Source organism: Thioalkalivibrio sp. AKL12 (assembly GCF_000377925.1).
GTDB classification, from domain to species: domain Bacteria; phylum Pseudomonadota; class Gammaproteobacteria; order Ectothiorhodospirales; family Ectothiorhodospiraceae; genus Thioalkalivibrio; species Thioalkalivibrio versutus.
Window position 1 is genome coordinate 1 of the sequence record NZ_KB898897.1, and the last position, 57,440, is coordinate 57,440.

Annotated in this window: 52 protein-coding genes and 2 tRNA genes (1 of these 54 running past the window's edge); 18 read left to right on the forward strand and 36 right to left on the reverse strand. The window is 65.5% G+C overall.

Translation table 11 applies throughout. From position 1 onward, the window contains the following. Nucleotides 1-4: 4 nt before the first annotated feature. Nucleotides 5-1,093, reverse strand: coding sequence for an IS630 family transposase (locus D579_RS0108455; protein ID WP_012981522.1), 1,089 nt, complete (start codon nt 1,091-1,093; stop codon nt 5-7). Nucleotides 1,094-1,508: 415 nt separating this feature from the next. Here D579_RS0108455 and D579_RS0108460 point away from each other — a divergent pair, with 415 nt between their 5' ends. Both D579_RS0108460 and D579_RS0108465 read left to right on the forward strand, forming a co-directional pair. Next, the gene (locus D579_RS0108460; protein WP_018951714.1) at nt 1,509-2,213 is read left to right on the forward strand and encodes an SDR family NAD(P)-dependent oxidoreductase; all 705 of its coding nucleotides are present in this window, start codon (nt 1,509-1,511) and stop codon (nt 2,211-2,213) included. A gap of 94 nt (nt 2,214-2,307) precedes the next feature. Continuing rightward, nucleotides 2,308-2,958: an OmpW family protein gene (locus D579_RS0108465; protein WP_018951715.1), complete on the forward strand. Its 651-nt coding sequence runs from the start codon at nt 2,308-2,310 to the stop codon at nt 2,956-2,958. Between the two features lie 27 nt (nt 2,959-2,985). On the opposite strand, the gene D579_RS0108470 is transcribed toward D579_RS0108465, so the two are convergent. The 3 genes from D579_RS0108470 to D579_RS0108480 are packed head-to-tail and all read right to left on the reverse strand — an operon-like array spanning nt 2,986 to nt 6,523. Beyond that, complete coding sequence (locus D579_RS0108470; RefSeq protein WP_018951716.1) at nt 2,986-3,408, reverse strand: HIT domain-containing protein; 423 nt, start codon at nt 3,406-3,408, stop codon at nt 2,986-2,988. Continuing rightward, a complete protein-coding gene (locus tag D579_RS0108475; protein WP_018951717.1) occupies nt 3,398-5,362 on the reverse strand; it encodes a M1 family metallopeptidase in 1,965 nt (654 codons plus the stop codon). Before D579_RS0108475 ends, D579_RS0108470 begins: the two co-directional genes overlap by 11 nt. A gap of 3 nt (nt 5,363-5,365) precedes the next feature. Then, complete coding sequence (locus D579_RS0108480) at nt 5,366-6,523, reverse strand: ChaN family lipoprotein (RefSeq protein WP_018951718.1); 1,158 nt, start codon at nt 6,521-6,523, stop codon at nt 5,366-5,368. A gap of 160 nt (nt 6,524-6,683) precedes the next feature. On the opposite strand from D579_RS0108480, the gene D579_RS0108485 reads away from it, so the two are divergent. After that, nucleotides 6,684-7,463 (forward strand): FkbM family methyltransferase, encoded by a 780-nt coding sequence (locus D579_RS0108485; RefSeq protein ID WP_018951719.1) that lies wholly within the window; start codon nt 6,684-6,686, stop codon nt 7,461-7,463. 45 nt (nt 7,464-7,508) lie between these two features. Further along, on the forward strand, nt 7,509-8,312 hold the full coding sequence (locus tag D579_RS0108490) for a creatininase family protein (RefSeq protein ID WP_018951720.1): 804 nt from the start codon (nt 7,509-7,511) through the stop codon (nt 8,310-8,312). A gap of 16 nt (nt 8,313-8,328) precedes the next feature. On the opposite strand, the gene ribA is transcribed toward D579_RS0108490, so the two are convergent. Further along, nucleotides 8,329-9,474, reverse strand: a complete 1,146-nt coding sequence (ribA, locus tag D579_RS0108495; protein ID WP_018951721.1) for a GTP cyclohydrolase II RibA — start codon at nt 9,472-9,474, stop codon at nt 8,329-8,331. A gap of 149 nt (nt 9,475-9,623) precedes the next feature. On the opposite strand from ribA, the gene D579_RS0108500 reads away from it, so the two are divergent. Beyond that, nucleotides 9,624-10,409 (forward strand): RibD family protein, encoded by a 786-nt coding sequence (locus tag D579_RS0108500; RefSeq protein ID WP_018145809.1) that lies wholly within the window; start codon nt 9,624-9,626, stop codon nt 10,407-10,409. Between the two features lie 52 nt (nt 10,410-10,461). Here D579_RS0108500 and thrC read toward each other — a convergent pair whose 3' ends face one another. The 3 genes from thrC to alaC form a co-directional block, all read right to left on the reverse strand. After that, complete coding sequence (gene thrC, locus D579_RS0108505; protein WP_026289478.1) at nt 10,462-11,604, reverse strand: threonine synthase; 1,143 nt, start codon at nt 11,602-11,604, stop codon at nt 10,462-10,464. 39 nt (nt 11,605-11,643) lie between these two features. Beyond that, on the reverse strand, nt 11,644-12,957 hold the full coding sequence (locus tag D579_RS0108510; protein WP_018145811.1) for a homoserine dehydrogenase: 1,314 nt from the start codon (nt 12,955-12,957) through the stop codon (nt 11,644-11,646). A gap of 73 nt (nt 12,958-13,030) precedes the next feature. After that, nucleotides 13,031-14,254 (reverse strand): alanine transaminase, encoded by a 1,224-nt coding sequence (gene alaC / locus D579_RS0108515; RefSeq protein ID WP_019563739.1) that lies wholly within the window; start codon nt 14,252-14,254, stop codon nt 13,031-13,033. 189 nt (nt 14,255-14,443) lie between these two features. On the opposite strand from alaC, the gene D579_RS0108520 reads away from it, so the two are divergent. After that, the gene (locus tag D579_RS0108520) at nt 14,444-14,818 is read left to right on the forward strand and encodes an Mth938-like domain-containing protein (protein WP_018145813.1); all 375 of its coding nucleotides are present in this window, start codon (nt 14,444-14,446) and stop codon (nt 14,816-14,818) included. A 22-nt stretch (nt 14,819-14,840) separates the two neighbouring features. Here the strand turns inward: D579_RS0108520 and rpoS are convergent, their stop codons facing one another. Genes rpoS through surE form a run of 5 tightly spaced genes read right to left on the reverse strand, consistent with a single transcriptional unit; the run spans nt 14,841 to nt 18,782 of the window. Beyond that, on the reverse strand, nt 14,841-15,917 hold the full coding sequence (gene rpoS, locus D579_RS0108525; RefSeq protein ID WP_018937713.1) for an RNA polymerase sigma factor RpoS: 1,077 nt from the start codon (nt 15,915-15,917) through the stop codon (nt 14,841-14,843). A 23-nt stretch (nt 15,918-15,940) separates the two neighbouring features. Further along, the gene (locus D579_RS0108530) at nt 15,941-16,711 is read right to left on the reverse strand and encodes a peptidoglycan DD-metalloendopeptidase family protein (RefSeq protein ID WP_018169644.1); all 771 of its coding nucleotides are present in this window, start codon (nt 16,709-16,711) and stop codon (nt 15,941-15,943) included. Between the two features lies 1 nt (nt 16,712). Then, nucleotides 16,713-17,297 (reverse strand): YqaA family protein, encoded by a 585-nt coding sequence (locus D579_RS0108535; RefSeq protein ID WP_018951722.1) that lies wholly within the window; start codon nt 17,295-17,297, stop codon nt 16,713-16,715. Nucleotides 17,298-17,356: 59 nt separating this feature from the next. Beyond that, complete coding sequence (locus D579_RS0108540; protein ID WP_018169643.1) at nt 17,357-18,022, reverse strand: protein-L-isoaspartate(D-aspartate) O-methyltransferase; 666 nt, start codon at nt 18,020-18,022, stop codon at nt 17,357-17,359. Further along, entirely contained in the window at nt 18,012-18,782 is a 771-nt protein-coding gene (gene surE, locus D579_RS0108545; protein WP_018145818.1) for a 5'/3'-nucleotidase SurE, read from the reverse strand. The genes D579_RS0108540 and surE overlap by 11 nt, the downstream gene beginning before the upstream one ends. A gap of 110 nt (nt 18,783-18,892) precedes the next feature. Between surE and D579_RS0108550 the strand changes: the two genes are divergently transcribed. The 3 genes from D579_RS0108550 (at nt 18,893) to D579_RS0108560 (ending at nt 20,965) form a co-directional block, all read left to right on the forward strand. Further along, nucleotides 18,893-19,450, forward strand: a complete 558-nt coding sequence (locus D579_RS0108550) for a Smr/MutS family protein (RefSeq protein ID WP_018650212.1) — start codon at nt 18,893-18,895, stop codon at nt 19,448-19,450. Between the two features lie 251 nt (nt 19,451-19,701). Next, nucleotides 19,702-20,310, forward strand: a complete 609-nt coding sequence (locus D579_RS0108555) for a DUF3365 domain-containing protein (protein WP_018937714.1) — start codon at nt 19,702-19,704, stop codon at nt 20,308-20,310. Nucleotides 20,311-20,533: 223 nt separating this feature from the next. Then, nucleotides 20,534-20,965: a PAS sensor domain-containing protein gene (locus D579_RS0108560; RefSeq protein WP_018951723.1), complete on the forward strand. Its 432-nt coding sequence runs from the start codon at nt 20,534-20,536 to the stop codon at nt 20,963-20,965. Between the two features lie 7 nt (nt 20,966-20,972). Here the strand turns inward: D579_RS0108560 and truD are convergent, their stop codons facing one another. The 5 genes from truD to mrcB are packed head-to-tail and all read right to left on the reverse strand — an operon-like array spanning nt 20,973 to nt 27,621. Further along, a complete protein-coding gene (gene truD, locus D579_RS0108565) occupies nt 20,973-22,028 on the reverse strand; it encodes a tRNA pseudouridine(13) synthase TruD (protein WP_018951724.1) in 1,056 nt (351 codons plus the stop codon). 14 nt (nt 22,029-22,042) lie between these two features. Next, the gene (gene tsaB, locus D579_RS0108570; RefSeq protein WP_018169639.1) at nt 22,043-22,726 is read right to left on the reverse strand and encodes a tRNA (adenosine(37)-N6)-threonylcarbamoyltransferase complex dimerization subunit type 1 TsaB; all 684 of its coding nucleotides are present in this window, start codon (nt 22,724-22,726) and stop codon (nt 22,043-22,045) included. Continuing rightward, nucleotides 22,717-24,678, reverse strand: a complete 1,962-nt coding sequence (locus D579_RS0108575; RefSeq protein WP_018951725.1) for an ATP-dependent DNA helicase — start codon at nt 24,676-24,678, stop codon at nt 22,717-22,719. The genes tsaB and D579_RS0108575 overlap by 10 nt, the downstream gene beginning before the upstream one ends. 19 nt (nt 24,679-24,697) lie before the next feature. Further along, on the reverse strand, nt 24,698-25,270 hold the full coding sequence (locus D579_RS0108580; RefSeq protein ID WP_026289480.1) for a tetratricopeptide repeat protein: 573 nt from the start codon (nt 25,268-25,270) through the stop codon (nt 24,698-24,700). Next, nucleotides 25,267-27,621, reverse strand: coding sequence for a penicillin-binding protein 1B (mrcB, locus tag D579_RS0108585; RefSeq protein WP_155985607.1), 2,355 nt, complete (start codon nt 27,619-27,621; stop codon nt 25,267-25,269). Before mrcB ends, D579_RS0108580 begins: the two co-directional genes overlap by 4 nt. Before the next feature lie 140 nt (nt 27,622-27,761). Here mrcB and D579_RS0108590 point away from each other — a divergent pair, with 140 nt between their 5' ends. From D579_RS0108590 to D579_RS0108605, 4 genes are all read left to right on the forward strand, one after another. Next, complete coding sequence (locus D579_RS0108590) at nt 27,762-29,324, forward strand: bifunctional aminoglycoside phosphotransferase/ATP-binding protein (protein ID WP_026289481.1); 1,563 nt, start codon at nt 27,762-27,764, stop codon at nt 29,322-29,324. Nucleotides 29,325-29,441: 117 nt separating this feature from the next. Further along, complete coding sequence (locus D579_RS0108595) at nt 29,442-30,242, forward strand: hypothetical protein (protein ID WP_018951729.1); 801 nt, start codon at nt 29,442-29,444, stop codon at nt 30,240-30,242. Then, entirely contained in the window at nt 30,220-30,771 is a 552-nt protein-coding gene (locus D579_RS0108600) for a C40 family peptidase (protein WP_231362644.1), read from the forward strand. Before D579_RS0108595 ends, D579_RS0108600 begins: the two co-directional genes overlap by 23 nt. A gap of 98 nt (nt 30,772-30,869) precedes the next feature. Then, nucleotides 30,870-31,388, forward strand: a complete 519-nt coding sequence (locus D579_RS0108605) for a DUF302 domain-containing protein (RefSeq protein ID WP_018169632.1) — start codon at nt 30,870-30,872, stop codon at nt 31,386-31,388. 115 nt (nt 31,389-31,503) lie between these two features. Here the strand turns inward: D579_RS0108605 and secF are convergent, their stop codons facing one another. The 5 genes from secF to queA all read right to left on the reverse strand — a co-directional run bounded on the left by secF (nt 31,504) and on the right by queA (nt 36,951). Continuing rightward, a complete protein-coding gene (gene secF, locus D579_RS0108610; RefSeq protein WP_018951730.1) occupies nt 31,504-32,451 on the reverse strand; it encodes a protein translocase subunit SecF in 948 nt (315 codons plus the stop codon). A gap of 14 nt (nt 32,452-32,465) precedes the next feature. Further along, a complete protein-coding gene (gene secD, locus D579_RS0108615; RefSeq protein WP_018937723.1) occupies nt 32,466-34,334 on the reverse strand; it encodes a protein translocase subunit SecD in 1,869 nt (622 codons plus the stop codon). Between the two features lie 21 nt (nt 34,335-34,355). Further along, complete coding sequence (gene yajC, locus D579_RS0108620; protein WP_018145833.1) at nt 34,356-34,685, reverse strand: preprotein translocase subunit YajC; 330 nt, start codon at nt 34,683-34,685, stop codon at nt 34,356-34,358. A gap of 84 nt (nt 34,686-34,769) precedes the next feature. After that, nucleotides 34,770-35,885, reverse strand: a complete 1,116-nt coding sequence (tgt, locus tag D579_RS0108625) for a tRNA guanosine(34) transglycosylase Tgt (RefSeq protein WP_018937724.1) — start codon at nt 35,883-35,885, stop codon at nt 34,770-34,772. Then, nucleotides 35,875-36,951, reverse strand: coding sequence for a tRNA preQ1(34) S-adenosylmethionine ribosyltransferase-isomerase QueA (queA, locus tag D579_RS0108630; protein ID WP_018650223.1), 1,077 nt, complete (start codon nt 36,949-36,951; stop codon nt 35,875-35,877). Before queA ends, tgt begins: the two co-directional genes overlap by 11 nt. Before the next feature lie 104 nt (nt 36,952-37,055). Here queA and D579_RS0108635 point away from each other — a divergent pair. Together D579_RS0108635 and D579_RS0108640 are read left to right on the forward strand one after the other, a co-directional pair. After that, nucleotides 37,056-37,142, forward strand: a tRNA-Leu gene (locus D579_RS0108635). 68 nt (nt 37,143-37,210) lie between these two features. Beyond that, nucleotides 37,211-37,286 (forward strand) — tRNA-Thr (locus tag D579_RS0108640). Nucleotides 37,287-37,516: 230 nt separating this feature from the next. Here the strand turns inward: D579_RS0108640 and D579_RS0108645 are convergent. Continuing rightward, nucleotides 37,517-38,896: a TolC family outer membrane protein gene (locus D579_RS0108645; protein WP_018951731.1), complete on the reverse strand. Its 1,380-nt coding sequence runs from the start codon at nt 38,894-38,896 to the stop codon at nt 37,517-37,519. Nucleotides 38,897-39,315: 419 nt separating this feature from the next. On the opposite strand from D579_RS0108645, the gene D579_RS0108650 reads away from it, so the two are divergent. Next, nucleotides 39,316-39,975 carry a transglutaminase-like cysteine peptidase gene (locus D579_RS0108650; protein WP_231362672.1) on the forward strand — a complete coding sequence of 220 codons (660 nt, stop codon included), beginning with the start codon at nt 39,316-39,318 and terminating at the stop codon, nt 39,973-39,975. Nucleotides 39,976-39,989: 14 nt separating this feature from the next. Beyond that, complete coding sequence (locus D579_RS0108655) at nt 39,990-41,897, forward strand: LapD/MoxY N-terminal periplasmic domain-containing protein (RefSeq protein WP_018951733.1); 1,908 nt, start codon at nt 39,990-39,992, stop codon at nt 41,895-41,897. A 203-nt stretch (nt 41,898-42,100) separates the two neighbouring features. Here D579_RS0108655 and D579_RS0108660 read toward each other — a convergent pair whose 3' ends face one another. The 12 genes from D579_RS0108660 to D579_RS0108715 all read right to left on the reverse strand — a co-directional run bounded on the left by D579_RS0108660 (nt 42,101) and on the right by D579_RS0108715 (nt 56,858). Next, the gene (locus tag D579_RS0108660; protein ID WP_026289483.1) at nt 42,101-43,966 is read right to left on the reverse strand and encodes a retention module-containing protein; all 1,866 of its coding nucleotides are present in this window, start codon (nt 43,964-43,966) and stop codon (nt 42,101-42,103) included. A 144-nt stretch (nt 43,967-44,110) separates the two neighbouring features. Beyond that, nucleotides 44,111-44,440: a hypothetical protein gene (locus tag D579_RS0108665; protein WP_018951735.1), complete on the reverse strand. Its 330-nt coding sequence runs from the start codon at nt 44,438-44,440 to the stop codon at nt 44,111-44,113. 102 nt (nt 44,441-44,542) lie between these two features. After that, nucleotides 44,543-47,470 carry a retention module-containing protein gene (locus D579_RS0108670; protein ID WP_018951736.1) on the reverse strand — a complete coding sequence of 976 codons (2,928 nt, stop codon included), beginning with the start codon at nt 47,468-47,470 and terminating at the stop codon, nt 44,543-44,545. A gap of 317 nt (nt 47,471-47,787) precedes the next feature. Continuing rightward, nucleotides 47,788-48,402 (reverse strand): response regulator transcription factor, encoded by a 615-nt coding sequence (locus D579_RS0108675; RefSeq protein WP_018951737.1) that lies wholly within the window; start codon nt 48,400-48,402, stop codon nt 47,788-47,790. 5 nt (nt 48,403-48,407) lie between these two features. After that, nucleotides 48,408-49,826: an HlyD family type I secretion periplasmic adaptor subunit gene (locus D579_RS0108680; RefSeq protein ID WP_018951738.1), complete on the reverse strand. Its 1,419-nt coding sequence runs from the start codon at nt 49,824-49,826 to the stop codon at nt 48,408-48,410. Continuing rightward, entirely contained in the window at nt 49,823-51,955 is a 2,133-nt protein-coding gene (locus D579_RS0108685; protein WP_018951739.1) for a type I secretion system permease/ATPase, read from the reverse strand. The genes D579_RS0108680 and D579_RS0108685 overlap by 4 nt, the downstream gene beginning before the upstream one ends. Nucleotides 51,956-52,191: 236 nt before the next feature. After that, on the reverse strand, nt 52,192-52,725 hold the full coding sequence (tadA, locus tag D579_RS0108690) for a tRNA adenosine(34) deaminase TadA (protein ID WP_018937734.1): 534 nt from the start codon (nt 52,723-52,725) through the stop codon (nt 52,192-52,194). After that, nucleotides 52,712-53,221: a glutathione peroxidase gene (locus tag D579_RS0108695; RefSeq protein WP_018951740.1), complete on the reverse strand. Its 510-nt coding sequence runs from the start codon at nt 53,219-53,221 to the stop codon at nt 52,712-52,714. Before D579_RS0108695 ends, tadA begins: the two co-directional genes overlap by 14 nt. Then, nucleotides 53,218-53,889, reverse strand: a complete 672-nt coding sequence (locus tag D579_RS0108700; protein WP_018951741.1) for a membrane integrity-associated transporter subunit PqiC — start codon at nt 53,887-53,889, stop codon at nt 53,218-53,220. Before D579_RS0108700 ends, D579_RS0108695 begins: the two co-directional genes overlap by 4 nt. Before the next feature lie 3 nt (nt 53,890-53,892). Next, nucleotides 53,893-54,906 (reverse strand): MlaD family protein, encoded by a 1,014-nt coding sequence (locus D579_RS0108705; RefSeq protein ID WP_018951742.1) that lies wholly within the window; start codon nt 54,904-54,906, stop codon nt 53,893-53,895. Then, on the reverse strand, nt 54,903-55,706 hold the full coding sequence (locus tag D579_RS0108710; protein WP_018937738.1) for an ABC transporter ATP-binding protein: 804 nt from the start codon (nt 55,704-55,706) through the stop codon (nt 54,903-54,905). The genes D579_RS0108705 and D579_RS0108710 overlap by 4 nt, the downstream gene beginning before the upstream one ends. A 3-nt stretch (nt 55,707-55,709) precedes the next feature. Continuing rightward, on the reverse strand, nt 55,710-56,858 hold the full coding sequence (locus tag D579_RS0108715) for an MlaE family lipid ABC transporter permease subunit (protein WP_018937739.1): 1,149 nt from the start codon (nt 56,856-56,858) through the stop codon (nt 55,710-55,712). Between the two features lie 124 nt (nt 56,859-56,982). Here D579_RS0108715 and D579_RS0108720 point away from each other — a divergent pair, with 124 nt between their 5' ends. Then, nucleotides 56,983-57,440: the start of a MoxR family ATPase gene (locus D579_RS0108720; RefSeq protein WP_018951743.1), read on the forward strand. It continues 481 nt past the right edge of the window; only the first 458 of its 939 coding nucleotides appear in the window; its start codon is at nt 56,983-56,985; its stop codon lies beyond the right edge, outside the window.

Consider the following 57,440-nt stretch of genomic DNA (forward strand, 5'->3'; position numbering starts at 1 on the left):
TCCTTTAACAAAAGTTCGTATTTTTATCGAGGCGATCGGTTAGACGGGCGATCGACGCGATAATTTGATCGGCTGTTTTGCGCCAGATGAACGGTCGAGGCTCATCGTTGTACGTCTTCAGGTATTCGCGGATGGAGTCTTCGAGTTCGCGAGTACTGCGATGCGATTGACGCTTGATCCAGCGCTGCGAGATGAGCGCGAAGAAGCGTTCGACCAGGTTGATCCAGGACGCCGAGGTCGGCGTGAAGTGCACGTGGTAGCGCGGTCGTGCAGCGAACCAGGCCCGAACCTTTTCGGTCTTGTGGGTGCCGTAGTTGTCCAGGATGAGGTGGACGTCGAGATCGTCGGGGACCTGGCGATCGATCTCGTTGAGAAACGCCAGGAACTCCTTGGCGCGATGCCTTCTATGGAGTTTGCCGATGACCTCGCCGGTGGCCACATCCAGTGCCGCGAACAGGGTGGTCGTGCCATGGCGCAGGTAGTCATGGGTGCGGGTCTCGGGATGGCCGAACGACAACGGCAACGCCGGCTGGGACCGGTTCAGGGCCTGGATCTGGCTCTTTTCGTCGACGCACAGCACCAGGGCGCGGTCCGGTGGGTGCATGTACAGGCCCACGATATCGTGCACCTTGGCCACGAAGTGCGGATCCGTGGACAACTTGAAGGTCTCGAGCCGATGCGGCTTGAGACCGAAGGCCCGCCAAATCCGGCTGATGGCCATCGCATTGAGCCCGGTCTCCTTGGCCATCAGCGTGGTCGACCAGTGCGTCGCGTTATCCGGCTTCGACTGCAGCGTCTTGTTGATGACTTCGGTCACCTTGTCGTCATCGATCGTACGGGGACGTCCGCTTCTCGGGGCATCCGTGAGCCCTCCGATGCGTGCCTGCTCGAAGCGCTTGCGCCACTTGCTCACCGTCTCCGCCGAGACGCCAACCCGCGCGCCAATCTCCGAAGCCTTCAGGCCTCGCGTGCTCAGCAGAATCATGCGCGCGCGCTGTTGTTCCGCCGCGGGCATCTGGCGCCGCCGCAGCCAGCTCTCGAGCTCGTCGCGTTCGGCTTCACTGATCGTCAACGTCTTGATCGGTCGTCCCATTCCGGTCGCCTCCCGAGTGCCTGTTATCAGGATACAGGGGGACAGTCACGGAGTCGATGAACTTTTGTTAAAGGACACTAGGGAAACACTGATTAATGTACACACTCGCGCTCGAGTCGCTTTTGCGTGCGAACAAGGCGTGGTGACTGCCGTGCAGTCATTCTGCACAAGGGAACCGCAACGCCGTTCCCACGCAAAAGCGGCCGAGCCCCTGCTTTGCAATGGCTTGTGGGGTTGGCACCCCAGGTTCCCCGATCCTGCGTTGCGCCGCTTGCGGGTAGAACCACTACCCGCTGCACGACACGCCTTGTCTCGGAAAACCTGGGGTATCAACGCGAGTGTGTACATTAGTCAGTGTTTCCCTAACCGAGGTGCCGCCCCGGAATCAATCGCAAGCGTAATGGTCCTACGCTGCATGGAATCCCTGCAGATACCCTATCGCGCTGTGGTCATCGGCGCCACGGGCGGCCTCGGTGCCGCGTTTGTCGACCACCTGGAGAACGACCCGAACTGCGAACGCGTGGTCGGCCTCGGACGCCAAAGCACCCCGTCCGTGGACCTGCTCGACGAGGCCAGTATCGAACACGCCGCCGCCTGGCTGCGAGACCAGGCACCCGAGTGGGACCTGATCCTCGACGCCACCGGGGTCCTGACCATCGACGGCCACGGCCCGGAGAAGCGCCTGCGCGATCTCGACCCGACGATCATGGCCCATGCCTTCGCCATCAACGCCATCGGCCCGGCATTACTGTTCAAGCACCTGGCACCCCTGCTCCCGCGGGGCCGCAAGGGCATCCTGGCCACCCTCTCGGCCCGGGTCGGCTCCATCGAGGACAATCACCTGGGCGGCTGGGTGAGTTATCGCGCCTCCAAGGCCGCGCTCAACCAGATCGTGCGGACCACGGCCCTGGAACTACGCTTCAGCCATCGCCATGCGCTGGTGATTGCACTTCAGCCTGGCACCTGCGACACCCGTCTGTCGGAGCCGTACCGGTCACGCGCCCCGGAGGTCCTCAGCCCCGAATACGCAAGCGAACGTCTGCTCGGTGTCCTGGACCATCTGGGGGCCGACCAGTCCGGCAGCTTCCACGACTTCGAAGGCCAGCGCCTGCCTTTCTGACCGCTCACCCGCCACAACCATGATCTGCATCAACAACCGCTAATACCGATGGCGGGATAGTGCCTGCGAACATACACCGATTCGGAGGCTCGACATGCAACGTTCCACCACCCTGCGCGCTCTGACCCTGGCCGGACTGCTGGCCCCCGCGGCCATGATCCCGGCCCACGCGACCGCTGCCAACGCCGATGTCTCCGCTGGCGACTGGCTGCTGCGCGGCGGCCTGACCCACGTGGCCCCCAAGTCCGACAACGGCAATCTTCCTGGCTTGGGCAATGCTTCTGTAGACGTCGGCTCCAACACCCGTCCCTCCGGCAACATCACCTACATGATGACCGACAACCTCGGGCTGGAGCTGCTGGTTGCCATCCCGTTCAAGCATGACATTTCGATTGACGGGTTGGGCAACGTTGGCTCCACACGCCACCTGCCGCCGACCCTGAGCCTCCAGTACCACTTCAACACCGGAACGGCCGTTCGACCCTACGTCGGCGCCGGCATTAACTACACCCACTTCTTCGACGAAGATACGGCTGACGTGACGGGGCAGGATATCGACCTGGATGATTCCTGGGGAGCCGCGGTGCAGGCCGGGATCGACTTCGCCGTGGACGAAAACTGGTTCGTCAACGCCGAGGTTCGCTGGATCGACATCGAAACCGACGTGTCGCTGGGCACCGCCGACCTGGGCACGGTCAAGATCGATCCCTGGACCTTCGGGATGAACGTCGGCTACCGCTTCTGAGGCTAGCCACGACCGTCTGACGCCAGCCTAGCCGCCGACGTCTCCGACGAGGCCGAGGACCCGCACAATGCGGTCCTCGGCCTCTTGCGTTTCCAGCCCGCGGGATTTCGGGGCACCCCACACGGGGCCGGGCCACGCCGGGTCCCCCTCGCAGCGTGCTACATGATGCAGGTGCAGCTGCTCCACGATATTGCCAAGCTTGGCCACGTTCAGCGCCTTCGGGGCGAAGGCCTGTTCCATCGCCCGCGCCAGCGCACCGGACTCGCGCGCCAACTGGATGGCATCCTCGGGGGCCAGTTGATGCAGTTCGCGCACATCGGCGCGACGCGGCACCAGGATGAACCATGCATAGTCGTGATGATCCATCAACCGCAGCCGCGAGAGCGGCCACTCGGCCACAGCCCAGGTATCGGCCTCCAGGCGTGGATCCAGCCGAAATTCATTCGTCATCGTCAAACTCCTGCCATATTCCCGGCTGGGACCAGAGGCCGGTCTGCCATTCGCCGTTCGCGCCGGGCAACAGGTAACTGTAGTGGGATCGATGCCGCAATGCGGCCAACACCTCGCGCCGTGTATCCGCATCCGCCCCGCTGATCACAACTAACCGGGTATCCGGTACAGCCCAGGCCCGCGCACCCGGACCGATCTCGCCTGCATTCGCCAGTGCGACCGGGTCGCTCGGCAAGTCATGCCGCCCCAGCCAGCCGGCCACGGAGGAATGCGAGCCCAGCACGATCCGCATGCCTTCTGCGTCGTCCGCGGAGCCCGGCACTCGACCCAGCCAGGGGGCGACCTCGGAGGGTTCCGCATCCTCCAGCGCCACCACCCGGGCTTCCGGGTCCAGCGCCCCCTGACGCAGGATGGCGGGCGACTCATCCGCTGCCAGATGGCGGAACATTCGCCAGTCGGGGTCGATGGCAATGGCCAGGGGACGGCTGGAGGTCTCCAGCGAAACCCCCTTCTCTGCCGCATTCAGCTCGACCCAATGCGTCTCGCGGCCGTTCTCGGTTTCCAGCTCCAGCGGCACATACAGCTCCCAAGGGGCCTGCTCGTCGCGTTGTTGCAGCCGGCCCTGTACTCGCCAACCGTCTCCCCGCGCCTCGCGGCGCTGTCCCGTCAGTTCCAGCGCAGGCGCGCCAGCGCGCTCTACCCACTGGGAAAAGAAGGGCCGCAGGTCTTCATCCGTCGTTCCGTCGAACGCCCCGATCACGGCGTCCCAGTCCGCCTCGCGAAAGCGCCATTCGTCGTACAGGGCCCGCGCACCCGACAGCAGCGCCTCGCGCCCGATTCGATCCTCCAGCATTCGCCACAGCATCGCGCCGCGGTGATAGCCGGCGATGCGAGCGGCCCCGGAATTGCCACCCCGGAAGCTCCCGTGCGCGCGATCTCCCCCGGCCGGCAAGGCCGCGTAATCGCGCAGCCACTGGCCCCGTTCCTCCCGCCCTTCGCCGCGTTCGCGCTTGAACTGATAGTCGGCCATGTAGGTCGTCAGGCCTTCCGACCAGTTGCCTGCGGAGTAATCCACGTACACCCCGGTTCCCCACCAGGCGTGCAGGACCTCGTGGCCCAGTGAGGTGTACGGAATGAATGGCAGCGGAATCACACGTTCCCCCAACAACGTAAAGCCGGAAAACGCCAGCCCCACGGGCTGCGGACTCGCGGCGATCGTGAAGGTCGCAAATGGGTACGGGCCGATCTCGTCATTGAAGCGCTGCAGGTATTTGGCCGCCTGCTCGCGATAGGTCTCCCCGAATCGCTCCTCGAGGCCGACCGGAAACAGGGTGCGTACCTCCACATCTCCAACCCGTCGCTCGGCCGACTCCCAGGGGCCGGTAGCGATCGCCAGGGCGCGACCAGCGGGGTGCTCGAACGTGGCATGGTATTCGTCACCCCGGCGCTCCTCGGCCACGCGGGAGCCGGAAGCCACCCCGAGATGGCCACCAAGGCTCTTCAATTCGATCCGCACAGCGTGGGGCTCGGCATCGGGACGGCGCGGATACCAGTCGGCGCCCGGCGGCAGATACCCGCCGTCCGGACCCAGATATCCGCTCCCGGGACGTGCCTGGTCCAGTGCCGAAAGACGCGCCCCATAGCGGATCGCCAAAGGCCCGTCATCCGCACCCGGCTCGCGTGCCAGTTCCAGCCAACCATCCTCGCTGCGGTCGAACTCGACTATCTGCCCGCCAAGCGTCACCGCATCCACGGCAATGCCCGGATCCAGTCGGAACCGGCGCAGCGAGGCCGGATCGATCCGGGCCGGATCCGCCTCGAACCGCCCCTCCAGCCGCGCCTGGCTGGGATCCAGCTCCACCTCCAGCGTCACACCATCGTATGCCGTGTCGGCCGAAGCCGCTCCACCGGCCAGCCACAAGACAACACTGCACACCAACAACCCCGGGCGCATGCGTCAGTCCTCGCGCGGGAAGCGTGCCACGCGCTCTAGCCGCTTGCCCTCACGCTCGATCTGCAGTGGCAGCCACATGCCCGGTGGCGTCGCTTGCACCACGCGTTGCAGATCGCCAGCGGCGCGGATGGTCTGTTCGCCTGCCCGCAAAACCCGATCTCCAGCCTCCAGGCCGGCCGCCTCACCGACTGACCCCTCCTGCACGCGCAGGATGCGAATCCCCGGCGCGTCATCGGACTCCAGGTGCACGCCCAGCATCAAACTCGAACGTTCAAAACGCTCGTCGTGTGGCACACCGAAGACGGCGTCCGCAAGCGCCGGATCGCTGTCCGCACAACCGCCGGGCTCGCGCGGCAACAAGACCGCGGCCTCGGTCACGCCCAGATCGGCAAGTTGATGCGGCACCCCATAGCCGTATTCCAGGTGCCCGGAGCCAATGATCGCGGCCACCAGTGGCGGCGTATCGCCGCCCGCCTTGATGCGCGCCGCAATCCCGCCAGCCATCATCCGATCCCACGCCAGCTGCGTCGCGATAAACCGCTCCGAATCCGGTCCCATGCCCGCTGGATGACGTTCCAGCACGGCTTCCAGATAGTCACGGTAGCCCTGGCTCGCCGCGGCCGGGGCCGACACCCCATCGCGCGTATCGGCGTCCACGGTATCCCAGCCCTCGTGACCCAAACGCTGGATATATTCCCGTTCCAGGTTCAGCGCCAGCAGCGGCACGTCGTGGACGCGGGCAAAGTGCAGGATCGGCCAGTACAACTCCGGGTCGAAACCCCAGTGCTCGTACCAACCGCTCTTCTCCAGGAATGCCTCCGGGTCCAGCTCGCCCGCGACCCAGGCATCCAGCACCGGCTGCCTGGAGCGGGGCAGCATCTCCAGCCCGATCACCATGTCCGGGCGCTGACCATGCAGCGCAGAAAGCGTGCCCAACTGCCAGCGATGATGATCCATCCGGTCGTGACGCTCGCCCAGCAACACCACCTCGCGGGTGGCAAGGTCGGCATACAGCTCGGCGGCATCCAGCGGCTCGCCCGCCGGCGTGGACCACGCCCCCGGAGCCGGACAATCACTGCCCGCCTTCACGGTACCCGCCAACAAGGCCGCCAGCAGGCCAACCGCGCCCACCCATGTCCCAACCCGAAAACCCGCCTGCATGCAGTACTCCTCGTTGCGAACCCACTACGCGCGGGACCATTTTCCAACGCCCACTCTTCCACGAACCCGGAGACCGGGTCCCGGCACGGCCAAACTATCCAGAAGACCCTGCGGCACCTCCAGCGTTCCCCCGAGACCTCCGCTCGGTTAGCCTGCAAGGATGAGCACACCCCCGCAAAACCCACGCCACCGGGCCTGGCTCGATCAGACCATCGGTGTCCTGCGATCCCTGATCATCTATCGCCGCCCCGGACGCCAGCGCGGACTACAGCATATGTATGCCCCGTTTATTCAGTCCGGGGATCTGGTGTTCGACATCGGAGCCCATGTCGGCGACCGCACCCGCGCCTTCGCCGATCTTGGCGCGCGTGTGGTCGCTCTGGAACCGCAACCGCAGCTCCTGCCCTGGCTGCGCCGCGCGGTGCGCGGGCGCCCGGGCATCTCGATTCGGCGCGAGGTGGCCGGGCCACGCCCAGGTTCCGCACAGCTGCAGGTCAGCCGACGCCACCCGACCGTCTCCTCCGCCTCGCGTTCCTGGGTGCGATCACTGCGCACCCGCAACCGCAGCTTTGAACACGTACGCTGGGATGAAGAAATCGCGGTACCCATGGTCACCCTCGACCAACTCATCGCCGAATACGGGCCTCCGGCCTTCTGCAAGATCGATGTGGAGGGCATGGAGGCCGAGGTTCTGCGCGGCCTGAGCCACCCCATCTCCGCCCTGTCCTTCGAGTTCGTGGCCGGCGCGCTGGACGTCACCCGCGACTGCCTCGCCCAGCTGGCGGAACTGGGCACGTACGAATACAACCTGATCCGCGGCGAACGCCGCCAGTATCACTTCGCCGACTGGCAATCCGCCGCAGCGATCCTTGCCTGGCTGGAGCGACACGGCGAAAACCTGGGTTCGGGCGACCTGTACGCCCGCCGACACGATGCTTGATGGGGTCGCCTTGACGGAACCAGTGCGAGCGGCAAGGCTGAGCCTATGAACGCCGACAACCTCCCCTGGTGGCAACACCACACGAGCGACGGGATCGCCGCGCTCGCCGCCCGCGATGCGGTCGCGATCCTGCCCCTCTCGGCCATCGAACAACACGGCCCCCACCTGCCGCTGGATACCGACTACCGCATCGGGCTGGGCCTGCTGCAGGCCGCCTGCGAGACCATGCCGGAGGACCTTCCGCTCACGGTCCTGCCGCCGGTGGCGATCGCAACCAGTACCGAACATACCGGCTTCCCCGGCACCCTGAGCCTGCAGCCCGAAACCGCATTGGCCACCTTGCGGGACATCGGCGACAGCGTGTCCCGCAGCGGCCTGCGGCGCCTGCTGCTCGTCAACAGTCATGGCGGCAATACCGCGATCTGCGACCTCGCGGCCCTGGAGTTGCGCCGCGCCCACGGCATGCTTGTGGTCAAGCATCACTACTTCACCCAGCCCCCGCCGGACGCGTCCCGCATCGCGCCCGACGAGCTTCGCCACGGCCTGCACGGCGGCTTGATCGAGACCGCGATGATGCGGTTCCTCGCTCCGGAGCACGTGCGCATGGAATCGGCCCTGGACGCGCCTTCACTGGGCGCGGAGCTCGCAGAAAAGCTGGAAGTCCTGGAACCCGAAGGGCGCGCCGCCTTCGCCTGGATGGCGGGTGACCTCCACCCGACCGGTGTCGTCGGGGATGCCCGCGGCGCAACCGCCGAGTTGGGACAGCAATTGGTGGAGCACTACGCTCGCACCCTGGCCGCGACGATCCGCGACGCCGCGCGGTTCGACCTGATGCATCTCGCGCCCTGAGAGGGAGCGAGGTGCGTCAGCCGCGCTCGGCCTCCGAGGCCAGCAGCTCCTGGAGCCAGTGGCCGCCACGGTCGGCCTTGGTGCTGAGGTAGCGCAAGTTGTGCGGATTCAGCTTGCCATGCACCGGCTCGCGTGCCACCACGTCGATGCCACCGGCACGCAGGGCATCCATTTTTCCGGGATTGTTGGTCAATAGCCGCACGCTGTCGATGCCGAGGAACTCCAGCATCTCCACCGCCGCGTCGTAGCGCCGGCCATCGGCCTCGAAACCCAGCTGACAATCGGAATCGATGGTATCCAGCCCGGCCGTCTGCATGGTATAGGCGCGCAACTTGTTGGCCAGTCCAATACCACGCCCCTCCTGCGCCAGATACAACAGGACGCCGCCGCCCGAGTCATTGATGGTCTTCACGCCCAGACGCAGCTGATCGCCGCAGTCACAGCGGAGGCTGCCGAACAGATCCCCGGTCAGACAGGCCGAGTGCAGCCGGACCGGTACCGCATCCGGCCAGTCGCGGGGCTCCCCTATCAGCACCGCGACGTGCTCCAGGATCCCGTTGCCCTCGCGGAACAGCATGAACCGGGTCACCGGCGCGTCCGCCAGCGGCACCGGGGCCTCACTGACATAGGCCAGTTCCAGGCGCGGGTGCTTGGCCACCGCGCGCGCCTCCTGCTCGTCGACGTCGAGGAACATGCCGTCCGCCAGCGCCGTGCGAATGGCCTCCGGCACCGGCTCGGGGACCGGCGCGGCCACCACCGCCGGCAACAGACGCCCCGCACGCACAAGCTCCAGGGCCGCGACCTCTGCGGGAAGCGCACGAACCACCGTGGGCTGCCCAATCGCGGCGTACGGGTGGGTCGTCTCGTTCGAGGCCTCCGGGGCGCTGGCCAGTGTAAACAGGGCCTCGGGATCGGTGTTCGGAGCGAATTCCAGGGCCACACCTTCCCAGCCTTCCTGCAGCGGCTGGGACCAGCCCATTGCAGAGGCGCGGTGCGCGGTTAGAATCAGTCGAGGCGCGGACCCGGTCATGTGGGTCAGGCGATCCAGCAACACAGGGGTCAGCCCCTCGACGGCCGCAACGAGTACACTCGACTGCGAACCACTCACCAGGACCGGATGGCCCCGGCGAAGATCAAAGATCCCGCGATCGGCGTTGTGCATCGGGTGTTTCCATACGGAGTTTTGTTTATGACCAGCCCGCAAACCGCGAATTCCCCGGAGGCGGCTCCCGGCTTGGCCAGGCAGGTCGAAGACGGCGTTAGCCTACCCCAACTCGCTACTTGCGGTCCCGTAACCCCGGGGATTGCGGCATGACGGCCTATCCGGTAACCGAGGAGCAGGCCTGGCGCTGGCTGCTGGCACAGCGGGCCGATCCCGGGTGCTGCCCCCTGCCCGGCCCCCTGGCACCGGGTGCCCACGAGCTGCTGGATCTCTACGGCCCGATCGTCGAGGCCCCCAGCATCACCGTGGCCCAGCTCGGCCAGAGCCTGGACGGGCGCATTGCCACCGCGAGCGGCAAGTCGCACTACGTCACCGGCCCCGAGGACATCGAGCGCCTGCATCGCCTGCGGGCCCTGGTCGATGCCGTGATCGTCGGCGCCGGCACGGTCGTAGCCGACGACCCTCGCCTGACCGTGCGCAAGACCGAGGGCCCCAACCCGGTCCGCGTGATCCTGGACCCCGATGGCCGCATTCCCGCTGATGCCCATGTCTTTCGCAATGCCGAGGTCCGGACCATTGTCCTGCACGCGGCCGGGTATGGACCCTGCGGCCTGCCCGAGCATGTCGAATGCCTGGAGATGCCCACCGGGGCCGACGACCGCTTCGACCCCGCCAGGATCCGCGGCCAACTCGCGGAGATGGGCCTGCATCGCCTGCTGGTCGAAGGCGGCGGCCAGACGGTCTCGCGCTTTCTCGAGGCCGACACCCTGGACCGGCTGCACCTGACCATCGCGCCCATGCTGATCGGCTCCGGGCGTCCGGGTGTGACCCTGCCGGAGATCGACTCGCTGGATCAGGCGTTACGCCCGCCTTGCCGTATCTTCCGACTGGGCGGCGACACCCTGTTCGACCTGGACCTGCGCAGCAAGCCCTGACCCGCCCCAGATTCGTTCGCCGCCATCGCGTCACGCGCGATGGCGGGGTGCCTCAAACCAGGTTGTCGCGGATCGCGCGGGAGACCGCGTCCAGCTCCGCCGGAACCTTGGCTGGCTGAATCACGCTCTGGGCGATGGCCGTATCCGGGTCCTTCAGGCCGTTGCCCGTGAGGGTGCACACCACGGTGGAGCCTTCCTGGATCTTGCCCTCGCGGATGTCGCGTAGCGCACCCGCCAGCGACGCGGCAGAAGCCGGCTCGCAGAACACGCCTTCCTTTTCCGCCAGGAGCTTCTGCGCAGCCAGAATCTCGTCGTCCTGGCACTCGTCGAACCAACCGCCAGATTCCTCGCGGACCTTCCAGGCCATGTCCCAGGACTGCGGATGGCCGATACGGATCGCGGTCGCCACGGTGTCCGGGTTATCGACCATCGCGCCACGCATGAACGGTGCGGATCCCGCCGCCTGATAGCCGACCATGTGCGGACGGTTACCCACCATGCCGCCACCGGCGTACTTGCAGTGGCCCTTGCAATACGAACAGGCTTCGGTCACGTCGTCGCTGCTCTTGGCCGCCATCTCGCTGTACCCGATCCAGTGCGCGGTGATGTTCCCCGCGTTGCCCACCGGCAGGCAGTGGTAGTCCGGGGCGCGGCCCAGTTCCTCGACGATCTCGAAGGCGGCCGTCTTCTGGCCCTGCAGGCGATACGGGTTCACTGAGTTCACCAGCGTCACCGGCGTATTGGACGCAACCTCCTTGACCAGACGCATGCCGTCATCGAAGTTGCCCTCGATCTGGATCACCGTAGCGCCGTGCATCATCGCCTGGGCGAGCTTGCCCAGGGCGATCTTGCCGTCCGGGATCACCACGAACGCGGTAATGCCCGCACGCGCCGCATACGCGGCGGCAGCGGCCGAGGTGTTGCCGGTGGAGGCGCAGACAATCGCCCGCGAACCCTCCTCGATGGCCTTGGTCACGGCCATGGTCATCCCCCGGTCCTTGAACGATCCGGTCGGGTTCAGCCCCTCGAACTTGACGTAGATCTCGACCTCGCGCGTGAGCTCGCGCGGGATGTTGTTCAGACGGATCAAGGGCGTGTTGCCCTCGCCCAGCGAGATGATGCGCGTGTCGTCGTGTACCGGCAGGCGGTCACGGTAGCGCTCGATCAGTCCGGTATAGCGATGTCCAAAGGCCATGGTGTTCTCTTCGTCGTTGCGAAAGGGATAGAGCGCCAACTAGCGCGCCAGTCCTTCCATGCGGATACGGGTAATCGGGGTCAACAGATGATCCAGGGCCTCGATCGCGGCAATCGCCTCGTTCATCGCACCCTCGCGGACCTTGTGCGTCAGCATGATGATCGTGGCCTCGCCGCGCTCCGGGTCCGGCTCGCGCTGCAGGATCGCCTCGATGCTGATGCCGTGCTCGCCCAGGATCCGGGTAATGTCGGCCAGTACGCCGGGGCGGTCCTGGGTGCGCAGGCGCAGGTAGAAGGAGGTCTCCACCTCGGCAAGATCCAGCACCGGCTTGTCCGACAGGGCATCCGGCTGGAACGCCAGATGCGGCACGCGGTTCTCGGGATCGGTGGTCAGGGCGCGCACCACGTCGACCAGATCGGCCACCACTGCGGAGGCGGTCGCCTCGGCCCCGGCCCCGGCGCCGTAGTACAGCGTCGGGCCGACCGCATCCGCGTTCACCAGTACGGCGTTCATCACGCCGTCGACGTTCGCGATCAGCCGGCGCTCCGGGATCAGCGTCGGATGCACCCGCAGCTCGTAGCCCTTCGGCGTCCGCCGGGCGATCCCGAGGTGCTTGATGCGATAGCCCAGTTCCGCGGCGAAGCCGACATCCTCGCGGGTGATATCGCTGATCCCCTCCACCGCGACGCGGTCGAACTGGAGCGGGATGCCGAAGGCGATCGAGGCCAGGATAGCCAGTTTGTGCGCGGCGTCGATCCCCTCCACGTCAAAGGTCGGATCGGCCTCGGCATAGCCCAGTGCCTGGGCCTCGGCCAGCACATCCTCGAAGTCACGACCCTTGTCGCGCATCTCGCTGAGGATGAAGTTTCCGGTACCGTTGATGATCCCGGCCAGCCACTCGATCTGGTTGCCGGCGAGACCCTCGCGGATGGCCTTGATGATCGGGATGCCACCGGCGACTGCCGCCTCGAAGGCCACCATCACGCCCTTCTCCTGGGCGCGCTCGAAGATCGCGTTGCCATGCAGCGCGATCAGGGCCTTGTTGGCAGTGACCACGTGCTTGCCCGCGTCAATCGCGGCCAGTACCAGGCTCAGGGCGAGATCCGTCCCGCCCATCAGTTCGACGACAACCTCGACCTCCGGATCGTTGACGACCTCGGCCGGATCCGTGGTCAGGCGGATCTGCGAGCAATCGCATTCGCGCTCGCGCTGGATGTCGCGCGCGGCGGCCGCCACGACCTGAATGTCGCGACCCGCGCGGCGAGCGATCTCGGTGCCGTTGCGCGCGAGCACGTTGATCGTCCCGCAGCCGACAGTTCCCAGTCCCAGAATTCCGATCTTTACCGGCGTCATAGCCTTGCTGTCCTTGACGTCGGGCACCAGCGGCGCCCCGTGTTCATTGCGTTGAGGGTCTGCGGCGGTCGAACTAGCTGCCCGAACCCGGATTTTCCTCGGAGGCGTCGGCCAGGATCGAGTCCGCGCGGAACATCGCCTTGATCCCGCGCAGGGCCTGACGCGTACGCTGTTCGTTCTCGATCAGGCTGAAGCGCACGTGGTCGTCTCCGTAGTTGCCGAAACCCACCCCCGGCGAGACCGCCACCTTGGCGTCGCTCAGCATCTTCTTGGCGAACTCCAGCGAGCCCATCTCGCGGTAGGGCTCGGGGATCGGCGCCCAGACGAACATGGTCGCCTTCGGCTTCTCGACCTGCCAGCCGAGCTTGTTCAGCCCCTCGCAGAGGACATCACGGCGCACCCGGTAGAGCTCGCGAATCTCCTCCACGCAGTCCTGCGGGCCTTCCAGCGCAGCGATCGCAGCGACCTGGATGGGGGTAAAGGTGCCGTAGTCGAGGTACGACTTGATCCGCGCCAGCGCCGCGACCAGGGTCGGGTTACCGCACATGAAGCCGACGCGCCAGCCCGGCATGTTGTAGGTCTTGGACAGGGTGTAGAACTCCACCGCAATGTCCTTCGCCCCCGGCACCTCGAAGATCGAAGGCGCCTTGTAGCCGTCAAAACTGATCTCGGCATAGGCCAGGTCGTGCACGATCCAGATGCCATGTTCCTTGCAGATCGCCACGACCCGCTCGAAGAACTCCCGATCCACGCACTGTGTGGTCGGATTCGCCGGGAAGTTGAGGATCAGCATCTTCGGCTTCGGCCAGGAGTCCTGGATCGCCCGCTCCAGCTCGGCGAAGAAGTCGACATCCGGCGTCAACGGCACATGGCGCACATCCGCGCCGGCAATCACACAACCATAGGGATGAATCGGATAGGCCGGATTCGGCACCAGCACCGCATCGCCCGGCCCCAGGGTCGCCAGCGCAAGGTGCGCCAGACCCTCCTTGGAACCGATGGTCACGATCGCCTCGGTCTCCGGGTCCAGATCGACGTCGAACCGGGTCTTGTACCAGCGCGTGATCGCGCGGCGCAGCCGCGGGATGCCCTTGGACACGGAATAGCGGTGGGTATCGCCGCGCTGCGCCGCCTCGCACAGCTTGTCCACGATGTGCTGCGGCGTCGGCTGGTCCGGGTTGCCCATGCCGAAGTCGATGATGTCCTCGCCGCGGGCGCGGGCCTCGGCCTTCAACTGGTTCACGATGTTGAAGACGTAGGGCGGGAGGCGCTCGATACGGGGAAAGACGTCGGTCACGGATTCTGGGTCCTGGTTGGGGCCTTGGGGATCGCTTTGCAGGGCCAAAACGGCCCCTCCGGATGCCGCACCGGAAAGCGCGCCAAAGTATAACCCGGGCCCCCGGCTGTCAACGAATCGAGGCTTGGGCACTCCCCCAAGCGCGGATGGAATCTTGAGCCTGTCGCGGGCTCGGAGTAGCGTAAAGGGATGCTGTTTTCCGAAGTCACCAGCGAAGACTCCTACATCGTGACCGGCTACGAGTCGGGGCGCGTCGGAATCAACCAGATTGCGCACAGCCGCAGCCTGATCGTGCGCCCGCACGAACTGCGCACCGACTGGCCAGTCGACTCGGTCGAACAACTGGGCGTGGATCACCTGCAAGCAATACTGGACGCGCCGCCCGAGGTCCTGCTAATCGGCACCGGTACGGTCCAGCAATTCCCGGACCGCGCGGTCTGGCGTCATCTGCGCTCGCAGGGCCTGGGGGTGGAAATCATGGATACCGCGGCCGCCTGCCGCACGTACAACCTGATCATGGCCGAGGGCCGCGACGTCGCCGCTGCCCTGATCATTAACGGATAAGCGACCCGCCCCGGCAACCCTCTCAGGAACTCGGCAGGACCTCGTCACCCTTCATTCCACGCGACTCCAGCAGCTTCCGCAGCCGCTTCAGCGCATCCATCTGAATCTGCCGCACCCGCTCCCGGGTCACGCCGATCTCCGCCCCGACCTGCTCCAGGGTCGAGCGCTCGAAACCGTGCAGTCCGAACCGACGCACCAGCACCTCGCGCTGTTTGTAGTCCAGTTCTTCCAGCCAGGCATCCACCAGATGATGAAGATCCTGATCCTCCAGCAAAGTGGAGGGCTCGGGTGCATTCACGTCGGCAAGGATATCGGCCAGCGAGCGATCGCCGTCCGGGCCCGACGGCAAATCCATCGAGGTGGAGGGTTCGGACATCGCGCGCAGCTTCTGGATCTCCGCCACCGGCCGGCCCAGGCGCTCCGCCAGCTCTTCCTCGGTGGGGTCGCGGCCCAGTTCCTGCGTCAGGTTGCGCGCAATCCGTGCGTGCATGCGCAACTCCTTGCTCACATGCACCGGAATGCGGATGGTCCGCCCCTGATTCATCAGGGCCCGTTCGATGGTCTGGCGGATCCACCAGGTGGCGTAGGTGGAAAAACGAAAGCCGCGCTCCGGGTCGAATTTTTCCACCGAGTGCATGAGGCCGAGATTGCCCTCCTCGATCAGGTCAAGCAGCGGCAAACCCCGGTTCAGGTAGCGACGGGCGATCTTGACCACCAACCGAAGATTGCACTCGATCATGCGCCGGCGGCCACTCTCGTCTCCCTCGCGCGCCAGACGCGCGTACTTGCGCTCTTCCTCGGGGGTCAGCAGCGGGCGGTATTCGATATCGCGCAGGTAGATCTGGATCGCATCCAGTTCCGCGGGACGGGCGTCGCGCAGGGTTTTCGGCCGTACTGGAGCGCCTTCTTCCGGTTTCAAGCCGGCGGTGACGTCGGGTAGCACCGCCTCCGAGACGTCTTCCGGATCTTCGGATTCCTCGATCTTTTCGACCGGATGGGCCAGATCCTCGGGCACCTGGGTCGCCTCCTCCGGATCCGGCTCGTGGGTCAGGTTGTCGTTGTGCAGTTCCGGAGCGGCCGGTTGCCGGGTCTTGGCCATGTAGTGTCCTGCTCTCGATCGAGTCAGCGGTCCGGGAGGTATCGCGCCGGGTCTACCGGCGTCCCGTCCACCCGGATCTCGAAGTGCAACATCGGGCGCTCGGCCCCCGATGACCCCAGACGCGCGATGGTGTCGCCCGCCTGCACCTGGTCACCCTCGCTCACCAGCAATTCATCGTTGTGCCCGTAGGCACTGAGGAACCGCGCGTCGTGCTTGAGGATGATCAATCGACCATACCCCACCAGGCCGCCACCTGCATAGACCACTTCCCCGGCCCGCGTTGCCCGTACGTGATCCCCCCGTTCGCCGCCGATCGCAAGCCCTCGACGCGTGCCGCTGCTGGAGAATCCGCGCAGCACCTCGCCCGCCGCCGGCCATTGCCAGCCCCCCGGATCGGAGGGCGGCGGACTCGAAGTCGACGAGCTTGAGGTAGAGCCGGACGAGGTTCCGCCACCGCTGTCGCGGCCAGAGGCGCCCGAGGATGGTTGCCGCGTGCTCGGCGCTGAAGAGGCCTGTGGCGCGCTGGGCGGCGACGAGCGCGCCGCACCTCGCAGCCGCAGGCGCTGACCGGGATGGATAACATAAGGGGCACCGATGGCATTGCGTCGGGCCAGATCGCGCCATTCCAAGCCGTAGCGCTGGGCAATGCGATACAGCGTCTCGTTGCGCTGCACCACATGAGTGTCCGGCATCGAGGCCCCGCTGGGCGCACGCGCCGCACAACCGGCCAAGACACTCGCAACCAGGACCAGCACCAACCCCGTCACCAATCCCTGAACCATGCGCCGGCGCATGTCAGTCCATTACCAGATAGATCGCCATGGCCACGGCCAGCAGGATAATGGCCGCCCAGCCCAGACGCTCCATATACGGTCGCAGATGGCGCTCCGCACGCGGCCCGGCCCAGGCCATGAACAACGCGACCAGGAAGAAACGCAGCCCGCGCCCCACCAGCGACGCGATCAAGAACGGCAACAGGGCCATCGAAAGCGCCCCGGCGGTCACGGTGAACAGCTTGTAGGGGATCGGTGAAAAGCCGGCGACCAGGACGACCCAGACTCCCCAGGTGTCAAACCAGACCTCGGCCTGGCTTAACTCCTCGCCGTACCCGACCTGATGCAGCCAGGGCCCGATCCACTCGAACGCCAGCCACCCGATCAGGTACCCGAGCAAACCGCCAAGCGCGGAAAACAGGGTGGTCAGCGCGGCCAGCCGCCAGGCGGAACGCGGCTGCGCCGCCGCCATCGGCGCAAGCATTACGTCCGGGGGGATGGGAAAGAACGAAGACTCGGCGAACGAGAGCCCAGCCAGATAACGCGGCGCATGAGGATGGCGGGACCAGGCCATCACCCGGTCGTAGAGCGGCTCGAAGAGCTTCATCGATGCCGTACCGCCGCGACCAGTTCAGTCACAAATGCCTCGACCTGCACGGTCCGCCGTCATTGCTCGGCCCCCGGAAGCATCGGCACGAACATCACCGCGTCCAGGATATCGCGCACATAGGCCTCTTCCGTCCGGGTATAGCGCACCAGCTGCTGACGCCCGTCCGGGCCTTCCACGGGCGCGACCAGGCGCCCGCCCAGCGCCAGCTGGGTCAGCAACGCCTCGGGAACCTCCTTCGGTGCTGCGGTCAGGATAATCCCGTCGAACGGCGCCTTGTCTGGCCAGCCGTCGGCCCCGTCACTGTGCCGAAGATTGACGTTGTTGATGCCCAGACGGCTCAACAGTTCACGGGCGTTCCGGCTGAGCGCCTGAATGCGTTCCACCGAGAACACCCGATCCACGATCTGCGCCAGGACCGCCGCCTGATAGCCGGAGCCGGTCCCGATCTCCAGGACCGTCCGGGGGCGCTCGCCCTCGAGCAGTGCCTCGGTCATGCGCGCGACGATAAAGGGCTGGGAGATGGTCTGGCGATGTCCGATCGGCAACGCCGTGTTTTCGTAGGCGCGATGGCTCAGCGCCTCCTCCACAAACAGGTGGCGCGGAATCGAACGGATCGCCTCCAGTACTCGCGGGTCGCGGATGCCCTGCCCCTCCAGCAACCGCACCAGTCGGTCACGGGCACGCTGCGAGGTCAGACCGGCGCCGGTGGCGTCAGGAACCATGTCCAGCCTCCGGGAGCGAGTCGTCCAGCCAGCGTCCCACCGTGTCGATGGCGTCAAAGCGCGTGAGGTCCACCTGGATCGGCGTCACCGAGACGTAGCCCTCGCGCACCGCGTGGAAGTCGGTACCCGGGCCGGCGTCCTGTTCCGACCCGGCCGGCCCGACCCAGTAGATCGGGCGCCCGCGGGGGTCCTCGTCCGCGATCATCGGCTCGGCCCGATGGCGATGCCCCAGGCGCGTGGCCTGCACACCACGGATCTCCGAGCGCGGCAGATCGGGGACATTCACATTCAGGATGGTGGCCGCCGGCAGTGGCACGCGGTTGATGCGGTCCAGCAATTCGACCACTACGCTTGCCGCGGCGTCGTAGTGCTGCAGATCCGGACCCACCAGCGACACCGCAATCGACGGGAGCCCCAGAAAGCGTCCTTCCATCGCAGCTGCCACCGTGCCGGAATACAGCACGTCGTCGCCCATGTTCGCACCGGCATTGATCCCGGAGATGACCACATCCGGCTCCTGCTGCAACAACCCCGTGATCGCCAGGTGCACGCAGTCCGTCGGGGTCCCGTCGACCTGTACATCACCGCTCTGGAGGTGACGCGCCCGCAGCGGCCGCACCAGCGTCAGGCTGTTGCTGGCACCGCTGCGATCCCGGTCCGGGGCCACCACGTGCACCTCGGCAATCCGCCGCAGATGCGTCGCCAGGCACTGGATGCCCGGGGCGTGAATTCCATCGTCGTTGCTAACCAGAATGCGCATGCAGGAACAGGGCCGTTGGGAGGGCGTTCAATATACTGGAAACCGTCCAGGGAGACGCTCTCGAATCGACTCGATCGCGCCCGCCCCCCGAAAAGTGCGAGTATCCTGCCATGAACTCCGGGGATGATCCCAACGATTTCGACGAATTCCTGCAGGCCGTTGGCAACGTGCGACGGCTGCACAGTGATCAGGCCGATGTCCGTCCCCCGCCTCCCGCAGCCCGGGCACGCCAGCGAGAGGCCGACGAGGCGCGCGCTCATGCCGACTGGCTCAGCGATCCGCTTAACGCCGCCGATCTGCAACCGGGCGATGAACTCCGCTTTGCCCGCCCCGGCATCAGCCCGCGCGTCTTCCGCAAGCTGCGGGGCGGACACTACCGCGTACAGGACGAGATCGACCTGCACGGCCTGTTCGCCGACGAGGCGCGCCGCGCCATTGGCCTGTTCCTTGACGATGCCCGCCGGGGCGGCGCGCTGTGCGTACGCATCGTGCACGGCAAGGGCCTGCGCTCACGCCACAAGGGTCCGGTACTCAAGGGGCTGACCGACCACTGGCTGCGCCAGCGCGACGATGTCCTTGCGTTCTGCTCCGCGCGGCCGACCGACGGCGGTACCGGTGCCGTCTATGTCCTCCTCAAGCGGTCCCGGAGCCCGGATCCCGGGCGCTAAAAGCCGCATCCAGAGACCATCTTCCACGCAACAAACGGCGCCCTCACATACGCCTTTCGATATATTCGCATTTTGCGATGTGGATGCTTAGACTGGATTCAGACCCGCAAGGCGGCCCCGGAATCCTGACCCGGATTCATCTATCATTTGGTGAACACCGACCTTGCGCTTTAACCACGATCGGTCCATGCTTTGTACAGGTCTTGTACAGACACAGGACGCAACGGACTCTGCACTACGAGGTATTTGCCATGAAGAACTGGAAGCTCGCCCCCCTGGCCCTCGGCCTGATCGCCTTCTCTGCCGCCAGCGGCCAAGCGGGCGCAGACAGCATGCCGCAGCTCTCTCAGGACGACCTGCAAGAGCGCATCGCTGCCAATCGTGACGCCATTCAGAAGTTTGCCAGCACCCTCCAGGGCGAACTGATGTCCGCCATGCAGTCCGGCGGCCCCACCGAGGCGATCCAGGTCTGCAACGAGCGCGCCCCTGCAATTGCGCGTGACATCTCGGCGGAAACCGGCATCGAGATCGGGAGAACCAGCCTGAAGCTGCGCAACCAGGACAACGCCCCCGACCGCTGGGAACGCCTGACCCTGCAGGGTTTCGAGGCCCAGCATACGGCTGGCACTCCAGCCACGGATCTTCCGCCGCGCTTTGGCGTGGTCGAATCCGATGATGGTGACCCGAAATTCCGCTTCATGGCGGCCATCCCGACCGGCGGCGCCTGCCTGACCTGCCACGGCTCCGACGTCAGTGGCGACGTCAAGCACGCGCTGGAACGTCTCTACCCCGACGATCAGGCGACCGGCTTCCGTGAGGGAGACGTGCGCGGTGCCTTCACCGTGACCCAGGAAATGTAGGCATTCCGGGACCATCGGGCCCGAGTCCCGGGCCCATCGGAAGAGGCCGCCCCCGGGCGGCCTTTTTTGTGGCCGGGACCATCCCGGGGCGCCCACCACAGCCTCCATCCTTGAGCACAACCGCACCGGAACGTGCTATTTTCGTGCCATGGAAGCCGAGAAGGGCGCCCAAAAAAACGCCCCTCCGCGTGCACGACCCCCAGACCTGACCGAAACGCCATATATGACGCGAACCATAGATGCCGAACTGCTTGCCCTCGCCGTGGATGCCTCCAATGACGGTATCGTGATCGCCGAGCGCGAGGGCGACGACAATATCCTGATCTACGTGAATCGTGCCTTCGAGGAACTGACCGGCTATCGCTCCGAGGAGATCCTCTACCGCGACTGCCGCTTCCTGCAGGGGGAGGATACCGACCAGGGCGTGCGCCAGGAGATTCGTGCGGCCATCGACGAAAACCAGCCTTGCCGTGTGACCCTGCGCAACTACCGCAAGGACGGCAGCCTGTTCTGGAACGAGCTGTCGCTGACCCCGGTGTTCAACGACGAAGACCGACTCACCTACTACATCGGTATCCAGAAAGACATCACCGACCGCGTGGAAGCCGAGCAGCGCGCCGAACGCGCCGAACGCAAGCTCAAGAACTCCGCCTGACGCCGACTCAGGCGCGATCCGCTGCCCGCGGGACGCAGATCGCCTCAAGCACACCGGTCGCATACTCCCCGGCCCCCAGCTCCAGCGTCAGCCACAGGTCATGCCCCTCCCAGCGCCACTTCACGGCGCCTGGCACCATGCGCAGCGCGCGGCGCGCCGCCTTCACGTCCGCCTTGGCCAGTCCTTCCGCCAACGCCGGCTCGCCAGCGGCCATCGCTGTCTCCAGTGCCTCAACCTCGCCTTCCGTCTGCATCGCACCCTTGCCCCATAGCGGCCCCGTCGGATGGAGATCCAGCCGGGCAGCGCGCGCCTCGATCTCGGCATCCACTTCCGCCACCGGAAACACGCTGCCCGAGCCTTCAAGATTGGCCACGTCGCCCGGCAGCAACCGGTCCCAGTCGCCGCGGCGGACCCGCTCGGCCAGTACCTCGTTGAAGATCGCGGAACGCGCGGCGGACAAGAGCAGACTGCGCTGGTTGCGGCTGCGCGGCGCGCGACCGCCCCCCAGCCAGGCCCGCGCCTTGGCCAGGTTGTCGCGGCCAAAGCGTTGCGCCCCGAAGTAGTTGGGAATCCCCCCGCTACGGATCGCCTCGAGGATCTGTTCCGCGGCCTCGCGATCGCCCTGCACATCACCCAGACGGATCTCGAAGCGATTGCCCGCCAGGTGCCCAGTACGCAGCTTGCGCGCATGGCGGGCGATCTGCAGCACCCGCATCCGGCCCGCCGCCTCCCCGCCTTCCTGGGCGCCATTCCAGGCCTCCGCCCGGGCCGTCCAATCCGGCTCGGACTCCGGCGGGCATTGCACGCTGAACCACTGGCGCGTCACCGCCTGGCGGTCCTTGCGCCCGGCGTAGCTGACCTTGCCCCGGCCCGCACCCGACTCGCGCGCCAACCAGACCGCCACGTCCTCGCTGTTCAGCAGGCGCTTCTCGATATCCAGCCAGACATGTTCCCCCTCACCTTCGGGCGTCGTTGCCGGCAATTCCTCAACCCGGAAATCTTCCGGGCATGCCTTGATCATCGCGGTCAGGGGCGGGTGCCAGGGGTAGGGTGTCGCGTTCATCTCGGGCTCCTGACTCATCGGGGGGATGCCGGCCGGGCAACATCGTCACGCACATAGACCGGCTGCGCGTCTTCAGGCGCCACCGCCTCGCCACGCTCCCAGGCATCCACTGCCAGCAGCGCAACCTCTTGCGCATCGGGCAACGCGTCGGCGTCCACCGCCTCGCTCGCCAGCCCCTGCGCGGCGGCCAGATCGGGGAAGGTGGCGAAGGCCGACCCCAGCCCATAGCGCTCGCCCACCGGCCAGGCCACGACCAGGCTCTCCGGTGCGGCCACCTGCTCCGGCCCAAGGCCCACGCGCTCGCCCTGAACCGGACAAAGGCTCCAGTACACCTCCCCCATGCGAGCATCCAGCGCCGCAAGCACGGCCGCCGGCCGGCGATCATCGCGCAGCGCCTGTTGGGCCAGCGCCTGCAACGTGGAGACCGGAACCACCGGACGGTCCAGGGCGAAGGCAATCCCTTGCGCCACGCCCAGCCCCAGGCGTACACCAGTAAACGCCCCCGGCCCCCGTCCGACGGCCACGCCATCCAGACTGCTGCGCGGCACGTCCGCCTCGCGCAGCAATTGCTCGATCTGCCCCAGGATCAGCTCGCCATGCCGGCGCGCCGCGCGCTCGCGCACACAATGGATCTCGCCATCAAGATAAAGGGCTGCCGAACACTGTTCGGAAGCGGTCTCCAGTGCGATCAAGCGCATGTGTTGCGTCCCCGGGCCTGTGCGAGAAAACACAGCGCGGCGGCCGGCTCCCGCGTACGGTGAAACGCCGGCAGGCTGGCCAGAAAGTGCCGGCCGTAGGATTTTCCGGTTAGCCGCGGATCGCACAAGGCGAGGATGCCCGCATCCTCGGCGTCCCGAATCAGCCGCCCCGCGCCCTGTTTCAGCGCCAGCACGGCCTGCGGCAGGGTGAATTCCATGAACGGGGAACGCCCCTCCGCCTCCAGCGCGGACGCGCGCGCCTGCAGCACCGGGTCATTGGGCGCGGCAAACGGCAAACGATCAATGATCACCACCGACAGTGCCTCGCCGCGGATGTCGACGCCTTCCCAGAAACTGTGCGCCCCCAGCAGCCATGCATTGCCCGACTCGCGAAAACGCGCCAGCAGGTCGCCCCGCGGCTGCTCGCCCTGCACCAGCAGTTCGCGATCAGCCGGCAACTCTGCACGCAGGATCGCCGCCGCTTCCTGCAATGCGCGATGGCTGGTAAACAGGAAGAATCCGCCGCCCGGGTTGTCACGCAGCAGCGGCCAGGCCCAGGCGATGCAGGCGCGGGTATAGCCCGGGTCGTTCGGATTGGGCAGCGGGGGCTGTGGGTGGACCAGGCAGGCCTGATTGGGAAAATCGAACGGGCTGTCCAGGCGTTCGCTTGCGACATCGGCCGGCAGGCCCAGTCGGCGCGCCGCATGGCCGAAGTCCTCGCCCACCGCCAGGGTGGCCGAGGTAAAAATCCACGCCGCCGGCCGCGCGGCGCGCCGCTGTGCCAGCGGCCGTGCCGCATCCAGCGGTGTCCGGTGCAGGATCAGGCTCTGACTGAAACGCTCCGCCCAGGCCACCGTGTCCGGGGTCTCCTCGCGCCAGTCGCGCAGGCGTTCCAGCAACAGGGCGCTGCGCCCGCGCAGCTGCTCCAGGCCTGGTGCCCGTGCGGCCGCGGCCTCCAGCGCGTCGCCGACAAAACCGAGATTCGTGTCGAGCCGATCCAGCAACGGATCGAGCTCGCCGCCAGGACTGACCGTATCCCAGCTGGAGCGGCCCTCCCAGGTGCGCGAGGCATCCAGCAGCTCGGCCACACTCGCCTCCAGCTCCGTGATGCGCTGGCGGATATCCAGCATCTCCGGGGCATGCTGTTCCTGCTCGCGCCGGGTGTCTCGAGCCAGTTCGCGTAACGCGCGCGTGCCGACCGCAATACCAAAAAACGACCCGGCGATATCCGGCAGCTGATGAGCCTCGTCGACAATCACCGCGTCGACCTCCGGCAAGAGTTCGCCGAAGCCCTCTTCTTTCAGGGCCATATCCGCGAGCAACAGGTGATGATTGACCACCACCACGTCCGCCTCCTGTGCCCGCTTGCGGGCCTGCACCACGAAGCAGTCGTTGTAGCTCGGGCATTCCCCTCCCAGGCAGTTGTCCACGGTCGAGGTGACCTGCGGCCACAACCTGGAGTCCTCCGCGAGGATCCCGGCCTGCCCCAGGTCGCCGGTAGGGCTTGTACGCGCAAACCGCTGCAGGGCCTCGATGACCGGCAACTGCTCGCGGCGCACGGGGCTGCCGGTCGCACCCCCGGCCTCGGCCGCGGCCAGTTCCAGGCGGTAGTGGCACAGATAGTTGGCGCGGCCCTTCAGCAGCGCAGCCCGCGGACGGTATCCCAGGGCCTCGCAGACCACCGGCAGGTCGCGATCGAAGAGCTGGTCCTGCAGGGTCTTGGTTCCGGTGGAGATCAGGGCACGCCGGCGCGACTGCAGGACCGGCACGAGATATGCGAAGGTCTTTCCCACCCCAGTCGCGGCCTCGACCAGCAGGGCGGTGGGCGCAGTCGCCAGCGCCTCTTCGACCGCCACGGCCATGCGTTGCTGCGGCTCGCGCGGACGGAAGCCTTCGACCGCAGTGGCCAGGTCCCCGCCCGGGCTCAGGGCCCGTACCGCCGCCGACTCCACCGTTACCGCGTTCGATGAGTCAGACAATGTCGGCTTCCAGGCGGCGGATCGCCTCGCGGGCCTCGTCGGCCCCGGCCGCGTCGCCCTGCTTCTCGCGGGCCTTCAGGATCAGTCGCCAATTCTGCAGGGCCAGTTCGCGGTCTCCACCGCCCACCATCTGCAACGAACGACCGGCCAGACGCTCGGCCTGCTGATAGCGCCCCTGTTCCATGCGCAGCGTGGCCATCTGGTGCCACAGCCCGGCATCCCGCGGCGCAATCCGCAAGGCGCGCTCCAGACGCTGCTCCGCTCGTGCCGTGTCCCCGGCCTGGCGCGCGGACTCGGCCTGCTGGGCCAGGTTCAGGGCCGCGGCGGGTGTCGGCGCGCGTTCCGGCTCACGGGGTTCGACCCGATCTACGCTGGGCGCTGCATCCTCGCCGGTGATATCCCCGTCGTCGGGCACCGGGGCACTCGCATCCCGGGGCGCCGGCGTCGCACAGGCGGCGAGCAGCGCGGCCAGCGCAACAGCACCCAGCCACTGCGCCGGGCGCCACGCCGAACCGGCGGGCCGCGCTACGCGAAACGGGGATCGTGCGGTACACAACATCTTCACCGGAATAGCCTCTCGAACCAGCCTTGCGGGCTGGAATCACTGCGCAGATCACACTCGGCGCGTGTCTCGGGGCTCGAATTCTGCCAGAACGGCAGCCTCTTCACCGACTCGCAGGCGTGGTCATCGCTTTCCACACGCAACCCGGAGGCAAGATCGACCCCCTGATAGTCGATGCCGGGGTGGCCCTCCAGGCGCAGGGATTGCACCCCGATCCCCGCCATGATCTCCGCCCACACCGGCGCGGCGGACACCCCACCGGTCAGACCGGTGGGACGGTTATCGTCCATACCCAGCCAGACCACCGCCACATGGCGATCATCAAATCCCGCAAACCAGCTATCGCGAAAGTTGTTGGTGGTTCCGGTCTTCCCGGCCACGACCTCACCGTTCAGGCGCGCATTGATCCGGCTCCCAGTACCTTCCCGGGTCACGTCATGCAGCGCGTGGGTCAACAAACGCACCGCACCATCCGACACCGCGCCCTGCAGGGACAGCCCGTAGTGCGAGAGCATCTCATCGTCCTGATCCAGCACGTCGCGGATCACCCGGGTTTCGGTCGCATAGCCACCGTTCGCCAGGGCCTGATAGAGCCCGGCCACCTCCAGTGGCGAAAGCTCGATCGCACCCAGCGCCAGCGACGGCAACGGGGCCGGTGTGCGCTGCAGACCCAGCGTCTGCAGCAAGCTGACCACTTGCGAGATCCCGATATCCTCGGCCAGACGCACCGTAGCGATGTTGTACGACTGCACCAGGGCTTCCCACGCGGTCACCGGCCCCCGGTATTCGCGGTCAAAGTTGCGCGGTGTCCAGGGCTCGCCATGCGGCAGCTGCAGGGTCAGCGGGCTGTCGTCGAGGAGCGTCGCAAGGGTGTATCGGTTCGGGTTGGTCAGGGCCGCGAGGTACACGAACGGCTTGATCACCGAGCCGACCTGCCGCTGGGCCTCCACCGCACGGTTATAGCCGGGATAGCGCGGGTTGCGATCCCCGACCACCGCCAGCACCTCGCCGGCCTGCGGGTCGGTCACGACCGCCGCGGCCTGCAGATCGTCCAGGTCGCTCACGCCCCCGCGACGCCGGACCAGGTCGTCCACGCCGCGTACCAGCCGTTCCTCGAGGAGCATCTGGACGACCGGGTCCATGGTCGTGAAGATCCGCAGGCCCTCGCTGCGCAGGTCCTCGTCCGCGTAATCCGTACGCAGCTCCCGGCGCACCAGATCCAGGAACGCCGGAAAGCGGCTGCGCCCTTCCGGCATGACCGGGGAAACATCCAGCGCCGTCGCCAGCGCCCGGTCCACCCGGTCGCGTTCGGCCAGCCCGGTCTCGGCCATCGCCTCCAGCACCCGGTCCCGGCGTTGCGTGGCACGCTGCGGATAACGTCGGGGGTCGTAGTAACTGGCCCCGCGCGCCAGCCCCACGAGCAGCGCCAGCTGGTCCAGACGCAACTCGTTCAACGGGCGCTGATAGTAGAACTGCGCAGCCTGACCGAAGCCGTGGATCGCCCGTTCACCGGTCTGCCCCAGAAACACCTCGTTCAGGTAGGCCTCGAGGATCTCCCGCTTGTCATAGCGGTGCTCCAGCAACAGGGCCATCACCGCTTCGTTCAGCTTGCGCGTCAGCGTCTGGTCACGGGTCAGGTAGAAATTCTTCACCAGCTGCTGGGTCAGGGTGCTGCCACCCTGCACCGTGCGTCCGGCCCGCAGGTTCGCGACCGCGGCCCGCCCGATGCCGACCGGGTCCACCCCCCGATGGGACATGAAGCGGCGGTCCTCGATCGCCAGCAAGGCCCCGATCAGCTCGCGCGGCACCTCGTCGATATCGACCAGGATGCGATCCTCGCCATGGGTCGGGTAGATGCTGCCAATCAGCAGCGGCTCCACGCGCATCAGGTCCACATTGCGCCCACTGGACTGCTCGGCGACCGACTCCACGCGGCCCTCGGACAGGCGCACCCGCACCGAATGCGCCGGCTCCCGACCGTCGCCAAAGGTGAACGGCCGGGTGGTCAGGCGCGCGCTACTGCCTTCGATGCGGAACTCGCCGGGCCCGGCGCCATCCGGGGTCTGGCGATAGTTCAGGGCGCGCAGCTCGGTCTCCAGCGCATCCGCGGTCAACGGCCGCCCCGCATAGAGCTCCAGGGGCCGCGCATACACCCGCGCCGGCAGCGCCCAACGCTGCCCCTCGAACCGTTCACGAATCTCGCGGTCCAGTTGATGCACATAGATGCCACCCACCGTAAGGCCGGCGAGCAGCAGCCCCGCCAGGGTCCAGCTGCCCGCACCGAACAGGCGCCGGAGTCGGCCCCTTCGGGGCGCGCTTCGCTTGCGGGGACGTGTAGTGGCTTTTCGCGGCATGGCGTGTGATGGGCGAGGTGACCGAAACGGCAGCAATGGTAACCTGATGCGTAAGCGAAAACGGGTGCATGGCCGGCGATTCCGGGAAAAAGACCCGGCTCCCGATGCCCAACACCCCCACGGCCTACTGCGGAGCCCCGATGACCGAACTGGAACAGCACCACAAGCGCCTGCACCAACTGGTCGCGGACCGCGGATTTCCCGCCCCGGCGCCGGATGCCGACACCGTGCGCACCATCGAAACCCACATCTCCACGGTCATCCTCGCGGGTGAGGACGCCTACAAGTTCAAGAAGCCGCTGAACCTCGGTTTCCTCGACTTCTCCACCCTCGAGGCTCGCCAGCACTACTGCGAGACCGAGCTGGAGGTCAATCGCCGTCTGGCACCCCAGATCTACCTGGAGGTTGCCACCCTCAATGGCGACGATGCCCACCCCGTCATCAACGGCGAGGGCCCCATCCTCGACTACGCCGTGCATATGCGCCGGTTCGACCGCAAACGGCAGCTGGACCACCTTCTGGACAAGGGCCAACTGCCCGCCGCCACCATGGATGCACTGGGGCACTACATCGCCGCCTTCCACGAACGCACCGAACGCACCGATGCGCAGTCCGAGTACGGCACCGCAGAGGCCGCCACCCAACCGATGCTGGACAACTTTCCGGCCCTGAAGGAGACCGTTCGTGGTGCGTCGGACCGGGCACGCCTGGAACGGCTGGAACAGTGGACGCGATCGGAAATCAATCGATTGAAGGCTACACTTGAAGCTCGGCATGACGAGGGTTTCGTGCGCCATGGCCATGGCGACCTGCACCTGGGCAACCTGGTCTATGTCGATGACGAGAACGGCGAGGAAGTGCCGGTCGCCTTTGACGCGATCGAGTTTGACCCCGCCCTGCGCTGGATCGACGTGATCTCCGAGATCGCCTTTACCACCATGGATCTCCTGGCCCGTCAGTCGCGCGCCCACGCCTGGCGGCTACTCAATGCCTACCTGGACGGGCGCGAAGACTTCGACGGTCTCGCGCTCCTGCCGTTGTACCAGGTCTACCGCGCACTCATCCGGGCCAAGGTCCAGGGCATTCACGGGGCCGAGGCGCAGCTCCCTTCCGACGAACAGGCGGCCCACCAGGCGGAGATGGGCCGCTATCTAGCCCTCGCCGAGCGCCTGACCGAACCTGGATCCCCCCGCCTGATCCTGATGCATGGCGTCTCCGGCAGCGGCAAGACCGTGATCAGCACTCAGATCATCGAAGCCCTGGGCGCCGTGCGCCTGCGCTCGGATATCGAACGCAAACGCCTGTCCGACGCCGTCTCCTACAGTGCCGATGCCCGGGCCCAGATCTACGGCCATCTGCGCGAACGCGCCCAACGCCTGCTAGCGCTCGGCCTGACCGTGGTGGTCGACGCCACCTTCCTGACCCAGGACCAGCGCGCCCCGTTCCAGCGTCTGGCACTGGAACAGGCGGCCGGCTTTGCGGTGGTTGCCTGTCGCGCCCGTGACGAAGTGCTGCGCGAACGACTCGAGGCCCGCACCCGTGCGGGCCGTGATGCCTCAGATGCCGGCGTCGAGGTGATGGAACAGCAACAGCCGCAGCAGGAATGGCCCGCCCCCGAGGAGGGCTGCATCGAGGTGGCCCCGGAGGCACCGCTGGATCCGGACGCGCTCGCCCGCCAATTGCTACAACCCGTCGCAACCTGAGCGACCGCGTACAATCAGCGATAGACAGACCCCGGATACTCCGTCAACTTCGAGACACAGGAACTGGCACGCTCGCCCTCGAGCCCGGAACCCGACCAGGAAACCGCAGGAGCCCCCATGCATCATCACCGCCCCGGTCCGCTCGACCGAATCCGCCGCACCCTCACGCCCATTGCTGTCGGCGGATTGCTGGCCATCGGCTCCACCGCCCAGGCCGATGCCCTGCTGCACTACGTCGACGACGAAGGACTGGAGAGCCAGATCCTGGTGCGCGGCGACATCGTGCGCATGGACCTCAACGAGTCCATCAGCGGCACCTCCGGCTACATGCTCTTCGACGCCAGAACCGACCAGCTGACGGTCGTGGACGACACGGAACAGACCTACACCCCGCTGACTCGCGAGGTAATGGACCAGCAGATGCGCGCCATGACCGACATGGTCAGCGACCTGCGCCGACAAATGGAGCAGCTCCCGCCCGAGGTGCGCCAGCAGCTCGAGGAGCAGCTGGGCATCGGGGCGGAGGGTTTCGATGCCGAGATCGACACCCGCGCCACCGGCGAACAACGCAAGATCGGGGACTTCGTCTGCGACGATTACGAGGTGCTGATCGACGGCCAGGTGCAAAGCACGGTCTGCGTAACGGAGCCGGATACCCTGGGCCTGGGCAGCGCGGATTTCGCGACCCTGGGCGCCCTGATGGATCGCCTGTACGAGCTGTCCCTGAACGCCCTTGAGGCCGGCGGGCCGATGGCCTCGCAAATGGGTGCCTCCCTGCTGCCGCGCGTCGACGGCATCCCGCTGCAGGTCAGTGAAAAGGGCGGCGTGACCACGCGGCTTGCCGGCATCTCCACCGACGACCTCAGCGCCGCACTCTTCAGCGTCCCCGACAGCTATGCCGAACGCGATCTTTTCTGACACCTGGCGCCGACGGCTGCCGCTTGCTCTGGCCGGCCCCGGGCTTCTGCTGCTTGCGGCCTGCAGTGCGGGCCCCGAACCGCGCGGAGGGGACACCGCGCCCGTTGCCACACCCGAAGGCCTTGCGGACGGCCCAATGAGCCCCACACCCGAGGCTGGCCTGGAACGCTCCGAAGTCGTGCTGACCGCCCTCGGTCACCTCGATACCCCGTACCAGTACGGCGGCACCGATGCCACCGGGCTGGACTGCTCGGCCCTCGTCCAGCGGGCCTACCGCGAGGCCGGGCGCGCCGTCCCGCGCACGACACGCGATCAGGCCCGCGCCGCGACCCGACGCGAGGGGCCGCCCACCCCGGGTGACGTGGTGTTCTTCGCCATTAACGGGAATCAAATCGACCACGTCGGGGTCTACGTGGGAGACGGCCGCTTCGTGCATGCGCCCAGCGCACGGGGTCAGGTTCGCATCGAGCATCTGGACAACCCGTACTGGGCGCCCCGAACCCGCTTTGCCGGTCATTTCTTCAACTGACCGCGATCAGAGCCCGCCCGTCGTCACCAAACTCACCGCTGACGGCGCGCATACAACCCATCCTGGCCAGGCCTGGAATCACAATAGAGGAAGGAACCATGAAAACACTCACCGGTATTTCGCGCACCCTGCGCCACTCCGCCCTGGCGATCGGCCTGGGCCTCGGTCTCGCCGTTGGCGGCACCGCCAGCGCCTATGAGACGTTCATGGAGACCGACGAACGCGTCATCTTCACGACCGAAGGCGAATACGACTTCTACTTCGAGATGGTCGAAGAGGCCATCGCCGCTGAAGGCCTGGTCATCAACAACGTCGGCTACATCGCCAACATGCTGGACCGCACCGGTGGACAGGAAAGCGGCGAAGGCATCTACCTCAACGGGCAATCGGTCGACTTCTGCAGCGCCACCTACTCGCGCGCGACCATGGAGGCCGATCCGCACAACATGCTCTTCTGCCCCTACATCATCACGGTCTACGAGCTCTCCGAGGAACCGGGCACAATCTACATGGGCTACACGCCGGTTCCCGAGGTCGGCGACAAGGACTCGAAGGAAAGCCTGCGCGCCGTGAACGAACTGGTCGAGCGCATCATCAAGGAAGCCCTCGCCTTCTGATCCCAGGGACCATTGTCGCAACGAAAAATGCCCGGCAGCCTTGCGGCCCCGGGCATTTTTATGCCCCCTGTCCTACATGGCTAGGACAGGGTGATTCGGACAGGCGTGAACCGGGTCAGGGCGTCTGATCCTCTTCCGCCCCTTCCTTCTTCACCGGCAGCAGGACCTGACGGTCGACACCCAGCATCAACGCCGCGGTCGCCGCGATGAAGATGGACGAGTACGTCCCCACGACCACCCCGATGATCAGCGCAATCGAGAAGTTCTGCAGGGCCGCCCCACCCAGGAAGGCGAGCGAGAGCAACACCAGCAGGGTGGTCATGCTGGTCACGATGGTCCGCGCCAGGGTCTTGTTCACCGCATTGTTCATCACCTGTTCCGTGCTCTGCTTGCGCAGCACACGGAAGTTCTCGCGTATTCGGTCGTACACCACGATGGTGTCATTCAGCGAGTAGCCAATCACCGCCAGCACGGCGGCCAGCACCCCCAGGTCGAACTCCATCTGCAGCAGCGAGAAGATCCCCAGCGTGATCAGCACGTCGTGCACCAGCGCCAGCACCGATCCAATGGAGAAACGCCACTCGAAACGCACTGCCACATAGATCAGGATGCCGGCCAGCGCATAGATCATCGCCAGACCGCCCTGCTCGCGAAGCTCCTCGCCGACGGCCGGACCGACGAACTCCACCCGACGAAGATCCGGATCGTCCGGCCCGCCATCCCGAAGAGCATTCAACACCCGGTTGGACAACATCGCCGGGTTGTCGTCGTCTTCGCTTGGCGGCAGGCGAATCAGGACATCGCGCGAGGTGCCGAAGGTCTGCACCTGCGCCCCCGCATAGCCGCCCGCCGACAGGGTCTCGCGGATCGTATCCAGCTCCACCGCTTCGGGGTAGCCCACTTCCACCAGGGTCCCCCCGGTGAAGTCGATCCCGAAGTTCAGCCCGCGGGTGGCCAGCAGCGCCACCGAGATAATGATCAGGACCAGCGAGATCGCGATCGTGATCTTGCGCTTGCCGAGGAAATCGATGTTCGATTCAGCGAAATTCAGATGCGGAAGCATAGTTTTCTCCGCGCTCAGATGGCCAGGCGCGTCAGCCGACGCTGGCGCCCGTAGGTCAGATTGACGATTGCGCGGGTCACGATGATCGCGGTGAACATCGACGCGATGATCCCGATCGACAACGTGATGGCAAAGCCCTTGATCGGCCCGGTACCGAACAGGAACAGCACCAGCGCCGCGATCAGCGTCGTCACGTTGGCGTCCGCGATGGTGGTGAACGCTCGGTCATAGCCCGACGAAATCGCCGCCTGGGGTGACAGTCCGTTGCGGATCTCCTCGCGTATGCGCTCAAAGATCAGCACGTTGGCGTCCACTGCCATGCCGACGGTCAGCACGATCCCCGCAATCCCCGGCAGGGTCAGGGTCGCCTGCAGCATCGACAAAACCGAGACGATGAAGATCAGGTTCAGTGCCAGCGCCACGTTCGCGATCAGTCCAAAGGCGCGGTAGTAGAGGATCATGAAGATCATCACGAGGATGAATCCGATCACCACCGACTGCATGCCGCGATCGATGTTCTCCTGGCCCAGGCTCGGACCCACCGTGCGTTCCTCGACAATCGACATCGGCGCGGCCAGCGCACCGGCGCGCAGCAGCAGCGCGAGGTTGCGCGCCTCACGCGTGGTATCCAGACCCGAGATCTGGAAGCGTCGGCCCAGCGGCTCGTTGATGCGCGCAACGTTGATGACCTCTTCGCTGCGCGAGGTACGCATGACCTGCTCGCCGTCTTCCTCCACCGTCTCGGTGGTCGTCTCGATGAACACCGACGCCATCAGGCGGCCCACGTTATCCGAGGTCACCCGCGAGAAGATGCGCGCCCCCTGGCCATCGAGATTGATGAACACGGCCGGGCCGCCACTATCCTGGGCAATCCCGGAAGAGGCGTCGGTAATGTAGTCACCGGTGAGCATCACCTGGCGCTGCAGCAGCACCGGGGTCCCGTCACGCTCGCGGTACAGACGCGTCCCGGACGGTGCGCGGCCAGATTCAGCGGCCTCCATCGGGTCACCGGCCTCGGAGACCAGGCGGAACTCCAGCGTGGCGGTCGCTCCGAGCACTTCCTTGGCCCGCGCAGTGTCCTGCACGCCGGGGAGCTGAACCACGATCCGGTGCTCGCCCTGCTGGGCAATGATCGGCTCGGCCACACCCAGCTCATCCACGCGCGAGCGCAGGGTAGAGATGTTTTGCTGCAGGGCCTGACGGCGCAGCTCGGTCAGGTGGTCATCGCTCAGGGTGCCCACCATGCGGGTGGTGTCGCCGCTACCGCGGATCTCCCATTCCAGCTCGCCGCGATATTCGCGGGTCAGCCAGCTCTCGGCTGCCGCGAGGTTTTCCTCGTCCGCGAACATTACGGTCAGGTCACTGGAACTGCGCTCGATCGTGTCGAACGTCAGACGCTCGTCGCGCATCCTGCCGCGCAGCTCGTTGGAGTAGCGTTCCATCGCCGTTCCGATCACGGCATCCAGATCCACCTCCATCAGGAAGTGCACCCCGCCGCGCAGGTCCAGACCCAGTGCCATCGGCTGCCCGTTGATCGCGCGCAGCCAGTTCGGCGTCGCCGGGGCCAGATTCAGGGCGACGGTGTGGTTGTCATCCAGGGCATTGCGCAGGATCTCCGCGGCGAGCGACTGCTCGTCGCTGGTCTCGAAGCGCAGGAGTAGCTGCCCGTCGTCCTGCTCCTCCACCTGTTTCGGCGTCACGCCCTGGGCACCCAGGATGGTGCCCATCAGGTCACGGATGTTCCCGTCGATCTCGCCGGTGACCGGATTGCCGATCTGCACCGACGGGTCTTCCGGGAACAGGTTGGGCGCGGCATACAGCCCCGCGCCCAGAACGACCACGACGATCAGGGCGTACAGCCACGCCGGATAGGAATTGCGCATATCAAAAACCCTGGAGGGCGTTTAGAGATCTTTCAGCGTGCCCTTGGGCATCACGGAGGCGACCGACTGCTTCTGTACCGCCACGTTCACGCCGTCGGCAATGTCGACCTTGATGAAGTCGTCGCTGACTTCGGTAATCTTGCCGGCCACACCGCCGTTGGTGACGATCTCGTCGCCCTTGGACAGGGCCTCGACCATGGAGCGGTGCTCCTTGGCGCGCTTGCTCTGCGGGCGGATGATCAGGAAGTACATGATCGCAAAGAAAATAACGATCATGATCAGGAACTCGATCATGCCGCCGCCGGCCGCTCCACCTTCCTGGGCATGCGCTGCAGAAATCAGAAAGTCCATCGAAACACTCCGTCTTCGGTTCAGATTCGGACGCCACCGGGGAGCTCGGGCCACACCCGGCGAGCGAAAAAAATACCGCGCGGATTATGGCACAGGCGGGATCGCCATGCCGCGTCGGCCGTAGAAATCGGCCACGAACTCGCTCAGCGCGCCGGCCGCGATCGCCTCGCGCAATCCGCGCATCAAATCCTGGTAGTAATGGAGGTTGTGGGTCGTCGCCAGGCGCGAACCGAGGATCTCGTTGCACTTGTCCAGGTGCTTCAGATACGCCCGCGAATAGTGACGACAGGTGTAGCACCCGCATTCCGGATCGACCGGGCCGACATCGTCGCGGAAGCGCGCATTGCGAATGCGCAGCACGCCCTCGCGGGTATAGAGGAACCCGTTGCGGGCGTTGCGGGTCGGCATCACGCAGTCGAACATGTCCACGCCGCGTCGCACGGCCTCGACGATGTCCTCCGGCCGGCCCACCCCCATCAAGTAACGCGGACGATCCTGCGGCAGCAGCGGCAGGGTGGCATCCAGCGTCTGCAGGCGCTCGTCCTCCGGTTCGCCCACCGACAGCCCGCCGATCGCGTAACCGTCAAAGCCGATCGCCTGTAGCCCCTCGGCCGACTCCCGCCGCAGGTCCGGGTACATCCCGCCCTGCACGATGCCGAACAACGCCGCCGGGTTGTCACCGTGTGCCGTGCGCGAACGCGCTGCCCAGCGCAGTGACAGCTCCATCGACTGGCGCGCCTCGTCCGCGGTGGCCGGGTATGGCGTGCACTCGTCAAAGATCATCACGATGTCCGAGCCCAGCTCGCGCTGCACCTGCATCGAGGACTCCGGCGTCATCAGCACCTTCGAGCCATCCACCGGTGACTGGAAACGCACACCTTCCTCGCTGATCTTGCGCATCTCCGCAAGCGAGAAGACCTGGAATCCGCCGGAATCGGTCAGGATCGGGCCCTCCCAGTGCATGAAATCGTGCAGATCGCCATGCGCCCGGATCACCTCCGTGCCCGGGCGCAGCATCAGGTGGAAGGTGTTACCGAGAATGATCTCCGCGCCCAGCTCACGCAGCTCCTCCGGCGTCATCGCCTTGACCGTGCCGTAGGTTCCCACCGGCATGAAGGCCGGGGTCTCCACCGTCCCGCGCGGGAAGTGCAGACGGCCGCGGCGCGCCGCGCCATCGGCGGCCAGATTCTCAAACTCCATCGGACTCTCCCGCGGCGGTGGTCATACTCGGGGGCAGATCATCGCCCTGCCCCGGCGCCAGCCACATCGCGTCGCCGTAACTGAAAAACCGGTAGCGCTGCGCCACCGCGTGGGCATACGCATCCAGGATCCGGCGATAGCCGGCAAATGCCGCGACCAACATCAACAGCGTGCTCTGCGGCAAATGAAAATTGGTCACCATCCGGTCCACCACCCGAAATCGATCCCCCGGCTGGATGAATAGCCGCGTCTCGCCCTGGAACGGCGCCAGTTCTCCCCCAGCGGCCGCAGTCTCCAGCGAGCGCACGCAGGTCGTACCGACCGCGACCACACGCCCGCCACGCGCCTTGCAGGCCGCTACCGCCGCGCAGGCCTCGGGGGACACCTCCAGCCACTCCGCATGCATCTCATGCGCCGAAGTGTCCTCGACCTTCACCGGCTGGAAGGTCCCCGCCCCGACGTGCAGGGTCACCGTCGCGGTCTCCACCCCCGCCGAGCGCAGGCGCCCCAGCAGGGCATCATCGAAATGCAGGCCTGCCGTGGGGGCAGCAACCGCACCCTCGCGCGCCGCGAACACGGTCTGGTAGCGATCGGCATCATGCGCCTCGTCGGCGCGCTCGATATAGGGCGGCAGGGGGATGTGTCCATGCTCGCGCAACAACGCGAGCACATCGTCGGCATCAACCAGGGCCAGGCGGAAGAACGGGCCCTCGCGGCCGGTCACTTCGACGGTAAAGGCATCCGCCAGGCGTAGCCGGGCCCCGACCTTCGGCGCCCGGCTGGCGCGGACCATCGCCAGCACTTGGCCGGGCGACTCGATTCGTTCGACCAGAACCTCCACCTGTCCCCCGCTCTCCTTGCGCCCGAAGACACGCGCCGGAATCACCCGGGTATCGTTCAGCACCAGCAGGTCACCCGGCCGCAGAAGATCCTCGATCTCTGCAAAGCGAGCGTCCCGCGGGCGCTCTTCCTCCAGGACCAACAGACGCGAACCCGCCCGGTCCGGTAGCGGATACTGTGCAATCAGCTCCGGCGGGAGCTCGTAATCGAAATCGGCAACACGCATGGCGCGCGATCCTACCACGCACCACTCGACGCGGCGCGGAGTGCGGAAGATCGCTCTGCCCCGTTTGTGCCGCAGAGAACCTGCGCTACACTACGGCCCCACAAGCCGGGATGGCGGAACTGGTAGACGCGCCGGATTCAAAATCCGGTTCTGGCAACAGAGTGCGAGTTCGATTCTCGCTCCCGGCACCAAATTTTCTCGGGCCTGCCGCCAGGCCCAAACCCCAGGGGAGCATTCATTGATGCTTCCCTGGCACCAGGCCGGTGTAGCTCAGTTGGTAGAGCATCTGATTTGTAATCAGAGGGTCGCAGGTTCGACTCCTGTCGCCGGCTCCATTTCTTCAGTTAGTTAATCAGACTCCGTGAATGAGCCCCGCTGGCACACATCAAGCTGTCAGCGGCTCTGGCTGCCCGGCCTTTGACTTCCCCGGATCAGGTCCACGCATGACAAGAGCTCTCCGGGACACCCGGGGCGGTTCAACGTGCTGCTAGGTCCAGACGCCACCATTAAAAAGGGCCAGCCCGAAGACTGACCCTTTCTTCAAACCCGCGAGACCATCCGCCTCCTAGCGGAAGATGCTCTCATGACGCGTTTCCGTCATCTGCGGGGCGTCGGCCGGACAGACCGCTTCCGGATCGATCCGCGCAGCCTCGTCCACGAGGCCGAGGTCCGCCGCAGTCGGCATGTCGCCACGTGACACATCCAGGTACTCCAGCAGGCGACCCAGCCCGTTCAAGGCACGAGCCTTGGCGATCTCCATGTCATGCTGCGCATTTACGTGAGCACGACTCGCCTCGAAGTATTCGTTCTCGGTATCCAGCAGATCCAGCAGGCTTCGCTGCCCGATGCCGAACTGCTGACGATACGCCGTGCGAACACGATCGGAAGAGTCCCGATGCTGACGCAGAAAACGCAGCTGACTCTCGAGCGAACGGATATCGTTATACGCCACAGAAACCGTCTGGCGCACATTGCGGCACACCCCTTCCTGCTGATCGCGCGCCTGATTGAATTCTTCGGTGAACTGGCGAACACGCGCCTGATCCGCCCCGCCGCGGAAGAGGTTAAAGGACATCACGACCAACGCGGAAGTGTCGCGAATACGGGTATCATCGCGCTCCAGGACGTCGTTTTCATAGGCGTGACGCAGCTGAAGATCGACCCGCGGATGGAACGCAGAGCGTGCGACATTGCGCTGCTGCTGGGCGGCCTCCATGTTGCGCAGCGAGGCGAACATCGCCGGGTTCTTGGTGATCGCCTCGGTCAGGGCCTCCTGCGCCGTGGCTGGAATCGGCTCGTCGGAGAACGTCCCCACGAGATCCACACGTTCGTCTGCAGGCATCCGCCCGACCACGCGGTAGTAACGCGCGTTGACGTCGTGAAGGTTTTGCCGCTCGGTCAGCAGATTCGACTCCGCCAGGGCCAAACGGCCAGAGGCCTGTTCGAGATCCACACCCCGGCCAACACCCCGATCGGTCTGATCCACGATTTGATCGTAGACGTCCTTGTGGGCGTCGTAGTTTTCCTGCGCAAGCTCAACCAGGGCGCGCTGGCGTTGCACATCCGCAAAGGCCCGCACCGCTTCCAGCGCGGTCTCCTCGGTCGATTCACGCAGCTCGAAGTAGCGCACGCGCTGGATCTCGCCCAGACGCCCAACCTCGCTGGCCGTTTCGAAGCCGTCATACAGCATCTGCGTCAGCGTGATGTCTACCCCGCGCGGGTTGCGCGAGAAGTTGTTGTTATTGGACCGCTGGCTCTGGTACCCAGCACGGGCGTTCAGATCGATCTCGGGCATAAACCGGCCACGCGCTCCGGTCTGCTCCTCGCCCGCCGCACGAAATGCGTGCCAGCGTGACTGTACGTCCGGGTTGGAAAGCACCGCTTCCATCGCGGCGTCCCGCAGCGGTTCTGGCGGCTCGGCCTGTGCTGTCCCGCCGACGACCATCGCTACGGCTGCTGTCAGTGCCAGCAAGGTTCCCTTGCCGGCCGTAAACCCAAATCCATTCACCATGATGTGTCCCCCCCACATGTCACTTGAAAGTTCACCCATTGGTTCGCGGGCAAACGCGCTTCACTACTCGAACAAACTACTTGCAAAAAAGTCTTCAGGCTATGGGCTGCTCTTTCGCTGCGCAAACAGAAGCAAAGATCCCACCTAACGCTTGGCAAACGCCTGAAAGCCCCGCGGACCACCACCTTCAACTCGTGTAGCCCGTCTGTTTCTGGCTTTCCCGGCTTACGTGGCCCATCATTTGCCTAACAGCGCCATTCTCAGCCACCGGAGGGCACGCCAACGTGCTCCGCTCTCGTGCCCGCAATTCGCCGCTCGTAATCAAGCACCTGGCCTTTGCTCTGGTTCTGGCGATGTCGGCATGGGTCTTGGGCACCCCACAAGCGGGGCTTGATGACCTGGCGCAACTCGAAGAGGTCGCGGCCATCCGCTACGGTCCCGAGGCCGCCGAACGGGTCCGGCAGTGGCGCAACCTGCTCGAGGAATTAGCCGGAGAAGACGAACGGGTGCAAGTCGCGCGGGTGAACGAGTTTTTCAATCGCATGCTTCGCTACCAGGATGACCAGATCACCTGGGGCCAGGAGGATTTCTGGGCGACCCCACTGGAAGCCATGGACAAGGGCGCCGCCGACTGCGAAGACTTCAGCATTGCCAAGTACGTGAGTCTGCGCAAACTGGGAATTCCGGATGAGCGCCTTCGCCTTTTCTACGTGCGGGCGCGTATGGGTGGGCCGGGCAGCAACATCAGTCAGGCGCACATGGTGCTCGGGTACTTCACGGACCCCCGCGGCGAGCCCGAAGTGCTAGACAACCTGATCACCCGCGTCGAACGCGCCTCGCAGCGCGACGATCTCACGCCTATTTTCTCGTTCAATAGCCAGGGCCTGTGGCCCGATGGAACCACCCAGTCCGCAGGCGACCCCACCGCCCGCCTGTCCAGGTGGCGCCGAGTCCTGGACCAACTGGACGAGTATGGCCTGGACCTCAACCAACCGATCACCCCGACCCCATAAACAAGGGCGCAGCCATGACACTGAGAAAACAACTCTGGGTTGCCATCGCAATCATCATGTTGCTCGCACTGCTGGTAAGCATCGTGGCGAGCACCCTTTCGGCGCGCAACTACCTGGCCCAGCAGCTCCTGACCAAGAACATCGACAATGCAGCCTCGCTGGCACTGTCGCTGTCCCAGCTGCCCAAGGATGATACGACCGTTGAATTGCAGATTGCCTCCCAGTTCGATACCGGCCACTACCGCCATATCCGGCTCGAGGATCCCACGGGCGATCTCATGCTGGAACGACGCAATCCCGAAGCGCCTCGGGGTGTCCCGATGTGGTTCATCGACACCCTGAACTTCGATGTCCGCCCCGGGGTGGCACAGGTGTCCGACGGCTGGTCGTCCTTTGGCACGCTGATCGTCGAGAGCCAGACCAATTACGCGTACGAAGAGCTCTGGGCCGGCACCCTGCGCCTGACGGCAATCTTTACCGTCGGGCTTCTGATCATCGGTCTGCTGGGGTCGTTCCTGCTCGGACGGCTTATCCAGCCCCTTCGGCATGTCGTGGAGCAGGCCGAGGCGGTCGGCGCTCGCCGCTTCATCACCACCCCCGAACCGCGCACATGGGAATTCCGGGCCCTGGTACGCGCCATGAACCGACTGACCGAGCATGTCCGCGTGATGCTCGTGGAGGAGTCGAAACGACTGGAGCGTCTGAAGACCCGACTGCAGCACGATGACGTAACGGGCCTGCTGGCCCGGGAGCCCTTCCTCGCCCGCCTGCAGGCGACGCTGGATAACCGGCATGCCGGTTCCTCCGGCAGCCTCGCGGTGCTCCGCATCCACGACCTGGCCACGATCAACCAGATCGTCGGCCACCAGAACCTCGATGCGCTGCTCGCCCGGATCGCGAAGGTCGTGGAACAGGCCGTCGCCCATACCGAGTATGGCGCCGCCGGACGGCTCAACGGCTCCGACATCGCGGTTTTCGGCGACAGCATCGCAGACAGTTACCGATTCGCCCAGTCCCTGTTGAGCGGGGTCCAGGACGCGCTCGGCGACGATGCACCCGACGCCCTGACGCTTCATGTTGCCGCGACCCTCTATCACCCCGAAGACACCACCGGGGAAGTTCTCGCGCGAGCGGATCTCGCGCTGGCACGGGCGGAACTCGAGCCCGGCGATGCAGTCGCCCACGAGCCCCACGCCGCCCTGCCCTATTCGGACCAGCATCAATGGCGGACGGCCATCACCGACGCGCTTGACCAACACGGGGTGGAGCTGGGCCAGTTTCCAGTGATCGATGCCGACCATCAGTTAATGCATCACGAAGCCCCGATGCGCCTGTTACTCGACGGCGAACTGCGGCCGGCGGGCTATTTCATGCCCTGGGCGGTGCGCCTCGATCTGATCCGACGGCTCGACGACGCCGTCCTGGAAGCCGCCTTGTCCCGGCTGCAGACCGCCGGCGAACGCCTGGCCATCAACCTCTCGGTGGACAGCCTGCGTGACACCCACTTCCGTCAGACCCTCGAATCCCGGCTACAGCAAGACCCCCAGGCGGCGGGACGCCTGTGGGTCGAGTTCCCCGCTCGCGGCGCACTGGCACATCCAGCGGAACTGCGCGATCTCTGTCGAATCGCCCGCCTGACGGGGTTCACCGTGGGGCTCGAACACGCTGGACCGGAAGCCTTTCAGGCGCACGACCTGACCACCTTTGGCCTCCATTACGTCAAGCTGCAGGCTTCCCTGACCCACAGCGTGCATCGCTCCAGCGAGACCCAGGCCCTCATTCGCGGGCTTTGCACCCTGGCCCACTCCATCGGGATCCTTGTCATCGCCGAAGGCTGTGACATCAGCGACGACATCGAACTGCTGATGGACGCCGGCATCGATGCGGTCACGGGGAGCGCCGTCCGGGAACCGACGCGTTAGGGAGACGCCGATTCAATCGCGCCGGATCGCTGGCTTCCGCACCTTCACTCGTGCACGGAGCCAGCTGCCTGCCCTGACCGGGCCAGCGACGGCCCGGTACTCGCCCCGCACGAACCCGCCTTTCTCAGGGATTCCCTTCCGGCACAGAAAAAGGCCCGGGCCGCATGGCGGCGCCGGGCCCTTGATCCCGATGGCAGGGACCGCTACTGATCGATGGAGAGATGCCCGTTTTCGATCAGGGTCTGGATAAAATCATACGACGAGTCGAAGCCATTCATGCTGATCCCTTCCAGCGTGATGGCGTAATCGGCACCGCCCGTGTCACTCCCCAGCATGCCGCCCGAGCTGATGTGCAGCACGGTATCCTCGCCCTGCGCTTCCGCCATCAGGTACTGGTCGATCGTCTCCTGGCTCGCGCTGGACAGGAGCTCGCCGAGCGTGATCTGGGCACCGGGATCGTTGCTCTCCAGGCTGAAGCCCTGGATCACGAAGCGCGCCGGATCCTCCATGCTCCCTTCACCACCCTGCGACACGACAAAGATGTCCTGATCCGAATCGACCGTCAGGAAATTCGCGCCGAAGGCAAGCGCCTCTTCGCCACCCGCGGGATAGAACTCCGCATCCTCGCCCTGACCCACCTGCACCGAAAGGTCGACTGGCTTCACCGCAAACGCGCTTTCGTCCCCACTGGCTCCAGGACCCGTACTCCCGCCCTGGAATGCAATGAAGGAGAACGTCTCGCCACCGAGCTCCAGGAAGCCATTCTCGTTCACATCGCTTGCCAGATCACGGGCATCACCGATCCGGACACCATCGGCGTCGTACAAGTGATAGGACGCGCCATTGATGGCGCCCTGGACCTGGAACACGGCCGTATCGGCCGGGCTGACCAGCGTAAAGAGCAGGGCCTCGCCAAACTCGATCGCGTGGGGGTCATCCGAAGCCCCCTGATGGTCGATCGCGAAAAATCCATCCTGATGCGAGACGGCTGCACTCTGCGAGCCGGTCTCCTTCAGGTTGTTCGCATTCGCCATCGTGCCCTGAACGTCACTGCCGCCCACCGTGTGGGCAGAAGCCAGCAGATCCGGAACCGGGTCCGGCGGCTCTTCGCCACTCGGCTCGGGCACGGGAGCCACGCCACTACCGGTATCCACGAGATCGTCCATCCCGGACAGGACCACCGTGCCCTCGATCGTTACATTCAGCTGATTGCCATCCACCAGGCCGGCGCGAATCGCTGCGGCCCCGGCCTCGGTCAGGACCACCACCCAGTTGCCCGAGCCGTCCTGGGAAAGCGCCAGGTAGGCTGCATCCCCACCCACGATGCTGTAGGCGATCGCCCCGGCCAGTGACGGGTCCAACCCGTCCAGATCCAAGACGTGAGACACATCGAAAACCACGTCACCTGCGGCGGCGTCATTCGCATCTTCGTAGCCGTATCCCGCTGTCACCGACACCGATACCGCAAGGGTCGGGTTCGCGACAGGGGGCGGATCCACGGGCGGCGGATCTACGGGCGGAGGTTCGACCGGAGGAGGATCTACCGATGGATCGGTCGGTGGCGTACCGGATGGAATGCCCGTCTCGACCGCGTCGCCCCCGGGAACCGCTACGGTCTCGCCCAAGGCATCCGGACGACCGAAGGCGTTCACCGGGAACGTATAGTTAATCGGCTCCACAGGCTCGCTAATGCGCGCGACGCGGACAAACCCGCCCCCTTCGCTCTCACCGCCCTCCAGGCCCGCTGCGGGAGGTGCAATCAGCGCGTCCAGCGACTCACCGCGGTCGAGGGCGGCAATCACTTCTTCCGCCGTCGGGATCTCCGGGTTATCGGCCCGCCCGCTCTCCGCCAGGGCTTCGCCCATCAGGACCTGCTGGCCCTCGCCAAGCGAAACGGCGACACCGTCCATCCCTTCCAGTTCCACCGACGCGCCGCGCAGCGGGATCACTTCCTCGCCCGCATACACCGGATCGCCCACACCAAGCACTCTCGAGTTGCCCTCGGCGTCCCGGGCTATCACCGTCCCGATCAACGCTTGTACGGTAGCCACCACAGCATTCACAGCCATTAATCCCCCCTCCTACGCCGGCCCCACAGACCGGCCCATACGGACGCTCTCACGTCCCGTCTCAATCCAGCTCTTGCGTATCACCCGATTGTGCGACCACAGACTCACTCGCCCCGATCGCGCCTCGTTTACTTGCCGACGGGCCTAAAGCAGCCCCTCATCGTCTTCCACCAGGTTCAGACGTTGCGCCGAGGCGCGAAGATCCTTGCGCCCCAACAGCTTCTTCTGTGCGGCCTCTGGCAGATCCGTAAACCGGATCACGCCCTTGTCCGTGAGTACCTCGACCAAGTCCTCCAGCACACGAATCAGCTCCAGGTCGGAGGCCTGCAACGCCGCCGGCGCTGCCTCCCCACCACACCCGCCGAGAAACGCCAACATCTCCGGCGCATCCGCTGCCACGAACTCTGTGCAGTCGGCATTCGCCTCGCGGCTCACCTGGTCGATCCTGCCTTCCGTATCCCGTCTCACATACATGCGCGGCCCCTCCGGCCGTTTCCGACTCCGCTTCCCAGACTACACCCCCAGACACGAAAAAGCCCCGCCGATCCAGACCGGCGGGGCTCCCAACACGACCGCTTACTGGTCGATTTTCAGCTGCCCTTGCTCGAGCATGTTGCTGATCAAGTCATCACTGTGCTGTACACCTTCCAGCACGATGATCTGATCCGCATTATCAGTGCTGCCATCGAGCTCACCTTGCGAGTTGATGTACAACACGGTGTTATCGGTGTTTTCCGCATCTTCCTGAGCGATCACGTAATCGGCAATATTGGTTTCGCTCCCATCCTCATCCTGCAGAAGGTCCCTCAGGTCGAGCACGTTCTCACCATTGCCGAAGTCCGTTACCACGTCTTCTGTCGGTGAACCTGCATCCCCCTGATATCCATCGACCCAGATAAACGTATCGTTGCCATCACCGCCAGTAAGCGTGTTGTTTCCGCCACCCCCGATGAGCATGTCATCTCCGGCGCCACCGTCCAGCAGGTCATCTCCAAATCCGCCGATGAGGATGTCATTGCCGTCAGTGCCTACCAGCTCGCTATCCTCCGAGTCGGATGCGGCAATCGTCTCTCCCTCGGAATCCGCGACCACGATCTCGCCGCTACCGTCTGTGGACATAAACCAGGCGGTCAGGGCGCTCTCGATACCATCACCATCCCCGTCAACACCTTCGATCGGCAAGTGAATCCCGCTGCCAGTCGCCTGCTCGATACTGCTGAACTCAAATCCGTTGAGATTGAAATTGTCCGTCCCTTGCGTAGCCTCGATCTCGAGCGCCTGGAACGATTCACTCGAGTTGATCGAGTACGTCCATCCATCTTCCAGTCCGGTGATGAAGAGCGAATATCCATCGGAAGTCACATCAACGCCGGAGCCGGCTGTCGTGAAGTTGACCGGGTCACCATTTGCATCCCTGATCTCGACATCGGAGGGCTCAAGAGCCACACGGTCACCATGGCCGATCAGGCCACCTTCCCCGCTGTCAGAAAGGTTGCTCACATTGGAGAAGGCACGAATCTCGAGATCGTGCGTACCATTATTCCCTTGGCTGGTACTAATAGTCTGGGTAAATTCAGTCACAGACAGGTTACGGTCCCAATCAGCCGAGTCACCCGTCTGCTCGAGACCGTCGACAAAGTTGAATCGAGCCATTTCGCCCGCTTCAAAACTTTGTCCACCATTAATCCCAAGACCCCGAGCCCCGCTAGTGTTCAGATTCGACCCGTCCACCGTCGAAATCAGAACGCCTTCAGAGGCGCCCTCGGTGGTCGAACTCAACGAGTACAGCGGATCGTTTCCGCCGTCAAAGCCAACCAGGTCCACCTCAAAGAGGTTCAACGTATAGACGTCATTCACATCACGAATGGTGTACTGGTCATTCTCGGCATCGAGGTCGATACGGAATCCGACAGTCCCTTCCTCTGTACGCGCTTCCATAGAGGTCGGATCGTCACCCTTGTAAAGCGACAATGCTTCACCACCGACATACAACTGGTTTCCGTCCCGATCCTTGGCCAGCTCACCGTCGTCAAAGGAAAACACAACATCGCCGACGCTATCTCCTCCGGCGTTTTCGGCGAAATTCAGAGAGCCCGTATGCCCATCTTCAAGGGCAGCCTGATCCGGGGCGAAGTCACTCGGACCATCATCGACAATCTCAAGCAGTTGGCCGAGTGCCTCGGTCGTGGATGCGGTCGCGGTATTCCCCGATCCATCTTCCACCGTCGCGGTCACTGCAAGGTCGATCAGACCGGACAACGAGACGATATCGTCCGGATTATCCGTATCCGGATGGTCAATCGGCAGGAACTGCTCCATCTCCAGAGTGCCACCGTCGATTCGGATCTCGAATACGACCGTTTCGTCCGAGAGTTGACCGGTCACGACACCGTCCTGGACGGACAGATAAACCGACTCACCGCCACTTGTAAGGCCGGAATCGCCTTCTTCGGCCTTCAGCGCGTAGCTCAATGAGGGGGTCAACGATTCAGAGCCCACCGATCCAGAAGCCGTGACGTATTCCGAAAGATTCGCTTCGGCCTTGCTCGATCCTTCGCCGATGGTGCCCGAATCGAAGGTCTGAAGGCCGAAGGTGCTCAGATCCACCTCGAGCTGGTCAACGCTCGGCAGATCGAACGCACCCGTGGCCGTCGCCTCCGCCGTGTTGTCGTTGTCGTCCGACGCGGTCGCCGTCACCGTGTAGGTCTCGCCGTCCTGGAAGTCCAGATCCGCAGTCGGCACCGACCAGTTGCCGTCACCATCCGGCGTCACCGTGAACGTCTCGCTCACACCTTCGCCGCTGACCACCACCTCGATCGAGGTGGCATTGCTCGAGGTGCCCTGGATCTCCGCCGAGACCTCGTTGCCCTCCGAGCCCAGCTCGAAGGTCACATCCACCGTCGGCTCGTCCACTTCCGGCTCCTCTCCTTCCGGCTCGTCCTCTACCGGCTCGTCCTCTACCGGTTCATCCTGCTCTGGATCATCCGCAGTCGGCTCCTCCACCGCCGCAGTATCTGCAGCGGCCAGTGTGGTCCCGCCATCGGGGCCCTCACCCGCGCCACGGAGCGCGTTGGCGTCATAGGCGTAGGTGACCTCGCCCACTTCCTCGGAACCGCGAGCGATACGAACGAAGCTACCGCCTTCACCGGCGACCCCGCCGTCCAGACCGGCGGCCGGGGCCTCGATCAGATCGGTGATGTCTTCTCCCCGATCCAGAGCCGCAATGATCTCCTCAACGGTGGCGTCGGCCACCTCGGCGTCCTGGGGTTCGGGTTCGGCGGATTCGGCAAGGTCCGGGGTGATGGTGGCCGATTCGTTGCCGGCCAGCGTCATGGTGGACCCGTCCTCGAAGGCCATTTCAATGAAGGCGCCGTCTTCAGCGATCACTTCTTCGCCATGGAAGATTGGGTCGCCCGGCTGCAGGACGCGGGTATTGCCATCCTCGTCCCGCGCAATGACGGTGCCGACAATGGATTCAACGCTAGCTACGACAACTTCGGACATGACGATCCCCTCGGAGACGGTACTGGTTCACAATTCTTGATGGGTACGATCCTAGAAGAGCGGCCACCGGCGCGACAGCTGTACTGAAGTACAGGGGGGGCAGGAGGAACGGCCGTAGGCCTCGACCGGGAAAACCAGATGCACTCGTAGCGATGTGGGTCTCGATTTCGGGCGAGATGATTCGCCACATCCACGAACCGAGCGAGTCGAGCCCCGAACGCGAGCCCCCCGTCAGGCGGCGCGGCCCGCAGGATGGTCATGTGGGTCGCGAACCCCATCACCCCCGGACGACGACCAGAAGGATCGCCTGGACCGGATCAGGCCGTGGGCCAGGACTCGCGCAGACGCGTAAGGTGCAGGACGAGCTGAACGCGATCGTCGACGTCGAGCTTCTTGAAGATCGAACCGAGGTGCATCTTGACCGTGCGCTCGGTCATGCCGAGCTGGCGTGCGATTTCCTTGTTGTGCGCGCCCGTGGTCACGGCCAGGGCGACCTGGCGTTCGCGCGGGGTCAGCTCCTCGAAGCCCTCGGGCGGTGTTTCCGGATCACGCGGCTGCGCGCTGCGCACCGTACGGATCATGCGGGTCATCAAATCGGGGCCCACCCACAGACCGCCCCCGGTGACTGTGGTTGCAATCGTTCGCAGCTGGGCAACATTCGCCAGTGTGTGGCAGTAGCCGTGCGCGCCTGCGTCGAATGCACGGATACCTTCCTCGTCGTTCGGGTGGCGGGAGTGCACGATCACCCGGTGCACCCGCGTGCGCTGCCTGACGTGCTGGTCCCAGTCGGCCAGATCCGTTCCCACCCAGCACGCCTCGGCGCCCTCGGGCAGCGCCGCGGGAAACGGCGGCCGGAGCACCTGGGCGTCCGGAAACGCCGCCTCCCAGCGCGGCGACGGCCGCGAATCTTGATCGATCAGGAAGATCTGCATGTCTCTCAGCGCTCCGTAAAGGCCAGATCGCCCGCGCGGAGGATCGGCTTCAGCAGGTACTGCAGGATGGTTCGTCGCCCGGTGATGATGTCCACCTGGGCCACCATCCCGGTCATGATCTGGTGCTCCTCGTCGAAGCCGGTCTCTTCGGTCCGCACGCGGACCTTGTAGAAGGTGTTGCCATCGTCGTCCGTGATCGTGTCCGGGCTGATGTGTTCGACGGTCGCCTCCAGCCCGCCATAGATCGCGAAGTCATACGCCGTGAACTTCACCCGCGCCTGCAGGCCCGGCCGTAGATAGGCGATATCCTGTGGCGATACTCGGGCCTCGATCAGGAGTTCGTCCTCCAGCGGGACCACCTCCGCCACCTCGCGCCCGGGCGAGATCACGCCGCCCCGAGTGGTCACGAACATCCTCTGCACAATCCCGGTCATCGGGGAGCGCACCTCGGACAGGCGCACACGGTCCTCGAGCCCTTCGGTCCCCTCGGCCAGCTCCTGCAGGCGTCCAAGCGTGTCGGCCAGCTCGGCGCGCCACTGGTTGCGGAAATTGAGCCGCACCTCGCGGATCTTCTCTTCCGCCTCCTCGATGGCGGCATTCAGGCGGGCGATCTGCGCCGTGGCCTGGTCGCGATCCCCACGCGCGTTGGACACCTCCCGCTGCAGGCGGAGCACTTCCACCTCTGAAACCGCCCCGCTTTGAACCAGCGGCTCGGTAACGTCCAGTTCCCGGCTGGCCAGTTCCAGTGCCCGCACAGCCTGGGTGCGGCGCGCCCGTACCTCGTTCAACTCCTCCTGGCGCTGGCGCATCTGTTCCTCGGCAATCCGGATGCGCGAGTTCAGTTCCGCCAGGCTTTCTTCATACAGTTGCTGTTCCTGCTCGACGATGGCGGGCGGGCCCTGTTGCAACTCCGGCGTCACCAGGAAGGGCGTATCCGAAAGCAACGCGATCAGGCGCGCCTGCCGGGCCCGCAGCGAAAACTCGCTGGCGCGGGCCTCGCCCAGATCGGAAAGAAAGCGTGTGGGATCAATACGAACCATGACATCGCCGCGTTCAACGACATCGCCCTCGCGCACGAGGATGTCCGAGACGACGCCCCCATCCATTGATTGCAGCACCTGAAGGTTCTGCGAGGGGATCACGCGCCCATCGCCACGCGCGACCTCGTCGATCTCCGCCACCGAGGCCCAGTACACGAGCAAGGCGAGCGTCACCAGAATCCCGTACAGCAGCGCACGGGCACGCAACGGCTTTTCCTGAATCTGGGTCCAGTCGGCATCCGAAGCCCAGTTCCGGTGGTCCGCGCCCTCCTTGGTCAGCCAGGGCCGAAAGATCCGGTCCACCATGGGCGCGCCGACCTTGCCGGCGCGATCCATCCCGCGCCCGAGGTCTTCGAACCCCTGTCCTTCCTTTCGCTTGCTCACGCCTGTGCCTTCCCGACGCGGCCTTCCCGCAGGGCCTGGACGACCTGGTCCTTCGGCCCGTCCGCCACCACGCGGCCCTGATCCAGCACAATGATGCGGTCCACCAGCTCCAGCAGCGAGGTGCGATGGGTCACGATCACCGCCGTGCGGCCCTCCATGAATTCGGCCAGACGACGCTTCATCGCCTGCTCGGTCGAGTTGTCCATGGAGCTGGTGGGTTCGTCCAGCAGGAGCATGTTCGGCTCGTGGAGCACCGCGCGGGCCACCCCGACACTCTGTTTCTGGCCTCCCGACAGGCGCCCGCCACGCTCCCCGACCTGCATGTCGATGCCCTGCGGATGGGTGTTGATCAGGTCCTCGATACCGGATATACCGATCGCCTTGCGAATCGCCTCATCCGAAGCCAGCGGATCACTGGCGACCAGGTTTTCCCGGAGGCTGCCGTAGAACAGCGTCACCTCCTGACCCACATACCCCAAGGAACGCCGCAGCTCCGCCGGGTCGAGCTGACGCACGTCGATGCCGTCGACCATCACCGCGCCGCCGGTTGGCTGGTACAGGCCCATGATCAGCTTGGCCAGTGTGCTCTTGCCGGAACCGACCCGCCCCAGGATCGCCACATGCTCCCCCGGCTGGATGCGCAACGAGACGTTGCGCAATGCCGGGTTGGGCTGCTCGGGGTAGGCAAAGTCCACATTGCGGAACTCGATCGCCCCCTCGAAGCGATCGCGGCTGAGGAAATTCGATTCCGGTGGCCGCTCCACCGGCAGCGTCATGATCTCGTTAAGGGAGCCCAGCGCGGTGGAAGCCTGGTGATATTGCATCAACAGCCCCGCGGTCTGGCTGATCGGCGCCATCGCCCGGGAGGAAATCAGGTAGGCGGCAATCAGGCCGCCCATCGACAGATCGCCCTCCATCAGCAGGAACACGCCAAGGACAATAATGGCCACCCCGACCGTGTGCTGCGCCCATAGCGCTGTATGGGTAACGCTCGCCGTGAGCAGGCGATTCTGCGCACTGGTGCGGGCCAGATGCGCCGTCGAACGCTCCCAGGTCGCCTGGACTCGCCCCTCGGCGCTCAGCGCCTTCAGGGTCTCCGCACCGGCAAGGCTTTCCACCAGCGTGGAGTTGCGCTGCGCTGCGACGCGGTAGCTCTCCTCCGCCAGCGCATGCAGCTTGCGGTGGATCGCCGTCGCATACAGCAATAACACCAACGCACCAATGACCACCGGTACCGCCAGCGGCCAGGCGATCAGCGCGATGATCGCAATGAACAACAGCGCAAACGGAAGATCGACAAAGGCGATAATCGTCGCCGAAGAGATGAAGCTGCGCACCGACTCGAACGCGCCAATATTGGACGCGAACGAGCCCACCGAGGCCGGCCGATGCTCCATGCGCAGCCCCAGCACCCGCTCCATGATGTGCGAGGACAGCTTTACGTCCGCCCGCATCGCGGCCTTGTCGACAAAATGACTGCGCATGGTGCGCAAGACCAGATCGGCGATCAGCACGATCACCACGCCCGCGGCGAACATGAAGAGTGTTTCCGTCGCGTGGTTGGGGACGACGCGGTCGTACACGTTCAGCACGAACAGCGGCATCGCCAGGGCAAAGAGGTTGATCATGACCGCCGCCACGAGCACGTCGCGGTACAACGGCCGATTCTCGCGAATGACCCGCCAGAACCAGTGTCCCTTGTCTTCCTTCGACACGCGTGGTGCCCGCGCGTCCAGGCGGAACTCGGGGCGAACGTAGATCGCGCGGCCCAGATAGCGTGCCTTCAGACGATCGAGCGGGACTTCGATCACCGCGTCACCCACCTCCGGGTCGACGACGCGGGCCACGCTCTTGTCCTCGTTCCAGCCCACCAGGACCCAGGCCTCGTGGTTGTCGAGCAGCAGCAGGGCCGGCAGGAGCTCCTCTTTCAGCGCCCGCGGCTCGCGGGTCACCGTGCGCGTGGTCATCCCCGCGCGCCGGGCGGCACGATCCACCAGGCCCGGGCTGAGACGCCCGTCTTCCAGGGGAAGGCCGGCACGGGCCGAATCCGCCGTCAGGTTCAGGCCATGGGTACGCGCTATGAGGATCAGCCCGCCCAGAAGGGGATCGGGACGATCGCTTGCATCCAAAACCGGGAGAGATTCCGTGGCGGCCGTCGCATCGCCCACAGGCCCTGCTGCGGCCTCTTGTTCGTCCGGTTTCGACCTCGCGGTATCGTCCGGTTCATCGGCATCGTGGCGGTTGATAGGTATCCCTCAGAAGGCAGCTTCAAAGCGGGGGCGGGTGCCCGATCCATCAACCCCCCCCGTTATGTCGATTGCGTCACAACTTTGCCTCGGGCGACCCTGCCAGCACAAGGCGGTCACTACCCATCGACTAACGTCGAATTAACGCGCCGGCGGGCGCGGAAGAAACGACGCAGCTGATCGCCCGCCTCGTCTCCCCGAACACCGCGCAATACCTCGATATGATGGTTATGAGAGGGATGGTGAATCAGGTCCAGGGCACCGCCAACAGCGCCTGTGCGGGGGTCGACTGCGCCGAAAACCAGCCGCGCCACCCTTGCGTGAATCATGGCTCCGGCACACATACTGCATGGCTCCAGAGTCACATAGAGCGTGGTACCCGGAAGCCGGTAGTTCCGCAGTCTTTCGCCGGCCGCACGCAACACCCGGACCTCGGCGTGGGAGGTCGGGTCGTGCTGCGCGATCGGGGCGTTGTGACAGGACGCCAAACAGGTTCCATCGGCGGCCACCAGGACCGCCCCGACCGGGACCTCGCCCAATTCGGCGGCACGTCCGGCCTCTTCCAGGGCCCGGGCCATCCAGAAGTCGTGGGCCTCCGGTTGCTCCGGCCGAGGTCCATCAGCCCCGGCGGGCGCCGGACTAGCGTCCGCCATCGGCCTGCGGTCCGGGCTTGGCCAGCGCCAACTCGATCGCGTGCGCCAGGTCGGCCGGCTTTTTCTGCGGGGCGAACCGGTCAATCACGCGGCCGTCGCGGCCGACCAGGAACTTGGTGAAGTTCCACTTGATGCCCTGCGTGCCCAGGGCACCCGGCGCCTGTGCCTTGAGGTGCCGGTAGAGCGGATGCGCACCGTCCCCGTTCACTTCGATCCTGGCGAATACCGGGAACGAGGCCCCGAATCTCACCCCGCAGGCCCGAATCTGGTCCGCATCACCCGGCTCCTGCCCGCCAAACTGGTTGCAGGGAAATCCCAGCACCCGGAACCCCTGTTCGGCGTAGCGATCGTGCAGGGCCTGCAGGCCCTCGTACTGGGGGGTAAAACCGCACTCGCTCGCGACGTTCACGATGAGCAGGACATCACCCCGCCAGTCCGCCAACGGCTGCTCGCCTCCCTCCGGCAACGGCGCGGAAAAGTCGAAAACGTCGCTCATTCGCGGCCCCCCCCTTCGGCTTCGCGCAGCAGTTCGTGCTCCAGCTCCGCGAGGACATCAGCGGTCGCCTGCGACAACGCGGAGACCAGGCGCGCCGCCGAGCGCCGGTCGATGGTGTGCTGTGCCTCCATGTGGACCAGGCGGGAACGCTCCGCCGTGCGCAACTGGGTACGCAGGCCCACGCGGCCCATTCCCCGCACAGGTTGTTCGGCATCCGCCGCCGGAAGCGCGTCCAGGTTCGCGGCGTCGAGATCGCCATAGAGGGCCGTCACCAGCAGGTGAAGCTCCACTGCGGGTCGCCCCTCGCCCCGGACGTCGGCCGCGCTGCCGACCAGTTCGACGGCCGCACCCTCCCGCGTCCAGCGCTCGCGCAACAGCTGCTCGATCTGTTCGCCCGGGGTCAGAAACCATTCGTTGTAGTAGTCGGATTCGTAACGATGGTCGCCCAGGCGGTAGACCAACCCCTTGCCGGAGTAGGCCGGCGCCACGCGCACCGAGCCCAGTTCGACCGCCAGGGGACGATCCGTTTCGGCCTGCAGAGGGGCCGGTTCGGCCGGCAACTCCAGCAGGAACCATGACCGGTCCACCGCATCGCGCTCGGGAATCAACGTGCAACCGCCGAGAAGCCAGGCCGTCAGCAGTACGGCGGGTAAGGTCCATCGGATCATCAGTTACTCCTCGTCCATCGTGCTGCGCGGCGGCGGCGCACCAAACAGTGCACCGCCCGGATTACGGCGAACATCGTCCGACAGACTACGCAATCCACCCATCGCGGCCTGCAGTTCGTCGAGGGTTTCCAGCAACTTGCCCTCGCTCACGTCCATTCCCCGATTCAGGCGCTCCACCATCGAATCCATCCGGTCCACCAGACGTCCGACATCGGCGGCCTCGGCGGTCTCGCGCAGCTCACGCAGCGCGGCGCGGGTCTCGCTGGGCAGGGCCTGGGTATCCGGGTGTTCGACCAGACGCTCCACCGACTCCATCACCCGGTTCGCCGTGCGGGTCGTGGTCTTCAACTCTTCGATCATTTCATCCGCCTGCTCCGCCAGGCGCCCGGTATCCAGTTCGTTAAGCGTGGTATCCACGGTCACCAAGAGGTTGGTCAGGTTGTCCACGACGCCCTCGATATCCAGCTCGTCGATGCGCTTGAGCAAGTTCTCCGCGTATTCGAGGAACTGCATTGCGGTGCTGGGCGCAGACGGTACATAGATCGAGTGTGGCTCCCAGTCATGGGCTAGTGGCGGATGGGTTCCCGGCTCGGAGAAATCCGTCTCCAGGTAGCTCATGCCGGTGATTCCCTGTGCCGCCATGCGCACGCGCAGCCCGGCGTCGACCAGATTCTCGAGAATACGGGTCTCGAATTCGCCTTCCTGTGCACTGGCGGCGAAACGGTCCGGATACAGCCGCGCCCGCACCATCACGTAGCGCCGGCGATCACGCGGGCGCACGTCGGATTCATACACCACCGAGGTAAACGTCAAATCAGTGACCTCCCCGATGTTCACGCCGCGAAACTTCACCGGCGCGCCCACCTCCAGGCCCTGCACCGAAGAATCCATGTATGTCTCGATCTGGATGGACGGACGCAGCAGGTTACCCGCCGTCAGGATCAGCAATGCCGCCACCAGGGCCGCCAGCCCGCCGAGGATGAACAACCCCAGCCGGAAATGATGTCGGGCACTCATGCGGGCCTCTCTTCGTCGGAATCCGTCCGCCGCAGGAACCGCTGCACCCACGGATGATTCGATGTGTCACGCAGGGTCGCCGGGTCGCCCTCGGCTGCAATCCCCTGGCTTTCCTTGTCGAGCATAATCACCCGGTCGGCAATCGCAAAAATGCTGGCCAGTTCGTGGCTGACAATCACCATGGTCATGCCCAGGGTCCGCGCCAGGCGCTGGATCAGCCGATCCAGGTCCGCCGAGGTAATCGGATCCAGCCCGGCCGAGGGCTCGTCCAGGAACAGGACCTCCGGGTCCAGCACCATGGCGCGCGCGATGGCCGCGCGTTTCTGCATGCCACCGCTGATCTCCGAGGGCATGAACTCGGCAAACGAACCCAACCCCACCAGCTGCAGACGGGCGCGCGCGATGGCGTCCATCGCCTGGCGCGGCAATTTCGTATGCACCTCCAGTGGCAGACGCACGTTTTCCAGCAGGGTCATCGACCCGAATAATGCGCCCATCTGGTACATAACGCCGACCCGCCGCAGAATCGCCTCGCGCTGCGCGCCCTCCGCTTCGGCGATATCCGACCCGGCTACCCAGATATGCCCGGCCTGCGGCCGGTTAAGCCCGATCATGTGCTTGAGAAGCGTGCTCTTGCCACTACCGGAGCCTCCCAGGATGACGAAGATCTCGCCCCGGCGAACATCGAAGTTCAGATCGCGCATCAGCACAAGGTCATCGAAACCCATGGTCAGCCCGCGAACACGGATAACCACTTCGCCTTGCGTGCCATCCGGGACGGTCATGCCCGCGTCGGTCATGCCTCAGACCCCCAGATGGTAGAACAGCACGGCGAACACGCCGTCCAGCACCACAATGAGAATGATGGATGTCACTACCGCGCTGGTGGTGGAAAGCCCGACCGAGGCAGCCCCGCTGCCGGTCTGCAATCCGCGCAGACAGCCTACCCCGGCGACCACCAGGCCGAACACCACCGCCTTGACCAGCCCGGAAAACAGGTCCGAAAGTGACAGCGCGGACGTCACCTGATTGAAGAACGCCACCCAGGGAATGCCGAAGCCCTGCATCACCACCGCAGCGCCGATCAGCCCGATCATGTTCGCGTACAGGGCCAGCAACGGCGCAACCAGCAACCCCGCGAGCACCTTCGGCAACACAAGAAAACGCACCGGATCCAGCCCCATTGTCTTCAGGGCGTTGACCTCTTCGTTCACCTTCATCGTGCCGATCTCGGCCGCGAATGCCGCGCCCGAACGCCCCGCCAGCAGGATCGCCATCATCAACGGCCCCAGTTCGCGGAATAGCGAGACCGCCACCAGGTTGGCCACGAAGATCTCGCCCCCGAACTGGCGCATCGCGATCGCCGACTGAAAGGCCAGGATCACGCCCAGCAGGAAGGCAATCAGCGAAACGATCGGCAAGGCCTGGAAGCCCGCCGCCTCCGCCACCCGCAGGGTATCGCCCCACCGCACCTGGCGCGGGTGGCGCAGGGCACTGCCCACGGCTCGGGTCAACTCGCCGACAAAGCTGAACTGGGAGTGTGCCGCACGCCCCACCCGGTCCACGCCGTCCATCCAGCCCTGCCACCAGCCACGCCCATCCGCAGCGCGAGCCGGCTCGACCGCATCCAGCTCGCGGTACGGGGCAAGCTGCTCCTCGACCATCCGACCCATACCCTCGAACCGGACCTCCGCATCTGCACGCGCGAAGTCTTGCTCCAGCGCATGCAGCAACGCCGCCCCCGCCCCGTCGCAGTACTCGACGCCCCGCAGGTCCACCAGCACCGCACCCGCCGCCTGCTGCCCCAGATCGCGGGCACGGCGCCGCAGCGAGCCCCAGTGTTGCTCTACGGCATGCACATCCAGCCGCCCCGACAGGCGCAGCCGGGGCGCGGGATCGACTGTGGCATCATATTCGAACGGGGGTTCCGCACTGGCGGCCGTGGAATCCATCGCGTGACTCGCGGAAAACGAGCCTTCATGGTAGCCGCATCCTGGCACCTGGAACCATTCGCCGGTGAAGAACTCTTCAAGGCAGACTGCCAATCCATCCGCCGCAACCAACAACGAGGCTCGAATGTCATCGGCCAAGGACGCCCTGCAACAGGTAGAACACGCACTGAACGAGGTCCTCCTTGGCAAACCCGAGCCGGTCCGCCTGGCGCTGGCCTGCCTGCTGGCCAATGGTCACCTGCTGATCGAGGACGTGCCCGGGGTGGGCAAGACCACCCTGGCCCACGCCCTGGCCCGGGCGATGAACCTCGAGTACCAGCGCGTGCAGTTCACCAGTGACCTGCTGCCCGGCGATGTCCTCGGCGTCTCCATCTTCGAGCAGGCCAGCGGCCAGTTCCGCTTCCATCCCGGGCCGATCTTCACCCAGGTCCTGCTCGCCGACGAGATCAACCGCGCGCCCCCGAAAACGCAGAGTGCCCTGCTGGAAGCAATGGAAGAGCGCCAGGCCAGCGTGGAGGGTGCCACCCGCGAATTGCCGGTGCCGTTTTTCGTCATTGCCACCCAGAATCCGGAGGAGCAGGT

Coding starts and splice junctions, on each gene's coding strand:
- D579_RS0108455 (WP_012981522.1), bottom strand. CDS start 1,093: ATGGGACGACCGATCAAGACGTTGACGATCAGTGAAGCCGAACGCGAC.
- D579_RS0108460 (WP_018951714.1), top strand. CDS start 1,509: ATGGAATCCCTGCAGATACCCTATCGCGCTGTGGTCATCGGCGCCACG.
- D579_RS0108465 (WP_018951715.1), top strand. CDS start 2,308: ATGCAACGTTCCACCACCCTGCGCGCTCTGACCCTGGCCGGACTGCTG.
- D579_RS0108470 (WP_018951716.1), bottom strand. CDS start 3,408: ATGACGAATGAATTTCGGCTGGATCCACGCCTGGAGGCCGATACCTGG.
- D579_RS0108475 (WP_018951717.1), bottom strand. CDS start 5,362: ATGCGCCCGGGGTTGTTGGTGTGCAGTGTTGTCTTGTGGCTGGCCGGT.
- D579_RS0108480 (WP_018951718.1), bottom strand. CDS start 6,523: ATGCAGGCGGGTTTTCGGGTTGGGACATGGGTGGGCGCGGTTGGCCTG.
- D579_RS0108485 (WP_018951719.1), top strand. CDS start 6,684: ATGAGCACACCCCCGCAAAACCCACGCCACCGGGCCTGGCTCGATCAG.
- D579_RS0108490 (WP_018951720.1), top strand. CDS start 7,509: ATGAACGCCGACAACCTCCCCTGGTGGCAACACCACACGAGCGACGGG.
- ribA (WP_018951721.1), bottom strand. CDS start 9,474: ATGCACAACGCCGATCGCGGGATCTTTGATCTTCGCCGGGGCCATCCG.
- D579_RS0108500 (WP_018145809.1), top strand. CDS start 9,624: ATGACGGCCTATCCGGTAACCGAGGAGCAGGCCTGGCGCTGGCTGCTG.
- thrC (WP_026289478.1), bottom strand. CDS start 11,604: ATGGCCTTTGGACATCGCTATACCGGACTGATCGAGCGCTACCGTGAC.
- D579_RS0108510 (WP_018145811.1), bottom strand. CDS start 12,957: ATGACGCCGGTAAAGATCGGAATTCTGGGACTGGGAACTGTCGGCTGC.
- D579_RS0108520 (WP_018145813.1), top strand. CDS start 14,444: ATGCTGTTTTCCGAAGTCACCAGCGAAGACTCCTACATCGTGACCGGC.
- rpoS (WP_018937713.1), bottom strand. CDS start 15,917: ATGGCCAAGACCCGGCAACCGGCCGCTCCGGAACTGCACAACGACAAC.
- D579_RS0108530 (WP_018169644.1), bottom strand. CDS start 16,711: ATGCGCCGGCGCATGGTTCAGGGATTGGTGACGGGGTTGGTGCTGGTC.
- D579_RS0108535 (WP_018951722.1), bottom strand. CDS start 17,297: ATGAAGCTCTTCGAGCCGCTCTACGACCGGGTGATGGCCTGGTCCCGC.
- D579_RS0108540 (WP_018169643.1), bottom strand. CDS start 18,022: ATGGTTCCTGACGCCACCGGCGCCGGTCTGACCTCGCAGCGTGCCCGT.
- surE (WP_018145818.1), bottom strand. CDS start 18,782: ATGCGCATTCTGGTTAGCAACGACGATGGAATTCACGCCCCGGGCATC.
- D579_RS0108550 (WP_018650212.1), top strand. CDS start 18,893: ATGAACTCCGGGGATGATCCCAACGATTTCGACGAATTCCTGCAGGCC.
- D579_RS0108555 (WP_018937714.1), top strand. CDS start 19,702: ATGAAGAACTGGAAGCTCGCCCCCCTGGCCCTCGGCCTGATCGCCTTC.
- D579_RS0108560 (WP_018951723.1), top strand. CDS start 20,534: ATGACGCGAACCATAGATGCCGAACTGCTTGCCCTCGCCGTGGATGCC.
- truD (WP_018951724.1), bottom strand. CDS start 22,028: ATGAACGCGACACCCTACCCCTGGCACCCGCCCCTGACCGCGATGATC.
- tsaB (WP_018169639.1), bottom strand. CDS start 22,726: ATGCGCTTGATCGCACTGGAGACCGCTTCCGAACAGTGTTCGGCAGCC.
- mrcB (WP_155985607.1), bottom strand. CDS start 27,621: ATGCCGCGAAAAGCCACTACACGTCCCCGCAAGCGAAGCGCGCCCCGA.
- D579_RS0108590 (WP_026289481.1), top strand. CDS start 27,762: ATGACCGAACTGGAACAGCACCACAAGCGCCTGCACCAACTGGTCGCG.
- D579_RS0108595 (WP_018951729.1), top strand. CDS start 29,442: ATGCATCATCACCGCCCCGGTCCGCTCGACCGAATCCGCCGCACCCTC.
- D579_RS0108600 (WP_231362644.1), top strand. CDS start 30,220: ATGCCGAACGCGATCTTTTCTGACACCTGGCGCCGACGGCTGCCGCTT.
- D579_RS0108605 (WP_018169632.1), top strand. CDS start 30,870: ATGAAAACACTCACCGGTATTTCGCGCACCCTGCGCCACTCCGCCCTG.
- secF (WP_018951730.1), bottom strand. CDS start 32,451: ATGCTTCCGCATCTGAATTTCGCTGAATCGAACATCGATTTCCTCGGC.
- secD (WP_018937723.1), bottom strand. CDS start 34,334: ATGCGCAATTCCTATCCGGCGTGGCTGTACGCCCTGATCGTCGTGGTC.
- yajC (WP_018145833.1), bottom strand. CDS start 34,685: ATGGACTTTCTGATTTCTGCAGCGCATGCCCAGGAAGGTGGAGCGGCC.
- tgt (WP_018937724.1), bottom strand. CDS start 35,885: ATGGAGTTTGAGAATCTGGCCGCCGATGGCGCGGCGCGCCGCGGCCGT.
- queA (WP_018650223.1), bottom strand. CDS start 36,951: ATGCGTGTTGCCGATTTCGATTACGAGCTCCCGCCGGAGCTGATTGCA.
- D579_RS0108645 (WP_018951731.1), bottom strand. CDS start 38,896: ATGGTCGTCGGCGGGACAGCACAGGCCGAGCCGCCAGAACCGCTGCGG.
- D579_RS0108650 (WP_231362672.1), top strand. CDS start 39,316: ATGTCGGCATGGGTCTTGGGCACCCCACAAGCGGGGCTTGATGACCTG.
- D579_RS0108655 (WP_018951733.1), top strand. CDS start 39,990: ATGACACTGAGAAAACAACTCTGGGTTGCCATCGCAATCATCATGTTG.
- D579_RS0108660 (WP_026289483.1), bottom strand. CDS start 43,966: ATGGCTGTGAATGCTGTGGTGGCTACCGTACAAGCGTTGATCGGGACG.
- D579_RS0108665 (WP_018951735.1), bottom strand. CDS start 44,440: ATGTATGTGAGACGGGATACGGAAGGCAGGATCGACCAGGTGAGCCGC.
- D579_RS0108670 (WP_018951736.1), bottom strand. CDS start 47,470: ATGTCCGAAGTTGTCGTAGCTAGCGTTGAATCCATTGTCGGCACCGTC.
- D579_RS0108675 (WP_018951737.1), bottom strand. CDS start 48,402: ATGCAGATCTTCCTGATCGATCAAGATTCGCGGCCGTCGCCGCGCTGG.
- tadA (WP_018937734.1), bottom strand. CDS start 52,725: ATGGCGGACGCTAGTCCGGCGCCCGCCGGGGCTGATGGACCTCGGCCG.
- D579_RS0108695 (WP_018951740.1), bottom strand. CDS start 53,221: ATGAGCGACGTTTTCGACTTTTCCGCGCCGTTGCCGGAGGGAGGCGAG.
- D579_RS0108700 (WP_018951741.1), bottom strand. CDS start 53,889: ATGATCCGATGGACCTTACCCGCCGTACTGCTGACGGCCTGGCTTCTC.
- D579_RS0108705 (WP_018951742.1), bottom strand. CDS start 54,906: ATGAGTGCCCGACATCATTTCCGGCTGGGGTTGTTCATCCTCGGCGGG.
- D579_RS0108710 (WP_018937738.1), bottom strand. CDS start 55,706: ATGACCGACGCGGGCATGACCGTCCCGGATGGCACGCAAGGCGAAGTG.
- D579_RS0108715 (WP_018937739.1), bottom strand. CDS start 56,858: ATGGATTCCACGGCCGCCAGTGCGGAACCCCCGTTCGAATATGATGCC.